This window comes from Brevibacillus fortis (genome assembly GCF_003013395.1).
Taxonomy (GTDB): Bacteria; Bacillota; Bacilli; order Brevibacillales; family Brevibacillaceae; genus Brevibacillus; species Brevibacillus fortis.
Window position 1 is genome coordinate 1 of record NZ_PXZM01000022.1, and the last position, 57671, is coordinate 57671.

General features: G+C 46.8%; 55 protein-coding genes, 1 other RNA gene and 2 pseudogenes (1 of these 58 running past the window's edge). 18 read left to right on the plus strand and 40 right to left on the minus strand.

The window, feature by feature from the left end; translation table 11 throughout:
• The first annotated feature begins 443 nt into the window (after positions 1-443).
• Positions 444-689: a hypothetical protein gene (locus C7R93_RS13365; RefSeq protein WP_106839283.1), complete on the plus strand. Its 246-nt coding sequence runs from the start codon at positions 444-446 to the stop codon at positions 687-689.
• A 359-nt stretch (positions 690-1048) separates the two neighbouring features.
• On the opposite strand, the pseudogene C7R93_RS31140 reads toward C7R93_RS13365, so the two are convergent.
• From C7R93_RS31140 to C7R93_RS13385, 3 genes and pseudogenes are all read right to left on the minus strand, one after another.
• A pseudogene (locus tag C7R93_RS31140) lies at positions 1049-1156 on the minus strand (XkdX family protein); the annotation flags it as partial.
• A 143-nt stretch (positions 1157-1299) separates the two neighbouring features.
• Positions 1300-2130, minus strand: a complete 831-nt coding sequence (locus C7R93_RS13380) for a hypothetical protein (protein ID WP_106839284.1) — start codon at positions 2128-2130, stop codon at positions 1300-1302.
• A 100-nt stretch (positions 2131-2230) separates the two neighbouring features.
• Positions 2231-2707, minus strand: a complete 477-nt coding sequence (locus tag C7R93_RS13385; RefSeq protein ID WP_106839285.1) for an ArpU family phage packaging/lysis transcriptional regulator — start codon at positions 2705-2707, stop codon at positions 2231-2233.
• 211 nt (positions 2708-2918) lie between these two features.
• Between C7R93_RS13385 and C7R93_RS13390 the strand changes: the two genes are divergently transcribed.
• From C7R93_RS13390 to C7R93_RS13400, 3 genes are all read left to right on the plus strand, one after another.
• A complete protein-coding gene (locus tag C7R93_RS13390; protein WP_106839286.1) occupies positions 2919-3281 on the plus strand; it encodes a hypothetical protein in 363 nt (120 codons plus the stop codon).
• 69 nt (positions 3282-3350) lie between these two features.
• Complete coding sequence (locus tag C7R93_RS13395; RefSeq protein WP_106839287.1) at positions 3351-3569, plus strand: bacteriocin immunity protein; 219 nt, start codon at positions 3351-3353, stop codon at positions 3567-3569.
• A gap of 149 nt (positions 3570-3718) precedes the next feature.
• Positions 3719-4093 carry a hypothetical protein gene (locus tag C7R93_RS13400; protein ID WP_106839288.1) on the plus strand — a complete coding sequence of 125 codons (375 nt, stop codon included), beginning with the start codon at positions 3719-3721 and terminating at the stop codon, positions 4091-4093.
• Between the two features lie 8 nt (positions 4094-4101).
• Here the strand turns inward: C7R93_RS13400 and C7R93_RS13405 are convergent, their stop codons facing one another.
• Positions 4102-4449: a hypothetical protein gene (locus C7R93_RS13405; protein ID WP_244191537.1), complete on the minus strand. Its 348-nt coding sequence runs from the start codon at positions 4447-4449 to the stop codon at positions 4102-4104.
• A 637-nt stretch (positions 4450-5086) separates the two neighbouring features.
• Between C7R93_RS13405 and C7R93_RS13415 the strand changes: the two genes are divergently transcribed.
• Positions 5087-5635: a hypothetical protein gene (locus tag C7R93_RS13415; protein ID WP_106839290.1), complete on the plus strand. Its 549-nt coding sequence runs from the start codon at positions 5087-5089 to the stop codon at positions 5633-5635.
• A gap of 141 nt (positions 5636-5776) precedes the next feature.
• Here C7R93_RS13415 and C7R93_RS13420 read toward each other — a convergent pair whose 3' ends face one another.
• Complete coding sequence (locus tag C7R93_RS13420) at positions 5777-6385, minus strand: hypothetical protein (protein ID WP_244191538.1); 609 nt, start codon at positions 6383-6385, stop codon at positions 5777-5779.
• Between the two features lie 103 nt (positions 6386-6488).
• Between C7R93_RS13420 and C7R93_RS13425 the strand changes: the two genes are divergently transcribed.
• The 4 genes and pseudogenes from C7R93_RS13425 to C7R93_RS30650 all read left to right on the plus strand — a co-directional run bounded on the left by C7R93_RS13425 (position 6489) and on the right by C7R93_RS30650 (position 10107).
• Positions 6489-6704, plus strand: a complete 216-nt coding sequence (locus tag C7R93_RS13425; RefSeq protein WP_106839292.1) for a hypothetical protein — start codon at positions 6489-6491, stop codon at positions 6702-6704.
• A gap of 48 nt (positions 6705-6752) precedes the next feature.
• Positions 6753-7106, plus strand: a complete 354-nt coding sequence (locus tag C7R93_RS13430; protein ID WP_106839293.1) for a hypothetical protein — start codon at positions 6753-6755, stop codon at positions 7104-7106.
• Positions 7107-7165: 59 nt separating this feature from the next.
• Positions 7166-7360, plus strand: a pseudogene (locus C7R93_RS30645) (recombinase family protein); the annotation flags it as partial.
• 1085 nt (positions 7361-8445) lie between these two features.
• On the plus strand, positions 8446-10107 hold the full coding sequence (locus tag C7R93_RS30650; RefSeq protein WP_244191539.1) for a BMQ_0737 family morphogenetic spore coat protein: 1662 nt from the start codon (positions 8446-8448) through the stop codon (positions 10105-10107).
• A 777-nt stretch (positions 10108-10884) separates the two neighbouring features.
• On the opposite strand, the gene C7R93_RS30035 is transcribed toward C7R93_RS30650, so the two are convergent.
• A complete protein-coding gene (locus C7R93_RS30035) occupies positions 10885-11055 on the minus strand; it encodes a hypothetical protein (RefSeq protein ID WP_158264026.1) in 171 nt (56 codons plus the stop codon).
• Positions 11056-11363: 308 nt separating this feature from the next.
• On the minus strand, positions 11364-12074 hold the full coding sequence (gene sigK, locus C7R93_RS13465) for an RNA polymerase sporulation sigma factor SigK (protein ID WP_106839296.1): 711 nt from the start codon (positions 12072-12074) through the stop codon (positions 11364-11366).
• 205 nt (positions 12075-12279) lie between these two features.
• Between sigK and C7R93_RS13470 the strand changes: the two genes are divergently transcribed.
• Entirely contained in the window at positions 12280-12477 is a 198-nt protein-coding gene (locus tag C7R93_RS13470) for a hypothetical protein (protein WP_106839297.1), read from the plus strand.
• A 119-nt stretch (positions 12478-12596) separates the two neighbouring features.
• Here C7R93_RS13470 and C7R93_RS13475 read toward each other — a convergent pair whose 3' ends face one another.
• On the minus strand, positions 12597-13025 hold the full coding sequence (locus C7R93_RS13475; RefSeq protein WP_106839298.1) for an immunity 22 family protein: 429 nt from the start codon (positions 13023-13025) through the stop codon (positions 12597-12599).
• A gap of 17 nt (positions 13026-13042) precedes the next feature.
• Positions 13043-14368, minus strand: coding sequence for an SMI1/KNR4 family protein (locus C7R93_RS13480; protein ID WP_106839299.1), 1326 nt, complete (start codon positions 14366-14368; stop codon positions 13043-13045).
• A gap of 184 nt (positions 14369-14552) precedes the next feature.
• Between C7R93_RS13480 and C7R93_RS13485 the strand changes: the two genes are divergently transcribed.
• The 3 genes from C7R93_RS13485 to C7R93_RS13495 are packed head-to-tail and all read left to right on the plus strand — an operon-like array spanning position 14553 to position 19041.
• Complete coding sequence (locus C7R93_RS13485) at positions 14553-16253, plus strand: molecular chaperone HscC (RefSeq protein WP_106839300.1); 1701 nt, start codon at positions 14553-14555, stop codon at positions 16251-16253.
• Complete coding sequence (locus C7R93_RS13490; protein WP_106839301.1) at positions 16253-18301, plus strand: J domain-containing protein; 2049 nt, start codon at positions 16253-16255, stop codon at positions 18299-18301. The genes C7R93_RS13485 and C7R93_RS13490 overlap by 1 nt, the downstream gene beginning before the upstream one ends.
• Positions 18302-18321: 20 nt before the next feature.
• Positions 18322-19041 carry a DUF1266 domain-containing protein gene (locus tag C7R93_RS13495; protein WP_106839302.1) on the plus strand — a complete coding sequence of 240 codons (720 nt, stop codon included), beginning with the start codon at positions 18322-18324 and terminating at the stop codon, positions 19039-19041.
• Between the two features lie 89 nt (positions 19042-19130).
• Here C7R93_RS13495 and C7R93_RS13500 read toward each other — a convergent pair whose 3' ends face one another.
• Together C7R93_RS13500 and C7R93_RS13505 are read right to left on the minus strand one after the other, a co-directional pair.
• Positions 19131-19697, minus strand: coding sequence for a GNAT family N-acetyltransferase (locus tag C7R93_RS13500; protein ID WP_106839303.1), 567 nt, complete (start codon positions 19695-19697; stop codon positions 19131-19133).
• A gap of 189 nt (positions 19698-19886) precedes the next feature.
• Complete coding sequence (locus C7R93_RS13505; protein ID WP_106839304.1) at positions 19887-20951, minus strand: HD-GYP domain-containing protein; 1065 nt, start codon at positions 20949-20951, stop codon at positions 19887-19889.
• A gap of 217 nt (positions 20952-21168) precedes the next feature.
• Here C7R93_RS13505 and C7R93_RS13510 point away from each other — a divergent pair, with 217 nt between their 5' ends.
• Complete coding sequence (locus C7R93_RS13510) at positions 21169-21660, plus strand: Mov34/MPN/PAD-1 family protein (RefSeq protein ID WP_106839305.1); 492 nt, start codon at positions 21169-21171, stop codon at positions 21658-21660.
• Here the strand turns inward: C7R93_RS13510 and C7R93_RS13515 are convergent.
• From C7R93_RS13515 to C7R93_RS13555, 9 genes are all read right to left on the minus strand, one after another.
• Entirely contained in the window at positions 21572-23398 is a 1827-nt protein-coding gene (locus C7R93_RS13515; protein WP_106839306.1) for a peptidoglycan D,D-transpeptidase FtsI family protein, read from the minus strand. The two genes, C7R93_RS13510 and C7R93_RS13515, sit on opposite strands and share 89 nt — an antisense overlap.
• A 106-nt stretch (positions 23399-23504) precedes the next feature.
• Positions 23505-24149 carry a uridine kinase gene (gene udk / locus C7R93_RS13520; RefSeq protein ID WP_106839307.1) on the minus strand — a complete coding sequence of 215 codons (645 nt, stop codon included), beginning with the start codon at positions 24147-24149 and terminating at the stop codon, positions 23505-23507.
• A 51-nt stretch (positions 24150-24200) separates the two neighbouring features.
• Positions 24201-24836 carry an O-methyltransferase gene (locus C7R93_RS13525; protein ID WP_106839308.1) on the minus strand — a complete coding sequence of 212 codons (636 nt, stop codon included), beginning with the start codon at positions 24834-24836 and terminating at the stop codon, positions 24201-24203.
• A 203-nt stretch (positions 24837-25039) separates the two neighbouring features.
• The gene (mltG, locus tag C7R93_RS13530; RefSeq protein ID WP_106839309.1) at positions 25040-26140 is read right to left on the minus strand and encodes an endolytic transglycosylase MltG; all 1101 of its coding nucleotides are present in this window, start codon (positions 26138-26140) and stop codon (positions 25040-25042) included.
• A 149-nt stretch (positions 26141-26289) separates the two neighbouring features.
• Positions 26290-26580, minus strand: a complete 291-nt coding sequence (locus C7R93_RS13535) for a DUF1292 domain-containing protein (RefSeq protein WP_007727932.1) — start codon at positions 26578-26580, stop codon at positions 26290-26292.
• Between the two features lie 5 nt (positions 26581-26585).
• Entirely contained in the window at positions 26586-27002 is a 417-nt protein-coding gene (gene ruvX / locus C7R93_RS13540; protein WP_106839310.1) for a Holliday junction resolvase RuvX, read from the minus strand.
• A gap of 10 nt (positions 27003-27012) precedes the next feature.
• Complete coding sequence (locus C7R93_RS13545) at positions 27013-27273, minus strand: IreB family regulatory phosphoprotein (protein WP_007727936.1); 261 nt, start codon at positions 27271-27273, stop codon at positions 27013-27015.
• A 111-nt stretch (positions 27274-27384) separates the two neighbouring features.
• Complete coding sequence (gene alaS / locus C7R93_RS13550) at positions 27385-30033, minus strand: alanine--tRNA ligase (protein WP_106839311.1); 2649 nt, start codon at positions 30031-30033, stop codon at positions 27385-27387.
• A gap of 314 nt (positions 30034-30347) precedes the next feature.
• Positions 30348-31412, minus strand: coding sequence for an AI-2E family transporter (locus C7R93_RS13555; protein WP_106839312.1), 1065 nt, complete (start codon positions 31410-31412; stop codon positions 30348-30350).
• 379 nt (positions 31413-31791) lie between these two features.
• Here C7R93_RS13555 and C7R93_RS13560 point away from each other — a divergent pair, with 379 nt between their 5' ends.
• Positions 31792-32478 carry a TerC family protein gene (locus tag C7R93_RS13560; protein ID WP_106839313.1) on the plus strand — a complete coding sequence of 229 codons (687 nt, stop codon included), beginning with the start codon at positions 31792-31794 and terminating at the stop codon, positions 32476-32478.
• Positions 32479-32597: 119 nt separating this feature from the next.
• Here C7R93_RS13560 and C7R93_RS13565 read toward each other — a convergent pair whose 3' ends face one another.
• From C7R93_RS13565 to cymR, 7 genes are all read right to left on the minus strand, one after another.
• Positions 32598-32792 (minus strand): hypothetical protein, encoded by a 195-nt coding sequence (locus C7R93_RS13565; protein WP_232030579.1) that lies wholly within the window; start codon positions 32790-32792, stop codon positions 32598-32600.
• A 27-nt stretch (positions 32793-32819) separates the two neighbouring features.
• Positions 32820-33026 carry a hypothetical protein gene (locus tag C7R93_RS13570; RefSeq protein WP_007717618.1) on the minus strand — a complete coding sequence of 69 codons (207 nt, stop codon included), beginning with the start codon at positions 33024-33026 and terminating at the stop codon, positions 32820-32822.
• 34 nt (positions 33027-33060) lie between these two features.
• Positions 33061-33540 (minus strand): PRC-barrel domain-containing protein, encoded by a 480-nt coding sequence (locus tag C7R93_RS13575; protein WP_106839314.1) that lies wholly within the window; start codon positions 33538-33540, stop codon positions 33061-33063.
• 74 nt (positions 33541-33614) lie between these two features.
• Complete coding sequence (gene recD2 / locus C7R93_RS13580) at positions 33615-35876, minus strand: SF1B family DNA helicase RecD2 (protein WP_106839315.1); 2262 nt, start codon at positions 35874-35876, stop codon at positions 33615-33617.
• Positions 35877-35955: 79 nt separating this feature from the next.
• Complete coding sequence (locus tag C7R93_RS13585; RefSeq protein ID WP_106839316.1) at positions 35956-37620, minus strand: methyl-accepting chemotaxis protein; 1665 nt, start codon at positions 37618-37620, stop codon at positions 35956-35958.
• A gap of 170 nt (positions 37621-37790) precedes the next feature.
• Positions 37791-38936, minus strand: coding sequence for a cysteine desulfurase family protein (locus C7R93_RS13590; RefSeq protein WP_106839317.1), 1146 nt, complete (start codon positions 38934-38936; stop codon positions 37791-37793).
• A 28-nt stretch (positions 38937-38964) separates the two neighbouring features.
• Positions 38965-39384, minus strand: coding sequence for a cysteine metabolism transcriptional regulator CymR (cymR, locus tag C7R93_RS13595; RefSeq protein ID WP_012685608.1), 420 nt, complete (start codon positions 39382-39384; stop codon positions 38965-38967).
• A gap of 97 nt (positions 39385-39481) precedes the next feature.
• Here cymR and C7R93_RS30315 point away from each other — a divergent pair, with 97 nt between their 5' ends.
• Positions 39482-39655, plus strand: coding sequence for a hypothetical protein (locus C7R93_RS30315; protein ID WP_167402470.1), 174 nt, complete (start codon positions 39482-39484; stop codon positions 39653-39655).
• A 15-nt stretch (positions 39656-39670) separates the two neighbouring features.
• Here C7R93_RS30315 and C7R93_RS13600 read toward each other — a convergent pair whose 3' ends face one another.
• The 7 genes from C7R93_RS13600 to C7R93_RS30320 all read right to left on the minus strand — a co-directional run bounded on the left by C7R93_RS13600 (position 39671) and on the right by C7R93_RS30320 (position 47505).
• On the minus strand, positions 39671-41029 hold the full coding sequence (locus C7R93_RS13600; RefSeq protein ID WP_106839318.1) for a replication-associated recombination protein A: 1359 nt from the start codon (positions 41027-41029) through the stop codon (positions 39671-39673).
• A gap of 6 nt (positions 41030-41035) precedes the next feature.
• Positions 41036-41791 (minus strand): tRNA threonylcarbamoyladenosine dehydratase, encoded by a 756-nt coding sequence (locus C7R93_RS13605; RefSeq protein ID WP_106839319.1) that lies wholly within the window; start codon positions 41789-41791, stop codon positions 41036-41038.
• A 93-nt stretch (positions 41792-41884) separates the two neighbouring features.
• Positions 41885-42066, minus strand: a non-coding RNA gene (ssrS, locus tag C7R93_RS13610) — 6S RNA.
• A 50-nt stretch (positions 42067-42116) separates the two neighbouring features.
• Entirely contained in the window at positions 42117-43907 is a 1791-nt protein-coding gene (gene aspS, locus C7R93_RS13615) for an aspartate--tRNA ligase (RefSeq protein WP_106839320.1), read from the minus strand.
• Between the two features lie 24 nt (positions 43908-43931).
• Entirely contained in the window at positions 43932-45206 is a 1275-nt protein-coding gene (hisS, locus tag C7R93_RS13620; RefSeq protein ID WP_106839321.1) for a histidine--tRNA ligase, read from the minus strand.
• A 488-nt stretch (positions 45207-45694) separates the two neighbouring features.
• Positions 45695-47218, minus strand: coding sequence for a coproporphyrinogen III oxidase (locus C7R93_RS13625; protein ID WP_106839418.1), 1524 nt, complete (start codon positions 47216-47218; stop codon positions 45695-45697).
• A gap of 116 nt (positions 47219-47334) precedes the next feature.
• Entirely contained in the window at positions 47335-47505 is a 171-nt protein-coding gene (locus C7R93_RS30320) for a hypothetical protein (protein ID WP_167402471.1), read from the minus strand.
• A gap of 201 nt (positions 47506-47706) precedes the next feature.
• On the opposite strand from C7R93_RS30320, the gene C7R93_RS13630 reads away from it, so the two are divergent.
• Together C7R93_RS13630 and C7R93_RS13635 are read left to right on the plus strand one after the other, a co-directional pair.
• Positions 47707-49566, plus strand: a complete 1860-nt coding sequence (locus C7R93_RS13630; RefSeq protein WP_244191540.1) for an N-acetylmuramoyl-L-alanine amidase family protein — start codon at positions 47707-47709, stop codon at positions 49564-49566.
• A 239-nt stretch (positions 49567-49805) separates the two neighbouring features.
• Positions 49806-50300: a DinB family protein gene (locus C7R93_RS13635; RefSeq protein WP_106839419.1), complete on the plus strand. Its 495-nt coding sequence runs from the start codon at positions 49806-49808 to the stop codon at positions 50298-50300.
• Between the two features lie 73 nt (positions 50301-50373).
• On the opposite strand, the gene C7R93_RS13640 is transcribed toward C7R93_RS13635, so the two are convergent.
• From C7R93_RS13640 to secF, 6 genes are all read right to left on the minus strand, one after another.
• The gene (locus C7R93_RS13640; RefSeq protein WP_106839323.1) at positions 50374-50925 is read right to left on the minus strand and encodes a short-chain dehydrogenase; all 552 of its coding nucleotides are present in this window, start codon (positions 50923-50925) and stop codon (positions 50374-50376) included.
• A gap of 26 nt (positions 50926-50951) precedes the next feature.
• Positions 50952-51389, minus strand: a complete 438-nt coding sequence (gene dtd, locus C7R93_RS13645) for a D-aminoacyl-tRNA deacylase (protein ID WP_106839324.1) — start codon at positions 51387-51389, stop codon at positions 50952-50954.
• A gap of 51 nt (positions 51390-51440) precedes the next feature.
• Positions 51441-53612, minus strand: coding sequence for a RelA/SpoT family protein (locus tag C7R93_RS13650; protein WP_106839325.1), 2172 nt, complete (start codon positions 53610-53612; stop codon positions 51441-51443).
• A gap of 383 nt (positions 53613-53995) precedes the next feature.
• Positions 53996-54508, minus strand: a complete 513-nt coding sequence (locus tag C7R93_RS13655; protein WP_017247577.1) for an adenine phosphoribosyltransferase — start codon at positions 54506-54508, stop codon at positions 53996-53998.
• 12 nt (positions 54509-54520) lie between these two features.
• Positions 54521-56869 carry a single-stranded-DNA-specific exonuclease RecJ gene (gene recJ / locus C7R93_RS13660; RefSeq protein WP_106839326.1) on the minus strand — a complete coding sequence of 783 codons (2349 nt, stop codon included), beginning with the start codon at positions 56867-56869 and terminating at the stop codon, positions 54521-54523.
• A gap of 165 nt (positions 56870-57034) precedes the next feature.
• Positions 57035-57671, minus strand: partial view of a protein translocase subunit SecF gene (gene secF / locus C7R93_RS13665; RefSeq protein ID WP_106839327.1) — the 3' portion only. It continues 281 nt past the right edge of the window; the window shows 637 of its 918 coding nt (coding positions 282-918); the start codon falls outside the window, past its right edge; its stop codon occupies positions 57035-57037.

Genomic DNA, 57671 nt, shown 5'->3' on the forward strand with positions numbered 1-57671 from the left:
AAATTCTTGACAGACCCACAGGTTGGTGCCTATCTGTGTTGATAACCATTAAACGAATTATTAAGCCCCTTGTCCGATATCTCTCATATTCGAATATGTCGATCCTGCCGAAGAATAAAGAAATGAATATACAATTTGCTGTAATACCGGGAGGACTGGAACCGTTGTCTAATAAGTTAATTTTGCAAAAGAAAAAGCACCGTGTAAGTGCTTTTTTGTCTATCCATTTAGTTGGCTATTATTTTAGCCAAAAATTAATAACCGTATCCCAACCTTTTTCCCCTCTAATTTCCACCGGGTCTGATACTGCGAGTACTCTATTGTTTTGGTCTACAGCATAGGACAACGATGCAGATATTTAGCATAATTACCGATGTGTTACGTGCACTCAATCAAACCATCTGTTAAAATCGTTACAAAAAGGAAATTGTTGGTGATCTTTCATGAAAAATAGACCTCTTTGGTTCAATATCTTTTCAGTAGCTGCCCTTTCCGTTGCAGTAGTCAACGTTTTTACCCATGTGGCTTTCTTAAAAATAATAACGATACTATGCCTTGCCGTTGTCATGGCTTCTTTAGGAACATTTGAACTGAAGAAAAACCGTAAGATGGCCTTTATTCTGTTTGGTGTGGCTGCTTTTCAAGTTTACGTGTCAGTAGAGATGATTTATGTCGCCGCAACAAAATAACTAAAATGAGCAAAAAGTTTGTCTTATACACTTTCATTACAAGTTTCCTTTTAGTCGGTTTCACTCCGCTTATTTTTCCAATTTGGCTTTCTGGCACGCTGCTTTTCCGTCCCTTCTGCCATTGATTGTTCCACCAGCAGCATCCTTGTTTCCCGCCGAAAGACGGAGACAACTTGCATCCCAGCCGCCGTGATCACCTCTTCTTCCGCTCGTGTGAGATGTTTCTATTCATACTGCTCAGGAACAAGATAGCGGCAAACAAATTTCATACCCGCCGCCTTTGCTCACGCTATATCTGCTGTCTAAGGTACTTTTAAATCCCGCCTGCTGCCAAAGTCACTACAAGACCTACAAGGCGTTTATTGCACCTTCTCCTGCTGTTCTACCACTGATGTCTCGTATTTTTCACCAGTAATTCCCTCATATTGATCGGGTGTTAACTTTCCTAACTCTACAAAACAGGCGACATCTTCTGCCGTTTACTCCCCAAAACGATACAGCAGACTAATATACTTCGACACATTTTTTCATGTTCTTATCTTAACAGGATCGACATCTAAATTGGGGTTAAAAAAAGACTAGATTTAGCCCTAATATTGCCCAAACAATACTATTCATCTTTCTCAATCTGATTTATTAATTCATTAATTTCCTCTAGACACTCCTCAATCTTCTCTTCTAAATCACCATGAAACAATTCATCCCAAAACCCTGCCTTCAATTGTTTCATTTGAATATTCTCCCACCTATATCGATTGAAGATTCCATTAAACCTTTTTATCTCCAGTTCTTCTTCCTTACTTAGCGTTCCTTTTTCAATTTTTAATTGCTCTAGCTTTTCTTTATTTAATTTTGCATCTTCGATAATTACATATGATACGTTCAAATCATATGACAACGCATCTATGAACAGCGAGTATTTATTTTTCAAAATGAGGACGGTGGCAAGCAACTTTGTATTAACTAATAAATCCAGTGAACTCCAATTTCCTTCATCCATTTTTTCAATCGGGGTAAAGTAGTATGAATATATCTCAAATTTATCTTTTGTAAATCCATCACTCTTAACCTTTTGTATTACGAGATTAAATTTTTCTAATTCCATCTTTATTTTTACTAATGTAGGTAATTGAGTAGAAAACTCTTCCTTTTTAATAGCCGTTTTCTGAGCATCAATTTGTATTTTTGCAACAATATAGGCAATAAGTCCACCCAAAATCCCCCCTGAGTAATTCGCTAGGAATCCTAACCAAGAATTAGCATCCCCTACTACACCTGGTGCACTCCATGTGAATAATCCATAATTCAACACAATTGGTGTTGCTATTGCTCCGATGGCTAATAGCACATAATGCTTTTTCGCCCCTAATTTAATTGATGCGAACCCCAATATTGCTATCCCAAAAATTAGATTGAATAAAAGTTGAGCTGTGCTTCCCACACTCGTTCCTCCCAATTTTTTACTTATTCACATTATATCAAATCAAAACTAAATTCCTAAAGAATTTAATTAATACAGTTGAATATACAAAGACGGCTGCTCAAATGACAGCAGCCGCCTTAAGGATGAATGTAACTCTATCTATTGCTCTGTTCTTGTGAAAGTCATAGGTGCTCTTTGGCAAGCGTAGCTCAAACTCATAGATATGCTTGTCCCTTTTTTGTTCGAAGAAGCATTTCTGGATGATCTCCCGTCCTTCTACCTGGAGTGCTCCAACTGCTCTTTCAATTGCCATGCACTTTTGCTCATAGTTGCGGATCATCAACGGCCGTTCTTCCCTGAGAATGATTGTGTTGGCGACAACGTCACGTCGAGTACCACGCCCATCAATATCCCCTCTCGTGCCATTGCCCTCGAAGTTTGCCATATCTATTTCCGTGAAGTCGTACTGCTCAGGGAAATACTTCTCAACAGTGTAAATCTCCACGGCAGCTTTCATCGATGGGTAGGCTTTTAATAACTCACGTGCTTTCTCTCTGTCTTTAGCGTTAACGAATAAATCTAATTGAGCGCTCATCTTTCCAATTCCCCCTCGCGGCAAGCCCGTGATATAATGTTTTTGCCGAACATATATACGGGCTCCCTTCTGGGGGCTATTTTTTTGTCTGTTTGTTTTACTCCCGAAATATTGTAAAACTCTCCAACCCTTCAATTCCAAAAAATTGAAACCAAACTACTTTTTTAACGTAAATTAATCAAGTAGATTGTAATTCAATGGGGGAATACTTTTGCTTTATTTTTTTGCGAGTTGCCTTTTAGTAAGTTTCGTTATCGGCTTTATTTTCATTTTTAAATTTCATAAAAATAATAAACCTAAGTTTTTTGTTGCAACTTTTTTGACAGTAGCAGTTAGTAGTTTATTTGGACTCGGATTACATCATGCTGTCCTTGATAGGAATGCAGATATGATCACTAAAGCTATTGAATCGAAAGGCGGCAGCGTAATTAACATGAGCATAATTCATGATGGTCGACAATCCAAAACATATGAAGTTATCTATCAACTAAACGGTAAAGAAATTCTTACTCAATTCCGCATCAAAGACGCAGTCAATTTAGAACACATTGAAGAGCTTTCTGTAACCGATTAACATTATTTCTCTTGTGTTAAAATAACTTCATTGGTCGCCGTAGAATTTTGCAGTACATGAGGTGAAATAATGACTCGTAAACTATCCAAAGAAGAGCTTATTGTTCTGATTGAAAGAATAATTAAGGTTGATGGGACTGAAGAAGAAATCGATATGATGCTGTCAACCTTAGAAAAAAATGTTCCTCATCCAGAAGTCAATGACTTAATTTTTTGGAATGATAAAGAATTAAACGCTCAGGAAATTGTTGAAATTGCTTTGAATTACAAGGCAATATTACTTCCATAAAGCATGTGTTTCTCTAACTCACATCCTGTTTGCATCCCGTTCCCCTCCCTAATTCCACAGTCGTTAAGCCCCCTTGGTATAATTCGCTTGATGAAGTATTATCCAGAGCTCCCACAATAGGGCATTTTTTATAGAAAGTGGTTGATACGATGATTTATGACATCAATGCCTGGGCCTTCTCAAATGATGCAGAGTTTCCTCATCAAGACTGGGACCTTTTTATTACTGATATAAGTACCGCTCCTTTACTATTATCACTATCAATTAATCCTGAAGTAGCAAATGATAAACGAAAAGTCTTTCTAGCTTGTCTATACCTATTAGTTGGTGATGCAGTCGGAATAGTAAAAGATAGAACCCACCTTGAGGAAGTCCGACTTTTTGTTGAGCAAGCATCATCCAATCAAAATTACTACATCCAACAATGGGTTTTTCGGTCGTTTCAACTCATTCAAAACCCTGAGCTTTTCGATTACAAAAAATGGTGTGATGGGATTGATATCTTTTCTTTCTGGAAAGATTAAGTTTTCCTTTATTCCCGTAATGTTAAGTTAATCACGATGGCCTCGTGCCTCAAAAGACCGTTTTCTGCTGGCTGCATCATTGGAGGAAATCGATCGGCGTGGAGCTGTAACAGCAGTTTGCCATTCTTGCTGTATCCTGCCTTATGCAATCCGGCTGCATGGAAGCAACCACCGCGCAAATGCTTCCCTACATAAGTGATGATTCCATCCTTTGTCGGTTCTCCCCACAGGTGACGCGTGATTCCGAGAGCCATTACAACCAGGTGGCTGGATAGGTAATCCCCTTCATTGCGGAAAATCGTGCATTCCCATGCGTCCCAGCCATCATCCCTGATGCCGTGCCATGTTACCCACAAAGCCTTTTCATCCTCAGTGAGCAGAACCAGATTTTTCCACGGCCGGCAAAACTAATTGCTTCCAGGTGTTTGTCGGGTGTAATGCCGATCCGCTAAAGCCAGCGCCCTTTTGTCGCCTTTATTAATCAGGTTCCACGCCATCCTCTCACCCTCCCATTTATCACATCGTGTGTTGTGATAAATTGTTCATATTCCCTTGGATAATCCCTTGTTGTATAATTTTGTAAAACATTTTGAAATCTAAGGGGTACACTATATGTTTCTACCGATTATCAGTATCTTGATGAGCATCTGGTTGTTTAGAGAAGCAAAACTACGCAATGAAAACAAAATTTTATGGTCAATTCTCGGACTATTGTTCTCATTTTTAGCTATAGGTTGTTTCCATTTAAAACATCGGAACCGAATTCAAGGAATTGTTGCCTTGATCTTTGGAGTGCTTATCTACTCGATTACCTTGAAAAATTACTTTTCTTAATTACCGTTGTGTTAAACACTAAATCCGATATAATAATAATTTTGGAAGTAACTTGCAATTAACAATGTGATGCAAAAGATAAACGCTAATGCTGAATCAAAATCTGTTGAAAAAGTACTACTAATGAACGAAATCGTGAAATAATCCTGGAGGCCTTGCATGAATAAGATCCAACAAATTGCCCTAGTAATTGGTTTAATAATGTATCTTCTTACCCCGGTATTTTCCAATGTGAAAGATGTTTCATCTATGACCGCCTATGAAAGATTCAAACCCCAAGAATCTCAATCAAACGCTCAAGAGTTTCTTACCCACATTCTAGAGAATATCCATGAAGGAAATTTAGGTGGTGATATCACTTTTCATCTAACAAAAGAAGAACTGAAATCAAAATTTGGTATAAAAGACGAAGACTATGTTTCAGTTAGGTCGCATACCAGCTTTTTCGACCGAAACGGGTATAGATATATGCTTAATAAATACGAAGGAGAGGAACGTCTAACTGTCATACAAGCAAAATTTGAATCATTAACAAAAGAACAGATTTTTAATATTTTCGGTGAAAATACGTACGGGAATCAAAAATATAGATATGAGATTTGGTATAAAGTTGGGGATTTTATGGTAATGTTTTCGAATACTGACCCAGATAATCGGAATGACTACAATAGCATCATGGTTTCACCACGTACTACTTTTAAAAATTGATTGTAATTAATCAGCTTGAAGCATTTATCTCATGAGTGAATTTGTACTCTGCATTACATCGTTCAAACCTCTTTTCTTCTCTGAGCAGCGTGTATCCAGGTGGGACCGATCCGCGCCTCTGGATACACGGTAACTATTTTGTTAAGCGAGATGCTCAACCTGATTTAATTGTTTTCCTAACACCATAAGCAGATCCCAAAAATGAGTGTATTCGCCATCGTTGGCATAACCTGCGCTGTAAGTGTAGACTCGTGGTGATTCGAGGTTATGTTTTTGATACTGCATGTACCTCTTTGCTTCTTCTAGAATGAAAAACATTGCTACTTGCTCGTAATACTCTTTACGCCATGCAATTTGATGCACACTCACACCGTAAACCTCAAAATATTCGTTATAATCGGTGACGAAGCTCTCTTCCCCGTTGACCCCTGTGATATCTTGATATTCCAATTCTTTGAACGATTTAATTTCAATAGGGCAATCTCGATCTGAATACCAATCCTTTACCATCTCAACTTCATTCGTAAACCAGACAGCGTAATCGTCATCGTTTGTGAAGACCAAATCGTCTTCATCAAAATATTCTGCAATGTCATAGCTGTATGGAATGTAGTTGTATCGTTTATTTTCGACAATGTGTAATGGATAACTGGTATATCTGTTATCAGGAGCTCCTGGAGTTTGCTTTTCTGCAAACAGTTTTAGAAATTTTTCTTGCTGCTCTGTTATCGAAATAGTTACTTGTTTCATTTGAATCTTCCCCTTTCTTCCCTACACAAATTGTTAAGTTACTTCCTAAATTCCCCCTGAGCCACTATAATTGGTATTTGTTGGATCTTAAGGGGGATTTGCAATGTATGAACCATTGATTTTTAAAATGCTGTTACTTATTGCCTTATCTCTTGGAATACTACTGATAGCAATCTTTCCTTTGATCGGAAAAGTACATAAAGGTTTTGCTACTGTAAGTTTAGTTGGTGGATTATCAGTAATCTTGCTCCTCCTATTCATCATTTTCGGACACCCTGTTCTTAGAGAGGCAATTTTTATATACGGTTTATCATTCTGAGCATTGTGAGAAAATTTGTGAAAATCCATCTTTCGGAGTTGAGATTTTATGTTTGAAAACATTCACTGGAGTGTTTATTCAAAGGCTTCTTCTAAACAAAAAGCAATGAAGGTTTTCTCAGAGCTTGAAATGTCTCTCGGAACCAAACTTACTCTCTTGGCTTGTGAACCATATACGGAAGGGGAGTACAAGTATTCACTCATTTTTACTTCGCCCTTAAATCAGACAGACCTTGCTCACGCGGTCTTAGAAGCATTGCTTACATCACGTAAGCTTGGTCGAAATTGGTCCGTAACTGGTCCACGGCTCGGAGCACAGGATAATTGGCATTTTGACGGAATCTGCATAAAACCAACTTTTATTGGGGTAGATTGGGTTATGTTCACTGTAAGAAACGATTGATGGCTATTTAACATATTTGAGATTGTGTAACCACTTTTTTTGTCCCGCTCCCCCACGTTGAAATTATCCCAAAGGTAGAGAATGTACTGGAACTATACGAACAAACGGAAGACCCAGCAAAGAAAAATTCTCTTTTGAAATCCGTAATTCGAAAACCAGTGTACCGTAAGGAAAAATGGCAACGTGAAATTAACTTTGAGCTCACGTTATATCCATTGATTCCACAAGAAAACACCCTCACAGATAACCTGTGAGGGTTAATTCATTGCCTTCTTTATCCGTCCCGATTGGGTCGTGCAAAGATACGTCTTTTTTGGTTTTTTTCAGACTTCTCAGATGCATGAGGATTTCAATCTAATTGTCAAAAGGGGAGCAGGAACGAATTTAGAACGTGTATATCTCCACGCTCTCTTCATAAACTCTAACTTCCCTAACTGCGTGACGGATCAGCTCTTTTTTATCCTCAAAGTTTAGCTCATCCTGAGCTTTTGATAAATAAATTTCAGCAGCTTCTTAGATCAAGTTTCGACTATACTCATAATCGACCTGCTGTTTTGTTTGATCCAGCAGCTCGTTTAAACGTTGATTCAGTTTATCTTCCTTTTCCTTCAATTTACTAGAAACTTGTAGCAATTCATGAAAACTATCCCAAAATTACCACAATATTCTTCATATCATAGTGGTATATTATTTAAATAAAAAATAAGGAGATGACGATAATGAATAGATATTTAATAGGTTTAATATTCTCCATATTAATAATAATCTTTTCGGTAGTAAGTTTATTCTTTAGAATGAACCCACCCAATACTGTTGGAGTTGTGCCTTCCGGAAATTTAAGCTCCCAAACATACCTTAATTTCGCAATTCAGTTACTAACAGGAATAAGTTTCTTCATCTTTTTCATCACTTCCCTGAAAAGAAAAAAATAATTTAAAAAGTACTGGTAAAGTTTTGATAAATATGCACACCCTATGTCGCCCTCGATATCATGACATCGTATTGAACGGGCAGCACACGCAGGCAGGCGGTCAACTGGACGAATATCGTAATGACCCTGAATGGTGCAATTTTTACTGGACGAGCAAAGACAATCCGCAGCCAGAACGATTCGTTCAAAAAACAGCTTTTCAGCACAGACAGCTGTTTGGTTTACCTTTATTCAATATTTGATCCCACGAAATAATCCGGATATTGTGGTTGGATCTTCAAACTCAACATTTTTGAATTTGCCTATTATTTTGTTGTTTAGCGCATCATTAGCCTATACCTAAATGACAATAGCCCCATAAAATATAACGATCTTATATGGAAAATCTCAAGAGAAAGGAGTGTAAGAATGACTCAACTTGCTTATGTGGCCAATAGAGGCTCACACAATATCTCTGTAATTGATGTAGATCCAGCAAGTCCCACCTTCAATACCGAGATTAATCTGATTTCAGTCTCCGGGATGACTCCACTCGTAATTGCAGTCACACCGGATACAACACGTGCATATGTCACGAACAATACCTCCGGTGATGTCTCCGTGATCGATACGAATCCCGCCAGTCCTACCTTCAACACCCAAATTAAACTGATACCGCTGTTGGGAATCGGATCCGCCCCCACGGGTATAGTGATCAATCTTGACGGTACTCGCGCATACGTTGCGAATCAAATGTCCGACAATCTCTCCATAATTGACATAAATCCTGCCAGTCCAACATTCAATACCATGACGGGAACAATCGGATTGACAGGAATGGGGCCAAGCGTTCTAAAGATCACCCCGGACGGCACACGCATTTATGTACCGAATATCAATTCGGCCAATGTCTCTGTAATCGATATCAATCCCGCCAACCCCACCTTCAATACCCAAATTGACCTGATAAATCTAACAGGATCAGGTCCGCTTGACGTAGCTTTCACTCCAGACGGCAATCGCGCCTATGTCACCATGCTAAACTCCAACAGGGTCTCCGTTATTGATACGAACCCAGCCAGCCCCACCTATAACACCGAGATCATGAGTATCATCTTAACTGGAAACACTCCTATAGCCATTCTGATCACCTCGGATGGCACACGTGGTTATGTTACCAATTTGTTTTCCCCTAATGTATCCGTAATCGACACGAACCCAGCCAGTCCCACTTTCAACACGGAGATCTTGCTAATTCCGCTCTCTGGGTCTGGCCACGCCGGTATTGCGATAACTCAGGATCGCACTCGCGCTTACGTCACGAATGCATTTTCTGACAATGTTTCGGTGATCGACACGAATCCCGCGAGTCCCACCTACAATACCGAGATCGATCTGATTGAAGTATCTGGAACCTTTCTCGCCGGAGTCGTGATCATTCTTTTCCCAGCGCCTCCCCTCCCTCTAATACCAACGGAGTGCATCCGCGTTCAAAAGGTATATGACTGGGTAGTATTAGCGAACAGTTACCGAAACAAGATTGCCGTCGCCGACGATTGTAAAGCTTTGGTAGACGCAGCTATACTGGCTGGGCAAGATATTACGTTCTCCTGCATTGAGTTTCTTTCTCCTGATCCTTCATGCAATATCGTCAGTATTCGCCGCGAGAACATTACAGTCGGTGGGACGACTGTTCGGGTCGGGGTCGTTCGCTTCGTGTTCGGAGCCACTGTGCTGGTTCGCATCTTCGCAGATGGAGCATTTCTCTGCGATTTCACGGCCACAGTGCAATTCGATCAGGAAGTCGTTCTCTGCCTGCCTGAACCGCTCGATGAGGACAATATCCTGTGCCATATCAGCGCTTTTGAGTGCTTACCAACCGGTACCGTTCTCCTCGGCGGCATGGTTCAACTCGACATCATTGTGTGCGTAGAAATCCAGGTAGAAGCAGAAGTGAAGCTGGAAGTATTGGCAAAATTCTGCGCACCGCGTCCAAACAACATTCCGATCCCATCGCCAACACCATCTTTCCGTTGCCCGCCGATCTTGTTCCCGCCACAGTGCCCGAATATTTTCCCGCGTGGAAACTGAGACGGCCTGCGAACAGTCAATGCTCTCTTGACCAACTCCCCTGTCTTCTACAACAGGTTGGCAGAATCAGATACAGAACAATTACTCGTCGGTATATGCCCGAGTCGCGATCCGGGAAGCACATGTTCGTAGCAAAGTTGTTGTGTCATGAAAAATAAAAAGGCACTCAGATCATTCCGAGTGTTTTTCGTGTAGAATTGGTCTTTCGTCAGTCCTAAATCGAGATAACATTGATGTCCTTCACCCTAGATGTGCTCAAATACTTCTCTTCGATGATCCAGCGCTCATCTTTCCAACTCCCCCTCGCGGCAAGCCCGTGATATACCATGGTTTGACGAAACCACCATGAGCTCCCATCATTGGGGGCTATTTTTTATTTTAGGAGGAGTTACCTATGATCTTCTTTGCAGCATTATCTGGTGCCATTTTCATATTCGGAGTCTTTGAACCCTTAACCATATAATTAACAAAGAACGGAAGTACTTCCCTGATGTACTTATTACATCTTTTTTTTGTGGTCTTACTATTTTTCTTGTATTACTCACATTGTCCGATTAACTGCTGAAATATTTTGTTAAATTAGGATGTTAATCTTTTGACGAATATGATTAAACTATTACTAAATACTTCAAGTTACCACCAAGGAGAACATGTGATGAACAATGAACCTAACAAATTACTGTTATTAATCTGTTATGGAATCGTATTTTTTATAGGCTTTCTTATTATTGTTGGCATCATAAATTTTATAATCTAATTAGACTACTTTCTCTTTTGTTAAATAGCGATACCCTTTGCCTTTAGAAATCCCATGCAGTACCATGTAGTTGAAAAATTCGTTTCTTCATTCCATCGATGCTTCCCATCACGGTCGTACCACCATTCACCATCTTTCTTCCACCCCAATGCCTTCGCCACTTTCGCATCCAACTCACGTCCTGCTTGCATCCCCTTCACCTTGCTTCGATGAATCTGACCAAATCCTTCTCTTCTGGATCGTCTGACTTCTTTAGCAGCTCGAGCGATTTTGAATTAAGTATAGATTCTGGTCCTCCGTTCTATTGAGTCGTACAATCACCCCTCCATCTATGTCTTGCCCCAATAAGAGCCTCTTGTCCAGCATGCAAATAGAAAAGCCACCCGTCATCCGAGTGGCTTCATCCTATTTACTTGTCTGTATTTTATAAGAATGTAAAATCTAGCCGCGAATAAACATCTCTTTGTTCCCCTCAAAATACTGCCTCCGCTTCGGAAAACTAACGATTCTGCGGCTGCTTCGTCCGATAAAACTCATTAAACAACTTCATTAGCGCTCGCTTTTCGATACGGGATACATACGAACGAGAAATGCCCAGCTCACGTGCAATTTCCCGCTGTGTCTTTTCTTTGTCCTGATCCAGACCAAACCTGCCGATGATGACCTCTTTTTCCCGCTCATCGAGGATGTGAATGTGCTGGTAAATTTTATTGGACTCCAGCTTGAGCTGCACAGCATCGACCACTTCGTCTGTTTCTGTTCCAAGAACGTCGATCAAGGTGATCTCATTGCCCTCTTTATCCGTCCCGATCGGGTCGTGCAAAGATACGTCTTTTTTGGTTTTTTTCAGACTTCTCAGATGCATGAGGATTTCATTCTCAATACAACGCGCAGCATACGTAGCCAACTTGGTGCCCTTATCCACCTGATAACTCTCGATTGCTTTGATCAATCCAATGGTACCGATGGAAATCAGATCTTCACTGTCCTCACCGGTGTTCTCGAATTTCTTCACAATATGCGCCACCAAACGCAAATTGTGCTCAATCAGCTTGTTGCGGGCGTAAGGGTCGCCTTTGGCCATGAGTCGGAGGAACTTTTCTTCTTCGGTGTCCTGGAGCGGTTGGGGGAAGGCATTGTTCTTGACATAAGCCACAAACACAAGAAGTTCTTTAAAAACAAGGGAAAGCGCCGCAATAATGCTGGACATGGCTGCCACCTCCACGTCTGGAATAGCTTACTTCTATCCTTATGTGGGCGGTTGCCTATGCGTGCCTGTACGCATGGAGTTGTTGTCGATTAATTCAGCGTTGCTTGTATGGGAAAGGATTCACATTTGAACATATGGGTTGGAGCTTAGAAAAAATGAGATAGTTTGGTAAAATAAACAAAACATATGATTGGAGTGATCACCCATGGTAGAATTTGGATCCGTGTCGCTCGAATGGGGGACTGTACTCATTCAGCTCTTTATCTTTTTAATGCCTTTGGTACTCGTCGTTGCTTGCTGCTTGTTCATCGTAAAACGCACGACAACCAAGCAAAAAACCATTGATGAGCTGGAAAAGCGTGTTGCAGCACTCGAGCAAGAAATAAAGCGTCCGAAATTATAACGGACGCTTCCCTTTTCCCCTATTCAAACAAAGCCATCATCTCTTCGTCTTCTCTCTCGCGCAATATCGTATGGTGTTTGCCCCTCATGGTCCTTGTTGTTAGGATTCGCCCCTGCTTCTTACCGCTCTTCTGTCTCAAATACAAGTTTGGCAAGCAGGACCACTGGTGAATCTTTTTCTTGTCCGTCCTCTGTGAGATCGAACAATTTTTCGTTAATCGGACCGTACCGCGATTCATTGCCGTACAGCAAAATCACATGTGGGTACTTGCCAATCTCCTCTGTTAGCTGTTTGGGCCATTCTTTTCTCTCTAGTGCCGCATTCATCGCATATTCGTTTTCCAAATATGTGAAGAAGTCCGCTCTGGCCTCTGCATCCTGTACCTCATGCACTTCAAAAAAATCCTCGTCCACCCATTCAAGGCCCGACGCTGTTAAAAAGCCAGACGGTCTCACTTCCCCGTCCTCATCGTAAACCGGTGTCAGAAAATCCGCTAGCTCATCAGAAGACTGCAAGGTCGTTCCCCATACCGTTACCACATTTCTCATTGTCTTTCCCCCCTCGTCTAATGCTTTGCTGTTTCCAAGGAAGAGCGAATGCGATCTACACGCTCCTTTTCCTTTCGCAGAATGGCTTTCTCGTACGCTACATCCAACAACCGATTGATTTCTTGCCAATTCGCTTCTCCAGAAGGCGACTCACCATTTGTCAGCATTTTCCCCCATGCACTTAACGCAATCTGCCTTTGTGCTTCATTTCCGTCCAGCCAGCGAATAAGATCGTTCCATTGCGGACATGACATCGCAAATAGCTCATCCCAGCCTTCAATCGGGTACGCCACATGCGGTTCCATCCACAAAATGACTTCTTGTGAGCGAAAGTGATGCAAATGACTGTTGGCAGCATATCCTACCAGACATTCTTTTCTGGCAACGACTTCATCCATTTCAGCCAAAACTCGCTGCAAGCCTTCCTCTTCCGGCAAACAAGCTGCTGTTACATAAGCACGTAGGCTGGAGCCTATCCGTTCATAATGTGGCCCGGACTCCCATAGCGAGCGTACCCAGCTCTCTGCCTTTTTGCTAACTGTCTCGACAATGAGCTGGCACCAGAGCAGCAGATTGCTTGATGAGGTTTCCTGCTCGATTTGTGTTACCCATTTTTGCAAAATCGGCTCCCAATCGTATTGAGTAAATGCCTCTTGGATGCGTGTATCTCCTGCACCATGCATTTTTGCAAACAAGACCAGCTTCTCGAAATCTTGTGCCGCCTCTTCAAAGGTGAGCGTCCGATAGGTTTGCAGCCATTCTTTCCATTCTTGTGCGACTTGTCCTTCGACATCGAGTCCCTCTGCACCGGCAAGCGCTTCATAATTCCAGCACTCCGCCCCAATACAGCCCAACTCCGTGACTCGCTCAATGAACTCAGTGAAGCTTTTACCGAGCAATAGAAACTCATCTGTCTCATGCCCCCAGGAATAGACGGGCGGGTCATCCACGTCTGTCGATAAATCGATCAGCAACATGTCGCCATTACCGCCGACGTGAAAACAGAGATACCTTTTCTCGTCCTCACTCTCTTCATCCCCGCCAAAGTACGGCCACTCAAACGCATCCAATGACCATCCCAAATCTCCACTGAGCGAAAACGGATCTAACGCCCGTGATGGCAACGACCAATTTATTTGAACTTGACTGCTGCCCTCAAGCAAAATAGTACGGATCGTCGCAGGAAAGCTGATCCCTAGACTTTCCTCTCTTCTTTCGATTTCTTCCAGCCCCACCGGTGGTTCTATGGTGAGCGGCCAAACCCGGGCCCCTTGTCGCTCCATATCATGCATAAGTAACTTCCACGCTTGAAACCACTTTTCCATTCTCTGCTGCATTGGCATAACGACCTCTCTCGTTTGTCGTTTTCTATCTTACGAATTCTATTTCTATTTTCTTTATCTAAAAATCGATTTCATATCCTACTAAAGCACCAATTATATCCATTTTTTTCATGGTAAAATTATCTACAAAGTCTCTAATTTTACCGATATTAGTAGAAAAAACACGGAAATGAGGACCTAGCTGATGACCACCATTGGAATTGATTTAGGCACGACAAATAGTCTGGTGGCCTACTGGACTGAGAATGGACCCGTGCTCATTCCAAACGCTCTCGGAGAAACACTGACTCCTTCTGTGGTCAGCGTCGATGAGAACGGAGAGATCTTGATTGGAAAAATCGCCAGAGAGCGCCTCTTGACTCACCCTGATCGTACTGCTACTACCTTCAAACGGTTTATGGGGACAGAAAAAAGGTACCAACTGGGAAGATATTCACTTTCGGCAGAAGACCTTTCCTCCTTTGTGATTAAATCTTTGAAGGCGGACGCAGAGGCTCATTTAGGGCACCCCGTTCACGAAGCGGTTATCAGTGTGCCTGCCTATTTCAACGACACCCAACGCAAAGCAACCAAACGAGCAGCGGAGCTTGCTGGCCTGAAGGTAGAGCGTTTGATCAGCGAACCGACTGCCGCCGCGATCTCATACGGGCTCCATCAGGAGGAATCCGAGACGCAATTCCTCGTATTCGACTTAGGTGGCGGAACGTTTGACGTTTCTATATTAGAAATGTTCGAAGGTGTGATGGAAGTAAAATCAATCGCTGGTGACAACTTTTTGGGCGGCGAAGACTTTACCGATCTGATCGCCTCTTATTTCATAGAAGCCCATAGACTCGATATCAACTCGCTAGACAGCAAGACTCGTTCGTCCATCCACAAACAAGCAGAGTTGTGCAAGCGCGCCTTGTTTTCGGACCAAGAAGGAAAAATGAGTGTCAATATTCAGGGAGAGCCGGTCGAAACGACTCTCAGCCGGAATCAGTTGGAAGATCTCGCGTTTCCTCTGTTGCAACGACTGCGTCAGCCAATCGAGCGTGCTTTGCGAGATGCATCCATCTCACCTCGGGAACTGGACGCGATCGTGCTTATTGGCGGTGCAACACGGATGCCGCTTATCAAATCCATCGTAAGTAAAATATTTGGGCGACTGCCCTATTCTCATATGAATCCCGATGAGGCTGTCGCATTGGGAACAGCGATTCAAGCAGCACTCAAGGAACGCAACGAAGCGTTAAACGAGCTTGTTTTGACAGATGTTTGCCCATACACACTCGGTACAGGTATTGTACAAACCATGGCAAACGGCAAACACGAGGATGGCTACTTCTTTCCGATCATCGAGCGTAATACGCCAATCCCGGTCAGCCGAGTAGAACGGCTATACACCGTAGTTGATTATCAACGCTCCATTCTCGTTGACGTGTATCAAGGGGAAAGCCGACGTGTCGAAAATAACCTCAAGCTTGGCGAATTGAATGTAAAAGTCCCTCCTGCCAAAAAGGGGGAAGAGTCTATCGATGTTCGTTATACATATGACATCAACGGGATTCTCGAGGTCGAAGTAACTGTCGTATCTACAAACGTCAAAACCAAAGCTGTCATCGAAAAAAATCCGGGGAGCCTATCTACAAAAGAAATTGAGGAACGTTTTCAAGCTCTTCAAAACATTAAGATCCACCCCAGAGAACGAACCGAAAATCGATTGCTTCTCGCAAAAGGCGAGCGTATGTATGAGGAAGCATTGGGCGAAGACCGTATGATCATTGCGAACTACTTGCGCCGTTTCGAAAGTGTCCTCTCCACCCAAAATGAAAGAGACATCGCCAAAGCAGCAGAAGAATTGAAACAGCAACTGGATATGTTTGAAGGGTGGAATGAGTATTAATGGGGATTTGGGAGACTCTCGGGATTGAACCGACGGACAATCCTGCCCAGATAAGAAAGGCTTATGCCAAAAAGTTGAAAGTACACAATCCTGAAGTTGATCCTGAAGGCTTTCAGCGATTGCGAGAGGCGTATGACCTCGCCCTGAAGTACACGCGCAATACCAAGCGGAATCGTATGAGCGAAGAAACGTCCCTACCGGAAAGCAGACAGCCGGATGAGTGGCAGGACCATGAATCGGAAGAAGAATCAGTTCACCTCCAGCCGCCGAGACGTATTTATGAGCTGTGGCATTCAGAACCAGTAGAAGAAGAGCAGCCTAACTACGATCCACCACAACGGCTTACCCTGTTTGACAGGTTTTTAGAGGAAACAACGCGAGAAGTAGACTCTCCAGAAGAAATTCCTATCCCCCAGCGTTACGATTTCACGGAGAGCTACGATCATTCCGAACGTTCCATGAATCCCGATGACATGGTGGAGCGTTTTTTCCGCCGTACACAGGAGCTGTACGATAACTATCATGAACGTATCCAGCTTGAAAACTGGCGTGAGTTACTGAATGACGAGGCCATGTGGAATGTCGGCTGCCATCAACTCATCGATACGCGATTTCTCCACTTTTTAGAAGAACACTATCATTTGCCTCATGAGGTGTGGAAGCTACTCGATTCCCATTTTCAATGGCAGGAGAAATCGGAGACGCTCGCAAGCCAGCTATCAGGACGCTTTGTCGCTTACCTGAATGGCCAGCTCAATCAGACCTTCACGCTGCGCTACCACTCTTTTGAGAATCGCGAGGACTTGGATATTGAAGCGTTTCTAGAATGGCGCAGCGATGCGTTATTTGCCCTCATGGAAAATGATTGGGAAACAGCACAGAGCTATTTGGCGAAAGCCCATGCCCTGTACGCTCTTGACCCCGATTTGATCCGTTTGGAGGGCGAATATTTTTTACGAACCGGAAATAAGAATCGTGCTTTTTACACCTTCGATCAATTGATACGTCTTGATCCAGATAACATCGATGCTTATCTGTATCGTGCCCGGTTCTACCTTGAAAAAGGGGATGTCCACGATGCGATCAGAGATTGTGAGGAGATCCTCTCTCGCATGCCAGAACTGTGGGACGCTCGCAGCTTGCTGGGGAAAGCCTATCTTCAACTCGGCGAATGGGAGAAGGCTCAAGAGGTTTTTCAGGAGATCCTTCTGCATAATCCCTCTGATATCGACGCGAAAATATGCCTGACCCAAATACAATCACCGTTTAACAGAATGACTGATCCAACTGCTAACAAACAAGCCAAAGCAGCTAGGAGAAAAACCTTGTACGCACTCGGGCTTCCTAGCAAGCTAGCAAGGTTCAAGCAATTTTTTGCCATTTACACGAGACGTAACATTTGGACGATGATTTTTCTCCTTCTCCTGCATTACGCCATGTTTGCTGTTATATCTATGAAGCTGGATATGACCTCGGAGCAGATGTTTGCCTCCTTGGTCAATAAGTTCAATCCTGTCCAAATTAAGACGATGGACGAGTTGAAACAAACACCGCTTGGCTACCAGGTGGAATTTACATTGACCAAAGCTTCTTATATCAATATGCTCCGCGTCTATGACAAAGAAAAGCATCCCGAGCCAAAAGCCGAGTTCATTCCTGCTCCCAAAGCCAAAGAACGGGATCTGTTAAACTCTGACACCGGCTATGTAAGTGTGGGTTACCTGGATCAACAAGCGATTATTGTCATCACGGACTACGACCATGCCAAAGAAATACATGACAAACAATCCATTACGATTCAAGGAACGCTCAAGGCCATACCGGATGGTGAGATGTTGCCTGTCATTGCGAATGCTTTGGAAAAACGCAAGCATCCCCACCAGTCGATTCTCGTGACCGATACGTATATCAATGCCAAGCCTGACTTAGAAGAAAAGGGTTGGCCGGGGTCATGGCTTCTGGGCATTCTCGCGATGATTTCCATGTTGTATTACATCCGTATCCTTCGTGAGATTCCCAAAACTCGCAAAGCATTGACATTCCACTAAAGGAGGCAGAGAGGAATTCCATGACAAAAGAAGCAGAAGACGAAAAAGAAATCGACCCAAAGGTAAGCCGCTACTTGCATGCTCTCTCCTCAGTTTGTTTACCCCAGAAGCAGCTCTCGTATTATTTGGCCATCCACGACTACCACCGCCTGCGCGATACGTTTCTGCGGCTTCGGATTGATAACAGATGGGACACGGGTGATACTGCCAAAACAAAAGAGCGGTTGACCTGGTTTCTGGAGCATGGTCGAAGAGCCGAATTTGATCAGCATCGCTACGTATTATCTGCACTCAGTGCTGCCAAGCGTTCCAACTACATCGCATCCTTTAAAAAAGGCGACATGGAGTCAGCCCGGCAGTTGATCGTGTACTCGTATATGAACAGACTCCCACATGATGGCATTGCCGCTTTTGATTACGCCTGGTTTCTCATTATTTGCAAAGCAGGCGCCCAGCAGTCCTATCTTCCCAAGGCAGATGCCGTAGAAAGCATGCTGAAAGTAGCCAAGCGAATTCAACTCGCTTATTCGAGCTGGGAAGAGTATTTATTTGCGTATGCATGTGGCAATCTTTACGACGAGGCAGGCGGGGCCAAAAATACGAGTAAAGCAACCGAAGTTCATATTTTGAAGCTCCTGACGGGTAAGTACAGTCCGATCCGTGAATTTGACTGGAAGTTTGATCTAACATCTTACATGCCCTCACCCCAAGTAGCAAGCACGCCTTCTTTTAGCAGCTAAGCTTACGAAAAAACGTTTCCCCGGACATTTCGTGCTATGTCCAAAGGGAAACGTTTTTTATTCTTGTATCAACCTCGATCAAGTTCTTCTTACACCTTAACAGGTATGTCCTTCACCATATGGCTCAATTTATGCCCGCTTACGATCACTGTCCCGTCCTCACGGTAGCCGAGCGATTCATACAGCTTGCGCGCACGTGGTTTTTCCTCGTCAACGAGCAAAGCGATCCGGTCATGCCCGCGCTGAATCGCTTCTTTTTCAAAGGCATCGAGCAGAAGTGATCCGATCCCCTTCCCTCTGCATGAGGAATCAACCGCGACAGAATCCAAATAAAATTCGTCGTCCTTTGCTTCTTTTACTAGCGTAATCGTCTCGCCAGTCAAACGTTGGACATGCTCAACAAAGGGACGATCAAGCACCTCTGTTTGGCTTCCATGATAAAAGAGCGCCAGTCCTACCGGTACATCTCCATCCATGGCAATCACCGCGTTTTCGTAGCTGAGTCGGTTATTTTCCTTCGCAAAAAACTCCTCCATCATGCGAATCGCAGCCTCTGCCTCCGTTGCACCTGTCAACGTATGCGCGATATCTCCAATGGCATCATAAATTAATGGCGCAGCAAAAGCTGCATCTGTGGGTTCCGCTTTGCGTATCATGTGTTTCCTCCTTGCGTTTCGAGCATTCGCACGACACGACTCTTTAGATTCTTTGTATATCATGCACTCTTTCATTGTGTCACAATCTGCCAAGCTGATCGAGCTTTCCCGACGATCGTTCACAGATCAGCAACAATGAAACCGCTCTCATTTTTCAGGAGCGGTTTCACCTTTTTCTCATCGTCTTCCCTATCCAATCATTTTTTCAATCGTCAGCTTGCGATCATGCCGCAAATCGAGGAATTCTCCCATTCTTCTTACCAACGGACGCATCGGTTCATCTTGATGGATGAGAATCACTTCGACTTCTTCCCCACTACTCAACCTCGCCTTCGCGCCTACGTACAGCAAGGCAATATAGCGGACAAAATGCGCTACAATCTCAACGTTCAACGTGCCGTTACAAGCTTCCTTCCACAAGAGCTGTGCCGCCTCGAATGGGGACGTCCTCCCTTTGTACACCCGATCAGAACAGATCGCATCAAACATGTCGGCAACGGCGAGCACCTGACATTCGATCGGAATGCTATCGACTTTTCTTTGCTCCGGATAGCCAGACCCGTCGAGTCGCTCGTGATGCAGCAAGGCACACAATGCCAACAGCTCAGACCCACCCTTCATCTCACGGATTATTTCATAGCCGTAGACGGTATGCTTCTTCATGATCGCAAATTCTTCTGCACTTAGCTTTCCCGGCTTAAGCAATATTTCCTTAGGTACCCTCATCTTTCCAATGTCATGCAAAAATCCGGCTGTCCCCATGAATGCTACTCGCTCTTCATCCCATTTCATCAAGCGAGCAATGAGCGAACAAAGAATGCCTACATTTAATGAATGTCGATATGTATAGCTGTCTGCCCCTTCGAGTACGTACAAGTTCCGGAACAAACCCAAATGCTTCGTCGATTTTTCTGCTACATCAAAAAAGATGCTGGAAAAATGGTCAAGACTCGGTGCCCCGCTAACTGTCAGTTCATCGAAGAGGAGTCTCGTTTTGTCGAGAGCTTGTACATAAGCAGCAACGGTCTCAGAATCTGCCTCTAGTTGGAATAGTTGAGAAGAAACTTCCTTACCGGTTCCCTCCGTAAGGCTCTGTATAATGTCAACCTCACGCACTCGTTGCTTTTGCAATAAGATCACATGGGCAGCCGTGATCGTCGTGTTTTGTCCCAGCAGCAAAATTCCTTGTTCGGTGTACAAATCAGCCGCTAATACTTGCCCAATCAGCGAGAGATCAACAGGTGCCAAAGGCATACGATCAACCTTTCCAGTCTCCGTCTTTTTCGATGTTTTTCAAAAAGTGGACTTTTTGAACTTGCACTTTTACTCAAATTATAGAAAGGAAAAGTAGGAGTTACAATCTTTTTTTCGATAATTCATAACTTTGCTGGTCACCGGGACCTTTCACTATTCGCATACATATGATATCAAGCAAATGTCAGTGGTTTTATCAAGGAGGGACGAACGTCTCATGACGACGCTGTACATCACACCAAAAGCGTGGAAACAGATTGAGCAGGCCGTACGAAAAAAACCCTCTCTGGAAACAGGAGGGGTCATGATGGGATACCCACTTGGTGAAGATAGATGGGTCGTTACGTATGCAAGTGAACCAGGCCCAAATGCGATTCACCAGCCACATTCTATATTTTTCGATGACAGGCATCTCAATAAGCTCGTCCGCAAATTAAGCAGAAATCGACAATGGAAATACATTGGTGATTGGCATAGCCATACGGTAAAACGCCTATCTCCCAGCAAAGGTGATAAGAGAACCATTTGGTCAAAAGCGTCGCAATCCATGTACATGTCCTCCTCTCCCCTCATGCTGATCGTCGGGCTAAGTAAAAACGATCAAATTAACGCAAGGGGGTTCATCCTCGGAAATACTCTTCGCGAGGTGGGGAAGATTGAGCTGTATGATCGGCAAGCTCAGCGACAGCTCGGTGAAAAAGCTCCATAGCCTGATTTTTCCCCCAGCTCGGCTGATTTTCTGCCACGACACAAATGGCGTAACGTGGCTCCTCTAACGGAGCGTACCCGAGAAACCACAGATGGTTGTTACCATTCGCATCCCCGATTTGCGCAGTCCCGCTTTTGCCCGCCACCTGCCAAGCGGAATTCATGAGCATCTGCCCTGTTCCCTCTGTGACGACTTTGCGCATCATTTTTCGCAATTTGTTGGCTGTGACGTAGTCAATTCCGTCCAAAGAGAGCTCCTGCTCAGGGAATGTGTGGAACGACTGACCATTTCGGTATGCGATCTCTTTTACCAGCCGTACCTGAGAGCTTTGTCCGCCACGCAAAATCGTTACCATCATGTTGGCTGCTTGCAAGGGGGATATTCGTACATCCCGCTGACCGATAGCGCTTTGAATCAGGACGCCTTCATCGTCGCGGGATACTCCCTCTGCAAAGACTCTGCCCGGCTCTTCGCCGTCCAACTGCTTGAAATTGTTGAGTTTATACAGATGAGGGGTAACATGCCCTACTTGAGTGGTCAAGCCCAGCTTTTTCGCATATTCCGCCAACTTTTCTCCGCCCACGATCTTGGCGATATGTGCAATCGCAATGTTACAGGATTGGGCATACGCTTCTTCCAGCGTCACACTGCCGTGACCTTCTTTTTTCCAGCATGAGAACTGGTACTTCCCGTATTCCCCTGTACATGTGAAGCGATCAATTGGCGAAACGATCCCTTCCGCTAAGGCTGCTGCAGCCACTACTGTTTTATAGACGGAACCAGGCGGGAGTTGTTTGAACACGCGATTCTTCCAGTCGCTTGCGTTTCCCGTGACATTCGTTTGATCATAAGTAGGGCGGCTAACAGCTGCAAGAACATCGGCTGTTTGTACGTCCAAAACAACGATACTGCCCTCTTTTAGCCCCACTTGATCGGCTGCTGCCTCCATACTTCGTTGGATTGCTGCATCCAAGGTAGTCGTTAATGACAACGGATAGTATTGATTCGACTGCTTCGTATAGCGAATATCCAGCCCTCGGAGCGGTTGACCGTGTCCATCTACGTAATAGGACAAGACAGACGGCTCTACCCCCTGTAAAAATCGGTCAAAACTTCGCTCCAGACCAGACGCCCCCACCGTGCTCTCGGCATTCATTTTGCCGCTGGCCCATTCATCTGGATACAGCTTCTGCACCATGCCGGGATTTTTATGGATAAAACCAGTCAGATGCTTGGCTACTTCATCAGCGCGATATCGCTCTGTCACCGCCAATGCCACAATTCCAGGGATGGCAAGTGCATTGATTTCCTCGGCCTGCCGCTCTGTGAGCATCACCAGCTTGCCGGACTCCTCTCGCATGAGTAGCGGCGCTTTTGCCCCTTCCATAGCCTCCGACAGCCGATCCTTGGATTCTCCGGTTATTTGAGCCAATTGCTGCAAGCCATCTGTTCCTTGCAAGCTCCCACGCGCCAACGGGAACAAAATCAAGGCGAGATGCTCTTCTCCAGTAAAGGCGTATCCATTTCGATCCAGGATATCGCCACGCCCACTATGCAGCACGATGCTTTGCTGTCTTTGCTTTACGGCTGCCTTTACCAAATCAACGCCATGCCTGGAAAAACGATGGGGCGAACCGAGTTGAATCCACCACAATCGCACGACCAAACCGAGCCATAAGAACGACATGGACAGCAGTACAAGAAAGTGACGTCTTTTGATTCGTCGATCCAGCTGCATCGAATTCCCTCCCTGGCTTTTTTCTCCAGTATTGCCGGAATGTACGCGACAGAAACAACGAACAAAGAAAAAAGCACACCGTACGTCACGGTGCACTTCTAAGTGTTTAGGATTGATTGGCGAATTGTTGCTTCTCCAGCAAAATATTGCTGATCTTCGTGGATAACAGATCCAATGCTACTCGGTTGTAGCCGCCCTCTGGGATGATGACGTCTGCATATCGCTTGGTCGGCTCGATAAACTGCAAATGCATCGGTCGAACGACGTTTAAATACTGGGTTACAACAGAATCGAGGGAACGACCGCGCTCTTCGATGTCACGTACGATTCGGCGTACAATACGCACGTCCGCATCGGTATCGACGAATACCTTGATATCCATCAAATCACGAATCCGCTCATCCTCCAGAATCAGCATTCCTTCCAGAATGATGACATCCTTCGGATCGACCTGGATTTGCTCCGCCTTGCGATTATGCTCCTTGAAGTCGTAAATCGGTTTTTGGATCGCTTTTCCTTGCATGAGCTCCTGCAAATGCGCAAGCAACAGATCATTGTCAAAAGCGAAGGGATGGTCGTAGTTAGTCAACGCCCGCTCTTCTGGGCTCAAATGGCTTTGATCCTTGTAGTAGGAATCCTGCTCAATCATCGTTACACTATCATTTTGGAACTGGCGGTACAGCTCCTTTGCTACAGTCGTTTTTCCAGAACCACTGCCTCCCGCTACCCCAATCAATACGGGGTTACCCATGCTTCATGTCCCCTTCCTCATGATGCTTTACGCGTTTACGACCCTATGTTTTTATTTCTTTTTCAAACTGATGGCCAGCCCGTCTCCTACTGGAATAAATGTCGTTTCTAAATCAGGACGCTCCATCAGATGTGCATTATAAGAAAGCAGCTTGTCCACCATAGGACGCTGGCGCTTGCCCGCTTCTTCAGGGGTCGCAACCAGTCCTCGGAACAGGACATTGTCGCTGATTACCAAACCGCCTTCACGAAGAAGCGGTAGATACAAATCGAGGAATGCTCGATATTGACCTTTCGCCGCATCGATAAACAAGCAGTCAAATTGATACGACTCCGGCAGGCCTAAGGTGGCATCACGTGAGAGAATCTCCACACGGTCTGCACATCCTGCTTCTTTTATATTTGCCCGTGCTCTCACCAATCGATCTTCATCTATGTCCATCGTGACAATTCGCGCTTCCGGTGCAGCTTCTGCAAGCCAAATGGTGGAATAGCCAATTGCCGTTCCCACTTCAAGAATCGCTTTGGGACGATGCAGCAATAACAACATCCGCATGACTTGAGCGGACGGGAGCTGCACAATCGGTATGTTTTCCTCTGCCGCCTCCTGCTCTAGACGCATGAGCAGCGGGGAACGCTCGGGAACCAGGCTTGACACGTAGTCGTCAATTGCCGGATTGGTAATCATGATTTCACTCCTCTTTCGTTACAACCGAATTATTATAGCATACCTTGAGAAAGCTTGGCTATGCCGGCCTAGCGTTTTTCGCCTTACATCGCATCTATAAAAAGAAAGGATGAGAAACAACATGAGGGAATACCTCTGTTGCCGTTCTCATCCTTTAATAAAATATCATTCCATTATTTATAAGTCTGGTTAGATTGGACAGGTTAGTTACCCCTGCTTTTCTTATCATTGGCTTCATGCTCTTGCAGTGTTTTGGAGAAGTGATGCTCGGACGTTCCGTCTTTTTTCGTCACGTAGAAAAAGTAATCGTGTTTAGCCGGATTCACGACTGCTTCAAGCGAAGCTCTGCCTGGGCTGGCAATCGGCCCCGGTGGCAGTCCAGGATTCGTGTACGTGTTGTACGGGCTTTTTACTTTTAAATCCTCAAAGGTCAGACGGTCTCGTTGTTTGCCGAGAACAAATTGGACGGTAGCATCTGCTTGCAACGGCCATTTGTCGCGAATCCGATTGTAGTACACACCTGCTACAAGCGGGCGCTCTTTATCTACGGTTACTTCACGCTCAACGATCGATGCGAGATTAACCGCTTCATCCAATGTTAAATCGTACTGCTTCAACTGCTCTGTCCACTCCGGGTTCCATTCCTTTTGGAATTGAGCCAGCATACGCGAAACGACATCATGCGCCGTAGCGTCTTTTTCCACCTCATACGTTTCCGGGAACAAATACCCTTCCAAACGATGTTTTCGGTCTGCATGTTTCGGTATGGCTGCGACAAAAGGATAGTCGGGGAAATTACCTTCATTTACTTCCTTTAAGAATGCTACCTTCTCTACAATGCCTTCTTTATCGAGATGGTCTGCGATCTGTTCGACATTCCAGCCTTCTGGGATCGTAAATCGGTTTGCATTGATCACCGTGTTACCTTCCACCATGGCTGTTAGTATCTCGTCGATGGCTTGTCCAGTCGTAAATTGGTATTCTCCCGCCTTAAGCTCAGGCGCCACACCTTTATACTTCACGTAGTAATTAAATACATCGGCATTTCGGATCAAACCTTGTTCTTCCAGTAGTCGACCGATTTTTTGTACGGATGAACCGGACGGAATCGCCACGTTTTTCACCGTCTGTTCTCCTGCAACTGGCTGTAATTGCTGGTACACGTACCACGCTGCTCCCCCCGCAGCCAAAATGATCAATAAAAATAAGGCAACCAGCCACATCACAATTCGTCCGCCGCGTCTGCGTCGATGCGCCACTGGGCGGCCGGGGTTAAAATCAGGCTTCGCTGACATTGGTTTCAAGCTAGAAATCCTCCCTTTAGGGTCTCTTTATCTCCATCCCATCCATTATACAAGAGGCTTATCCACCTGTCACTTCATGGGTGATTTTGGCGAAAAAAGACAAACAAAAAAGAGAGCCCGCAGTTGCGGACCCTCTTCCCATCCATCTATTAAATTCCGTCTTTCTCCAAATCAGCAATCAGCGTTTCGAAGGTAGCTTCTACTTGCTCCCACTCTTCATCATCCTCGATTGGCATGAGCATGTCTGTACCGTCATAACGCAGGAAGTGAACCTCATACTCTTCTTCCTCTTCCTGATCTACTGGTACGAGCACCAAATAGCTGCGGTCTTCAATGTCAAAAATGTACATGATACGAAAATCTCGCGGTTCCTCGGTACCTTCTTCTGTCAGTGCGATCACATCGCCCACTTCGAACTCTTCCATCATCTCTTCACTCATTGTGGTCACCTCGATTTCGCGTCCAAATATCCTTGGAGGATTAAAGTGGCCGCCATTTTATCTATCACTGTCTTCCGCTTTTGACGGCTGACATCAGCAGAGATCAGCATACGCTCTGCCGCCATCGTCGTCAAGCGTTCGTCCCACATGTGGACAGGAAGAGACGTGCGTTCCTCCAAAAACTTGCCAAATGCTTGACACATTTCAGCACGCGGGCCTATGGTTCCGTTCATGTTTTTGGGCAAACCAACGACGAAAGCCCCAATTTGATACTGCGAAACTAATTCGCTCAGGCGGGCAAGATCCTTTTCCTTGGATTGTCGCTTGATGGTCTCTACTCCTTGAGCAGTCCATCCCAGCTCATCGCTGACAGCCACTCCAATCGTCTTGTCGCCTACATCCAACCCCATCAGTCGTGTCATCGTTATAGGTCTACTTGCGCTCTGACAAGTAAACGGTCACCAACTCTTCTATGATTTTGTCCCGTTCCAATTTGCCGATCAGGCTCCGCGCGTTGTTGTGGCGTGGGATAAACGCCGGGTCGCCAGAAAGCAAGTAACCGACGATCTGGGTGATCGGGTTGTATCCTTTTTCCTGCAGGGCTTTGTACACCTCTGTCAATGTTTCTTGCACATCCGCCGCATTCGCTTCCTTGGGCACCGTGAATTTCATGGTATTATCCAACGAACTCACAATCAACACCTCGATTTCCTTTGAGACTCTTTTTCGTTACATACTCTTTCTCTATTCGACTCGGATTTCGTTTACTCCTTGTCGATTATACAAATTTCTCGCGCAATCGCACTATTTCGCTACTGCTTGACTCTTTACGAAGTCAACCACTGCATCCAGTGCTTCTTGCAGTTTGGATGGATCCTTACCACCGGCTTGCGCCATGTCAGGACGTCCACCACCGCCGCCACCGCAACGAGTTGCGACTTCCTTGATGATCTTGCCAGCGTGAATGCCTTGATCCATGAGATCTTTGGTTACACCTGCAACGAGGTTCACTTTGTCTCCATCTACGGCACCCAACACAATGACAGCGGAGCCGAGTTTGTTTTTCAGCTCATCCACCATGCCGCGCAGATTGTCCATATCGACAGCGGAAACACGTGCAGCCAATACATTCATGCCGTCTACTTGTTGGAGTTTATCCGTCAACGATGCTGCCTCGATGTTCCCCAGTTTTGCACGCAGGGACTCGTTTTCGCGCTGTACTTCTTTCAATTGTTGTTGCAGACCTTCTACACGTGCAGGTGCTTCAGCCAGTACTGGTGCTTTGAGTGCTTGCGCCACTTCTTTTAGCGTAGTAAACTGCTGGTTCAAGAACTGATAAGCGCCGCGTCCTGTTACTGCTTCGATCCGGCGCGTTCCTGCACCGATACCGCTCTCGCTAACCAGCTTGAACAGACCGATTTCCGCGGTATTGTTCACATGGCATCCGCCGCACAGCTCCAGGCTGTATTCGCCGACTCTTACAACGCGTACAACGTCGCCGTATTTTTCACCGAACAACGCCATTGCGCCCATAGCTTTTGCCTCAGCCAACGCTTTGTTGGAGATCTCGACACTCAGATTTGCCCACACTTTTTCATTCACGATTGCCTCGATACGCTCCAGCTCTTCTGGCGTAATGGAGCTAATGTGAGTGAAGTCAAAACGGAGACGCTCTGGTGCTACCAAGGAACCTGCCTGATTGACATGCGTTCCCAGAACATCCTTGAGTGCTTGGTGCAGCAAGTGAGTCGCTGTATGGTTTTGCGTGATAGCCAGACGTGCTTCACGGTTTACTTCCGCACGAATCTCATCGCCTTTGCGCAGGGTACCTGCTTCGACGATGACGGAATGTACATTTTGACCCATTGGTCCTTTTTGTACATCTGTCACACGTGCTTTCACGACATCAGAAATCAGGAAACCTTCGTCATTGATCTGACCGCCGCTTTCTGCATAGAAAGGAGTTTGGTTCAGAACAACTTGTACGGTTTGACCTTCTTCTGCTTCTTCTACCAGCTGGTTGTCAAAAATAATCGCTTCAACTTTACCTGTTGCTACCAATTCAGTATAACCAACAAATTGGCTCGTAACCGTCAAATCAGACAATGGACCACCTTGGATTTGCATGCTGTCTACATCTTGACGTGCTGCACGTGCACGCTCACGCTGTTCTTCCATCGCTTGATCAAAGCCATCGCGATCGACAGTTAGCCCTTGCTCGTCTGCGAAGTCTTCTGTCAGATCAACAGGGAATCCGTAAGTATCGTACATTTTGAACACATCTTGACCAGACAGTTGTGTCTTTCCGCCTTCTTTTGCTGCCCTCACCATGTCAGACAGGATCGCCAGACCGTCGTTCAGTGTCTCGTGGAAACGATCTTCCTCGGCACGAATGACTTTTTCGATAAACGCACGCTTTTGGACAACCTCTGGGTAGAATTCGCCCATCATTGTACCTACCGTCTCAGTCAAGCTGTACAGGAATGGCTTCTCCACGCCCAACTTTTTCCCCATACGTACGGCACGGCGAAGCAGACGGCGAATGACATAGCCACGTCCTTCATTGGATGGAAGTGCGCCGTCACCGATCGCAAACACAACCGTACGTGCATGGTCAGCGATAACTTTCAGTGCTACATCCATCTCAGGGCTTGTTTTATACTTCACACCGGAGATTTCCGTGGTCTTTTCGATCAGCGGGAACAGCAAGTCTGTCTCGAAGTTGTTATCTACGCCTTGAATGACAGACGCCATGCGCTCAAGACCCATCCCCGTATCAATGTTCTTCTTAGGCAGCGGCGTATAGGTACCGTCTGGATTGTGGTTGAACTGGGAGAATACCAGGTTCCACACTTCCAGGTAACGCTCGTTCTCTCCACCTGGATACAGCTCAGGATCGTTCGGGTCGTTTCCGAATGCTTCTCCACGGTCATAGAAAATCTCCGTGTTCGGTCCGCTCGGGCCTTCTCCGATATCCCAGAAGTTGCCCTCCAGTCGGATGATTCGCTCTTCTGGAACACCGATTTTCTTGCTCCACAGCTCAAATGCTTCTTCGTCCTCTGGGTGAATGGTAACGGAAAGCAATTCTGGATCAAAGCCGATCCATTTTGGGCTCGTCAGAAACTCCCATGCCCATTCAATCGCTTCTTCCTTGAAGTACTCCCCAATGGAGAAGTTACCCAGCATTTCGAAAAAGGTATGGTGGCGAGCAGTACGTCCCACATTTTCAATATCGTTGGTACGAATAGACTTTTGCGAATTCGTGATGCGCGGGTTGTCCGGGATGATGCGGCCGTCAAAATATTTCTTGAGGGTCGCCACACCGCTGTTGATCCACAAAAGGGAAGGATCGTCGATTGGAACCAATGGAGCGCTAGGCTCAATGCGATGTCCTTTTTCTACAAAAAAGTCGAGGAACATCTGGCGGATTTGATTGCCTGTCAGCTTCTTCATCTACATTCTCCTCATCTAAAAATAAAAAAAGCCCCCATCCCCTCAGGGACGAGAACTGATTTTCTCGCGGTACCACCCTGCTTACAGGCTCGCTACACGTATCTGAGCCAAGACCTGTCGCTTAAGTGGCGTCTAACGGTGCCAAGCCGCCGGGTTTTGCCCGGTCTTAGGAGTAGCCTTCTGCTGCTCTTCTTTTGGTCGCCCTCTCAACCATGGGGCGCCCTCTCTGTAAAAGGTCTGCAACATACTCGTTCCCTCATTGATTTCACATAAAATCACTTTGTCCATATTATAAATATTTTACCTGATCACTGTCAACTTTCATGCATCATGACAGCGATTCGGCTGACGATTACTTTGCAAACGGCAAGAATCGGGACAGCAACGATAAGCCCGAGGATTCCCCCTACGGTCTCCCCTACCAGCAGTGCCAATATAATGAGAAGCGGGTGTAAATGCAAAGAACGACCAACGATGTTGGGAGACAGTATGTTCCCTTCCACGATTTGAATGATGAGATTGATAACGACGACGAGTATCAGTGTCTTGGTGGAAATCGTAATCGCGATCACAACTGCCGGTGCCGCCCCAATCAATGGTCCGATGTACGGAATGATGTTGGTGAGACATACGAATGCAGCCAGTACAAAAGGATACGGCATGCCGATCCACCAGTAGCCCATGTATGCGAAAACACCTACGATCAGGGCGACAATCATTTGTCCATGTATGTATTTACCCAAGGATTCATTAATATCCCGCAGGACGATCAGCACTTGCTTCCGATAAGCCTTTGGAACAATCGACATCCCTGTCTCATGCAATTGCTTCATATCTTTCAAAAAGTAAAAAGCGATAAACGGCACGATAGCAAAGGCGAACAGCTTTCCCATCGAATGGCGAGCATTATCCACGATTTTCGCTACAGAATGAGACATCCCCTCATTCGACTGGATGATTACCCGATCCACACCCCTCGAGATGCTATCCGGCAAGAAATATTTTCGTGCCTCCCACTCACTCATCCATGAATAGTACCAATCCATCAGGCGGGGAATATCGTCTGACAGCTCCACCAATTGTTTCGTGAAAACAGGAATCGCGTTAATGATCGCAATGGTAATCACCAATACAAACGATCCATATATGAGCAAGACTGCCATTAAGCGCGGAACCCTTCTATTTTCCAGCAATTGCACAACCGGATGGAGTAAGTAAGCAATGACGAGTCCCAATATGACGGGAACGAGCACTTCCTTAATGAGTGAAAACAATTGTGACAGGACTGGTCGGAGCAGCCAAAGCAGATTCCCGATGACCAAAAGTGCGATGAGCCAAACAGCAGCAGCAAATAGACGACTTCGCCGAAGTTCATCCACGTTCCCCAACTCCTCCCTATTTGAGTACATCTTTTTTAGCTTGTCTCATTCACATTAATTTCATGTAACCTATTGACACACAATTTCGTGTTCAGTAGTATGTAATTACAAGAGGATATCTCCAAAGGGGAGTAGCTTTTTCGCAACATAGTCGTCATTACGGGATTTTTCCCCGGCTATGTTGGCAACATTTTCGTAAATGTTGTAAGCAAGACCTTTGCCGAACAGGTAAAAGGTCTATTTTTGTTTTTCAAATGACCTTTGCCTGTCCTGGGAAAGGTCGTTTTCTTTTTCGCCCCTTTACACACACTATAGGAGGTATCAAGAAAACGGCCAGCGGATTATTCGCTTCCAAAATGGATTAGGAGGAGGAAGAGAAATGGATTTATTGTTAAGCCCTGAGTTTTGGACCGCATTACTCTCTATCGTTATCATCGACCTGGTGCTGGCCGGGGACAATGCCCTCGTCATCGGGATGGCGGCTCGTAACCTGCCTGCTCATCAGCAAAAGCAAGCTATCATCTGGGGAACGGTTGGTGCAATTGTCATTCGTGCATTGGCGACACTCGCTGTCGTTTGGTTACTGAAAATTCCTGGTCTGCTGCTTGCAGGTGGTTTGATTCTCATTTGGATCGCCCTCAAGTTGCTGATTCAAGATAATGGTCATGATAATATGAAAGCAAGTGGTACTCTTGGTGCAGCGATTTGGACGATTATCGTAGCCGACACAGTTATGGGCTTGGATAACGTTATCGCTGTAGCAGGTGCAGCACATGGTGATTTCCTTCTGGTAGTTATCGGTTTGATCATTAGTGTTCCGATCATGGTATGGGGTAGCACATTGATCTTGAAGCTGATCGAGAAATATCCGATCGTTATTTATATCGGTTCTGCCGTATTGGCGTATACCGCTGCGAGCATGGTAACGAGCGAGAAATTCCTCACACCATTCTTTGCCGCTTACCCTTGGGTAAAATGGGTATTCATCGTAGCTGTTGTGGTTGGTGTTCTGTTGATCGGACGCATGAAAAGCCAACAACAAAAACGTTTGGCAGAACAATCTTAATGCAAAGCAAGGCTCCGTCGTTTCCGCGACGGAGCTTTTTCATGTATGTCGATGTCGAAAAAAAGCACCCGAACACAGTGTATGTTCGGGTGTTTATTTACGTTCCACTTCACATTTTGTTAACGAGTAACGGCACGCATCAGCTTGCGACCTGATTTCCACATACGCGTCACATCACGCATGGAGAAGGGCAACTGATTCCAATTCAATGAAAACCGACTGCGACGTCGCGGAGCCATCCAATAGCCAATGATCGCCACAATTCCGCTTGTGGCAAGAACCCGCAACAGGCCTCGAGTGAACAAGCGTGCCACCTCCATTGGTTTTACCGCTCAAATCCACTACATATTCAAGTGAGCGGTTACTGTCTGATCCTCAATAAACAGATCGTTGAGCGAATGCAAAGATCCATCTTCCTCAACTTGGTAGACAGAAGCGATCTGCTCATTGGAAACGCTCATTTCTATAAAGCAGTTCCAGCAATAGTATTGATTGGTTCCAATCTTTCCTACGTCTTTGGAACTGCAATTCGGGCATATGACACGCATCACGCTTTTCCTCCCTTTCACGCCTGGCCACGAACTAGTCCGGCACGATCAGGTTTTCTTCCCCGACGATAACGGATGCTGGTGCAGGGAGGCGCTTTCGTCCTTCCGTGATATCTGCAAACCAGCCATTCGATAGTTCGTACCCTACAAGTTTCTCCCAGTTGGCTGAAAAGTAAACATCTTCCAGCCTCCCCAAACATTCTCCGGATGCGGTAATCACCGCTTTTCCTTTTAGCTTCGTCTTTCCCGTCACAATGCCGACAGGCTCTAGTCCGGCGAGATGAGGTAAGGGCGTGATCGCGTCTTTTCCCGATACGGTAAGGCAGGACTCCCCGACCGCATGAATATGTTCGGTAGGAATATAGGTACCTGATTGGAACCAGCCCTGTTCGCTCAGCAAGACTCCTCGTACATGCCAAGTGGAGTCGCAAAGAATGTCACGCACGGTTCCAATCGTCTCTCCTGTTTGGAGGCATACAACTGGTAATCCGACTGCATCCATTGCCTTGCGCATGTGGGACATCCCCCTTCCGCCTTGTTAGTATCAGGCGAAATGGACACGTCCATTCGGCGCAAATGGTTCCAACTTCACTCTTGCTTTAGCCGTTCCTCCAAGTAGCTGTACCGTACCCCCTCCTCATCAGACTCTACAGCAGCACGGAACGCATCCGGCTCTCCACACATGATGAGGAATGATTTGCTCCGGGTAATCCCGGTATAGACCAGCTTACGCCTGAGCATACGGTAGTAGCTTTTGACAAACGGCATGATCACAATCGGAAATTCGCTGCCTTGAGACTTATGAACCGAGCAGCAGTAGGCAAGCGTCAGCTGATGATAATCCGAACGCTTGTACACCACTTCCCGGTTATCAAAGGCAGCGACCAGCATCTCCTGGTTCTCCGCATTTTCATTTGGGAAAAAGATGGCGACGATCTCACCCATGTCACCGTTAAACACCTGTTCTTCAGCATTGTTTACCAATTGCAGAACCTTGTCTCCTGTACGGAAAGTCGTCTCTCCAAAAGTAACTTCACGCTTTTGCGGCGTTTTCGGATTAAACAACTCCTGCAATTCTTCATTCAACCGATTCACACCGGCATTACCTTTATAGATAGGGGCTAATACCTGAACATCTTTTGCCGTATATCCTTTTTTTACGGCTCCGAAGCAAATTTGTTTCACTGCTTCCGGAACTTCTTGTGGCAAACTTGTGAAGAATCGCCGATCCGGGGTGGTGTGAAGCAAATCTGCCGGTACATTCCCCTTGCGTACATCATGGGCCAACCGAATAATCGTAGACTCTTCTGCTTGCCGATAAATTTCTGTTAGCTGTACCAGCGGCAGCAATCCAGATCGAATCATATCCAACAGGACGTTGCCTGGACCTACGGAAGGTAACTGGTCAGGGTCACCTACCATGATAATCTGCATGTCATCTGGGACCGCACGAAACAATTGATTCGCGAGCCAAATATCGACCATGGACATTTCATCCACAATTAATAGTCGGCCACGGATTGGGTGCTCCGCATCATGCTCGAAGCTCTCCCCTTTGTAACCAAGCAAGCGATGGATGGTCATTGCTGGTAAACCCGTAGTCTCTGTCATTCGTTTTGCTGCACGTCCTGTAGGAGCGACAAGAATGATCGGGAACGGATTTTCTTCGTTGTATTTTTTCAAGTCCAGAGACAATCCATGAAGCTGAGAAAAAACACGACAAATCCCACGAATAACTGTCGTTTTCCCCGTTCCAGGCCCCCCTGTCAAAAGCATCAGTCCTGCTTTGATCGCCTGTTCAATGGCATCACGCTGCGTCTGGGCATACGTAATCGCCAGCTCATCCTCGACCGCCCCTATCGCACGGTAAAATTCCGATGTCGGAAACGTACCGAACTCATCCCTGGCAGCGAAGTGGCGCAGTCTTTTGGCAAGACCGAGCTCGGCAAAAAACAATGAGGGCAAATACACCCGCTCATCTTCCCAGGCAATTTTGCTCGACACAAACAGGGCTTCTACTGCCAGTTGAATATCGTCGCCAGAAAAGTCGTGCCCCCCGCACTCTTCGAGAAGGCGCAGCGTTTTTTCACAAAGCTCCTCCACAGGCAAATAAACATGTCCTTCTGAATACGAAGCCTCCTGTAAAACAAAGAGAGCTGCCGCCTTCACACGTTCTTCTGAGGAAGCCGCGATTCCAGTTGCTCGCGCAATGTCATCTGCCCGCTTAAAGCCGATTCCTACGACATCCTCAATCAACCGGTAAGGCTCTTCCTTCAACACTGTCATCGTTTCCAGCTTGTAGGTCTGATAAATACGCAGCGCCATGTTTACACCAATGCCGAAGTCATATAAGAAAACCATGGCACTTTCCAAGGAACGATGCTCGACTACTGAATCATAGATCGTTTTGGCACGTTGCTCGGAAATACCTGGTACCTCAGCCAATCGCTCTGGGAAGTCCGCGATAATCGACAGCGCATCTACGCCAAGCTGCTCGACAATCCGTTTGGCCATCTTCTTCCCGATCCCTTGAAACAAGCCACTGGCTAAGTATCGCTCAACCCCAGCCAATGTTTTCGGTGTTTCACGTTCATAGCGCTTTGCTACGTACTGCTGCCCAAAACGAGGGTGTGTCTTCCATTCACCGTAAAAGGTATAAAGCTCATCTGGGTGCGGACGAGGAAAATTACCGACAATAATAACTTCCGATTCTTTAATCGATTCGGTAGTCTCTTCTATCTTTAGACGGATAACTCCGTACCATGTTTCTTCCTTGTAAAAAATTTCTTGAGAAACGAATCCTCGAATGAAGTTTTCCGCAAACAGCGAGATTGACTGCTGCTCGTCCATCTAAACGCCTCCTTACATAAAAACCGTTCCAGAAAGGAAAAATCCACTTCTCTCGAAAGTGGATTTTCCTATGCTCGTCTTAAATTGTAAATCGTTTTACTTGTTCTGACAACTGCTCGGCCATTTTCGCAAGCGTTTCTGATGCTGCCGTCATTTCCTCGGAGGTTGCTGACTGTTCTTCAGACGCTGCTGCCACTTCCTGCGTATCTCTAGCCGCCGCTTCCGCAAGTCCAGCTATTTTTTCAGAGTGACTCACCAATTGGACTGTATCGCGATGAATCGCTTGGGCTACATCGTTCATTCGATGTACTTGCTGGCTCACGTCTTGAACGGCTACCAATATTTGCTGGAAGCTGTCTCCTGCCTGGGCCACTCCTTCGCGTCCATCCTGTATAGCGACTGCCGTCGTTCCCATTGCAGATACCGCCGCGAGAATATCCGTATGGATCGTATGAATCAAGCCTGCGATCTCTTCGGCAGCCCCACCCGACTGCTCCGCCAGCTTACGCACCTCCTGGGCAACAACCGCAAAGCCGCGTCCCTGTTCCCCCGCCCTTGCAGCCTCGATGGCGGCATTCAAAGCCAATAGATTCGTCTGGTTGGATATTTGACGAATGATCGTGATGATTCCGATGATTTGCTCGGATTGGGAGCCAAGCTCTCGGATAACCTGCTCCGTACGACGAGCATGATCCGTGATTTGATCCATTTCTTGTACGAGCTCTTGCAGCTTACCTTCACCAACCTGTGCCAATCGATTCGCGTCTGTCGCATCAGCATTTACTTGATTGGTCGAGGCCGCAATGAGTTGGATATCTCCACCGATGCGAGACAAAAAGCGTACCGTATCCGTCACTGTTTGTTTTTGTTGTTCGGAACCCGTAGCGATTTCCGAAGAAGCCATGGAAATCTGTTCGGAGGCACGTGCACTTTCTGTCGCACTCGCTGTTAATTCTTCCGAAGCTGCCGCTACCTGTTGGGCTACTCGCTGCACCTCGTTGACCATGCTGCGAAATACTCCCATCATCTCATTGTACATCGCCGATAATTCCCCAAGCTCGTCCCGAGAATGGACAGTCACTTGCGTGGTCAAATCTCCTGTCTCTGCACGCTTCATGGCCAATACCAGCTCTTTTAGTGGCCGAACCAGCTTGTTGACAATAAAAATACCCGTTACCAGCGCTAAGATAGCGCTTATCAGGTTGAGGAGAAACATCATCGGACGACTGCTCTCAATCGTCGTCAGCAAATCATTCTCGTAGCTGCCAATGGCGAGAATCCACCCATTCGGTAGCTGCTTATACGCCGCCACTTTGGTAGAGCCTCCGAATTCATATTCGATCCAACCGTTTTTTTGGGCGAGCATGACTTGCGTGAATTCTTCATTCGCCAAGGAGGTATTCTCGACTTTCGGGTCTGGATGAAAAATTGCGATTCCACTCGCATCCAAGATATAGGCGTAGCCAACCATTCCATTTGGCTTGTAATACCGTTCGGCCACCTCACGCGTTATTTCAGTAATCTTCTGTCTGTTTTCCTCACTAATCGTTGCATCTTGGGCGTAAATAGACAGCTCACGTGCCTTCATTTCCGTTATGTATTGCAAGTCAGATACAGCCAGCTTGTATAGCGCGCTGCGTGCATTTTCAAATTGGATATAGCCGACGACCATTAATGGAAGCATGGTTAGGATGAGTATCGTAAACACCAGTTTGTAGCGAATAGAGTAGCGTCTGGCCAACATGAAAGTCCTCTCCTTATCGGATGATCCGAATTTATATAGTTCTTCAGGATTAGTCCCGCAGAATCATTCTACCATCCTCTTCCACAATTCACCACAAACTCCAATAAGAAACACGCTTTTGCTCAAATGAAAAAACCGCTTGGCTTCATCCAAACGGCTTTTTTCCTTCGTTATTCGCGTACCAAGCGCTTTACAATCGCAGCAACCAATGTAGCAGCCTGCTTCGCCTCTTCCACTGTATTCGTAATCCCAAAGCTGAAACGAATGGCTGAATGAGCAATCTTCTCGTCCAGTTGCATCGCTTTGAGAACGTGTGACAGCTCTAATGATCCGGATGTACAAGCTGAGCCGCTCGCTGCTGCAATCTTGGCGATATCCAGATTCATCAGCATGGTTTCTGTATGTGCACCTGGGAAGGACACATTTAAAATATGCGGCAATGACTGCTCGCTATGTCCATTCAGACAGAACGTAATTCCTGCTTCCTGCCAGACTGCGATCATCACGGCTTTCATTTGCTCATACTTTTCTACCCGTTCAGCCATTTCCTCGCCAGCGACCTTTGTCGCTTCGGCAAAACCAACAATCCCCGCCAGGTTTTCTGTTCCCGCTCTGCGTTTTCGTTCTTGTGAACCGCCGTGCAAAATCGGGGAAAACGGAACCTTACGCGCTAAATACAACGCGCCGACTCCCTTTGGACCATTAATTTTATGGGCAGATACCGAGAGCATATCAACAGGCAGCTTCCGTGCATGGACAGGCAGTACACCAAATGCCTGTACGGCATCGGTGTGAAAAACAATCCCTTTTTCACGGAGGAAGGTACCGATTTCCTCAATTGGCTGGATCGTTCCTACTTCGTTGTTCCCGTACATAATGGACACCAGTACCGTATCCGGGCGAACCGCTTGTTTCAGGTCATCCAAGCGGACCATGCCTGTCTGGTCAACAGGCAAGTACGTCACTTCAAATCCAGCCTGCTCCAAAAATTCACAAGCATGCAAGACTGCATGGTGCTCGATTTGCGAAGTAATAATGTGACGACCACGTTCGCGCTGTGCCATTGCAGCGCCGATGATCGCCATATTGTCCGCTTCTGTCCCGCCACTCGTAAAGATGAGTGATTGCGGATCCGCATCCATAAAGTCAGCAATCGTGTCTCTCGCATGCTCCAACGCTTTTCGCGCTTCGCGACCTGCACCATGGACACTGGATGGATTCCCGAATACTTGAGTCAAATAGGGAGTCATAGCAGCAACTACACGCGGATGTACCGGCGTAGTAGCTGCATGGTCAAAATACAATAGTTCTGACACTGCTGTCACCTTCTACCAACTTAATATTCTAGATGTAAAACATATAATTATCAGCAGGACCATCGTCTTCAAAGCTGATCAAGTCTTGAAGGGAAGTCGAATCCAGAACAGAAGAAATACTATCCCGAATACGTAGCCATAAAAAACGCTTAGCCGGATCTTCTTCCTCCGCAAATTCCACAGGGCTGATCGGTCCTTCCAGCACTCGAATCACATCGCCAGCAGAAATCTCATCCGGCTGCTTCGCCAAGACGTAACCGCCATATGCGCCACGAATGCTTTTTACCAAACCCGCGTTACGCAAAGGTGCAATCAATTGCTCCAAATAATGCTCGGACAAATCGTGTTTTTGGGCGATGCTCCGTAGTGAAGTCGGCCCTTCTCCGCAACGGTTGGCCAATTCCATCATGATCGTCAGCCCGTAGCGTCCTTTCGTCGAAATCTTCACGTTAACAACTCTCCTCTTAGTATCGGTTATACGCGCCCGCCCCCTACATGTCTTCTGTATCGTGGGACACACTAACATCTTAGGGGGTGAAATGCAGATGGCAACGAACAAACGCTCGGAACGAGGTCGCAACCACCCTTCCGACACCTTGTATGACCAACCCGCAGGCACGATCGCTCACAAAGCCCGTTACGGTGCGAGTGAGCAGAGCAAACAACCGAATGAAAACGGTGATTTGCCCAATAAACCAGGCGGAACTGTCCGCACTTAAATGTTAGCTCCCCCATTATTCGGGGGAGTTTTTCCTTGGCAATCCACGTCCATCCATCTTTTGTCTTTCTTCCTGGAAGCGGCGAATGTGACGCTCATAGCCGTGATCCTTTGGCTGGTAGAACGAGTAGTTTACACCGTCAGGCAGATACTGTTGGGGTACATACCCATATGGATAGTTATGCGGATACAGATATCCCTGACCGTGTCCCAGCTTCGCAGCTCCCTTATAAGCAGCATCTCGCAGATGAATCGGTACTTGCTTGTGACCATCGGTTCGGATACGATCCAACGCAGAATTAATTCCATTGTAAGCGGCATTGCTTTTGGGGGCGGTTGCCAGGTACGTCGTCGCTTGTGCTAAAGGGATACGCCCTTCAGGCATCCCCACCAATTCTACCGCCTGAAAGCAGGAAATCGCAACTGTGATCGCTTGCGGGTCAGCATTTCCGATATCTTCTGAAGCTGAAATGACCAAACGGCGGGAAATGAACCGCGGATCTTCTCCGGCATCGAGCATTCTCGCCAACCAGTAAAGAGCTGCGTCCGGATCAGAACCACGAATGGATTTAATAAAAGCAGAGATCGTGTCATAATGGTTGTCCCCACTCTTATCGTAACGTACAGCCCTGCGCTGAATGGATTCTACAGCTACGTCCAAGGTCACAGTAATTCGCCCATCCGATCCTGATTGGGTCGTAGTCACTGCCAGTTCCAATGCGTTCAGCAAACGTCTGGCATCCCCTTCCGCGTATTGAATCAAATGCTCTGCCGCTTCCGGTTCTACGGTGACAAATAGCTCCGCCAATCCGTTTTCTTCATCAGTAAGTGCCCGATCCATGACCTGCTTCAATTCCTCATGAGAAAGCGATTGAAGGGAAAACACTTGTGAACGCGACAAAAGCGCCGGGTTCACCTCGAAGAAAGGATTCTCCGTCGTAGCCCCGATCAAAATGATCGTACCTTCCTCCACATATGGAAGAAGGGCGTCTTGTTGCGATTTATTGAAACGGTGAATCTCGTCTACGAACAACGTTGTCCGCTGATTATCCATGACGAGCCGCTCTTTTGCCGCATCTACCACTTTGCGGATGTCAGCGACACCGGCCGTAACCGCATTTAACTCGGAGAAATGTGTGCGTGTGGTACCAGCGATGACTTTTGCCAGCGTTGTTTTCCCTGTACCTGGAGGTCCGTAGAAAATGACGGAGGACACTTGATCTGCTTCAATCGCCCGTCTGAGCAGCATCCCTGGAGCCAAAATATGCGATTGCCCGATCACATCATGAATCGTTTGCGGCCGCATCCGTGCAGCCAATGGCTTCTGTTTGCCGCCACCTTGCTGGTCGTAGGCAAATGTGAATAAATCATCCATCTTCCACTATCCTTTTACAGGCTGCCACTCCAAAATATCCCTTGCCACTACACTGGCCAAAATTAAACCAGCCACAGAAGGCACGAAAGCATTGCTTGCTGGAGGCATCCGCACTTTGCTAATCGGTGAATTCGGGTTGGAAACGATCTGTTCGCGTACATCTACACGTACGGTTACTGGAATCTCACGGGAATATACAACTTTTACTCCTTTGTAGATACCGCTTTTCCGCAGTTCACGACGAATGACCTTTGCAATCGGATCATAACTCGTTTGGGAAATATCGGCAACCTCAAAACGGGTCGGGTCCATTTTATTAGCCGCACCCATGCTAGAAATAATAGGGATATTGCGACGCTTCGCTTCCTTAATCACATGGAGCTTTGCGGACATGGTATCCATGGCATCCACGATGTAATCCAGTTCATGCTCAAACAGCGCATCCGCTGTTTCTTCATTGTAGAACATATTGAGTGTGACGACCTCGCACTCAGGATTGATCGTTGCAATACGCTCCTTCATGAGCTCAGCCTTTTTTTGACCGACTGTGTTCAGCGTTGCATGAATTTGGCGGTTGATGTTGGTAATGTCTACTACATCCTTATCCACCAAAATGAGCTTACCTACACCTGTACGTGCAAGTGCTTCCACGGTAAAGGAACCGACTCCGCCAATTCCTAATACAGCAACGCGGCTATTTTTCATTTTTTCCAAACCTTCGGGACCGAAGGCCAATTCACAACGAGAAAATTGATGAAGCATATTTCGTGTCACCTTTCATTCACAAGTGAGATTATTGTGGTTGTTTAACACTTACTTATAGTCAATCGGAAAAGTAGGATTGAAGGAGAAAAAAGGAGCCCCATTATGCCGTGTTGCTCCTTAGTTTTGAACCTGCTAATCGCAGGTGGGTGTCTTGCCGAACTGTTACAGACGTCCACTCTAAGGAGGCATGCCTTTACAATCACGGACGAAAAACTCCCTAAACAAACTTTGTGGCTCAAAACTATCGGATGTCACGGGCATCGCAGGGCTTTCATCATAGTATTACCAATGTATCAAAGAGCAATGCAGTTGCGCAAGTCGATTACGCTTCTACCTTTTCTTCTTCTGTGACAATTGTTGCAATGGACAGCTCTTTCAACTGTTTTACGTCTACTACATCTGGAGCGTTCACCATCAGGTCGCTCGCACTTGCTGTTTTCGGGAATGCAATGACTTCACGCAGGTTGGTGCGGCCAGCCAAGAGCATGATCAGACGGTCCAAGCCAAGTGCGATTCCACCGTGTGGAGGTGTACCGTACTCGAATGCATCCATGAGGAAGCCGAATTGTTTACGTGCCTCTTCGGGTGAGAAGCCAAGTGCGGTAAACATTTTTTCTTGCACATCGCGCTTGAAGATCCGCATGGAACCTCCGCCGAGCTCGTATCCGTTGAGAACCATGTCGTACGCTTGTGCGCGCATTTGACCTGGATCGGTGTCGAACAGGTGCAGGTCTTCGTCTTTTGGACGAGTAAACGGATGGTGCAATGCTACATAACGTTTTGCATCCTCATCCCACTCAACCAGCGGGAAGTCTACTACCCAGAGGAATGCGAACTTGCTTTGGTCAATCAGACCAAGTTCAGCACCCAGCTTGGAACGAAGCGCACCCAGTGCATCTGCTACTACTTTTGGTTTGTCAGCAACGAACAGGAGCAAGTCGCCTTCTTCTACCGCCAAGCGTGCTTTCATCTCGTTGATTTCTTCTTCTTTAAAGAACTTCGCAATGGGTCCTTTGATTTCGCCGTCTTTGAAGCCGATCCAAGCCAAGCCTTTCGCGCCATAACGGGAAGCGAATTTGCCCAGGTCGTCTGCTTCTTTGCGGGAGTAGTGTCCGCAACCTTTTGCGTTGATCGCTTTTACCTGTCCGCCGCCAGCTACTGCTGCCGCAAACACTTTAAAGTCACTTGTCGCAACCAGATCAGATACGTCTGTCAGTTCCATGCCGAAGCGTACGTCTGGTTTGTCAGAACCGTAACGAGCCATTGCATCCGCATACGTGAGACGAGGGAATGGAGTCGGTACATCTACGCCAACCGTTTGCTTGAATACGTGAGCAACCATCTTTTCCATCATCGGCAGGATCTCTTCCATAGACAGGAAAGAGGTCTCAATGTCGATTTGGGTAAATTCAGGCTGACGGTCAGCACGCAGGTCTTCGTCACGGAAGCAACGAGCGATTTGGTAGTAGCGCTCCAAACCGGATACCATCAAAAGCTGTTTGAACAACTGTGGTGATTGTGGCAATGCGTAGAACTCGCCTGGATGTACACGGGAAGGCACGAGGTAGTCACGTGCGCCCTCAGGAGTGCTCTTCTGGAGAATAGGTGTTTCGATTTCCAGGAAGTTGTTCTCATCCAGGTAGTCACGGAAAGCTTTCGCTGCTTTGCTGCGCAAAATCAGGGAGCGCTGCATTTCCGGACGGCGCAAGTCGAGATAACGGTATTTCAGACGAACTTGCTCATCCACTTCAATCTCGTCTTCGATCAGGAACGGAGGCGTTTTTGCATCGTTCAGGATTTCGATTTCGGAGATATGCACTTCTACTTCGCCGGTTTTCAGCTTCGGATTGATTGCTTCTGGTGCACGGTTTACAACTTTCCCTTTTACAACCAGTACGTATTCGCTACGCACTTTGTCAGCCGCTTCCCAAGCTTCTTTGTTGTACTCTGGGTTGAATACGATTTGGACGATGCCAGTGCGGTCACGGAAGTCGATGAAGATTACGCCTCCGAGGTCGCGACGCTTTTGTACCCATCCGTTCAGTACGACTTCTTGCCCTACGTGTGCTGTTGTTACTTCTCCACCATGTACGGTGCGATATTGCCAAGACATGATCATTTCCCCCAACGATTTGTATTATTGATTTACTTTTGCAGCGAGTACCGAAACGAGTTCCTCGCGTTTCACTTCTTGTTGCTCGCCTGTAGCCATTTCCTTTAGAACAACCGTGCCATTCGCCAATTCAGACTCACCGATGATCGCGGTGAAGCGAGCCTGTAGACGGTCTGCTTGCTTGAGCTGTGCTTTCATTTTCCGATCCAGATAATCCAGCTCAGCGGCGATTCCTGCTTGGCGCAATTGATCAACCAGCACGAATGCAGTTGTTTTCGCTTCTGGTGTCTGTACCACTACGAAGCAGTCGATGCCACCCGAGATCGGCAGTTGAACACCTTGCTTTTCCAGAGCCAGCAGCAGACGCTCAATACTGAGTGCGAAGCCGATGCCCGGCATATCGTCGCCGCCCAACTCTGCCACAAGTCCGTTGTAGCGCCCACCGCCACATAGTGTTTCTACCGCACCGATCTCCGCCATTTTGATTTCAAATGCAGTAAGCGTGTAGTAGTCCAAGCCACGAACCAGACGCGGATTCACATGAAACGGAATATCCAGGGCAGTCAAGTAGTTTTGTACAGCTTCGAAATGTGCCGCGGATTCTTCACTCAAGTAGTCCAAAATGGACGGAGCACCCATCGTCAGTGTTTTGCATTTTTCATTTTTGCAATCGAGCACGCGCAGCGGGTTGCGATCGATACGAGATTGGCAATCCTCGCACAGCTCGGAGCGAACGCCGTTCAAATGTGCGAGCAAATGCTCACGGTGACGCGCCCGGTCTTCTACCGTACCTACGCTGTTCAATTCTACAGAAAGTCCTGTCAAGCCGAGCTCCTGATACAGACGAATCGCAAGGCCAATGACTTCTGCATCGATCGCTGGATCGCTTGAACCGATCGCTTCTGCACCGAATTGAACGAATTGGCGATAGCGGCCTGCTTGCGGACGCTCGTGGCGGAACATCGGTCCCAGATAGTACAGCTTGGTAGGCTGATTAGGCACACCGTACAGCTTGTTTTCCACGTAGGAGCGAACAACACCCGCTGTCCCTTCCGGACGCAGCGTGAGAGCATCCGTACTGCGCGGATTGGCTACACTGTACATTTCTTTTTCCACGATATCCGTGGTCTCGCCTACACCTCGTTGGAACAACTCTGTGCTCTCAAACAGCGGCGTACGAATTTCCGCGTAATTGGAGCGGCGACACAGATCGCGGGCCTTGGCCTCCACGTAGTGCCACAGCTCTACAGTACCAGGCATGATATCCTGTGTACCGCGTGGGATCTGGATTCTTGTCATTCCTCTCGAACCTCCATGTCTTTTCAAAAACTCGGGCTAAAGCCAAACCTCCAGGATCAAGGAACTTATTTATCGTCAAATAAAAAAGCCCCTCGCCTCCTGACATTTAGCAATTCGCCGCATGTCAGGGACGAGAGACTGGTTATACTCCCGTGGTGCCACCCTGTTTGAATAGCCCTACATCACAAAAGGCTATCCCACTTATTAGCCGTTAACGCCGGCACACGCCTGCCAGTTACTGGGGAAAGAGATTTCTTTCAGCCGTTCACTGCGGTCTTCAGGGATGTCATTCACCAAGCCGTTATATGAAAGCACTCTCAGCCACGGCGCTTCCTCTCTGGTTATCCGGTTCCTGGATACTTGTTCCCGTCATCAGATCATTGTCTATTCAATAAAAAAGCTTAATGTGAATCATAGCAAACCCGCCAACAGCCGTCAACAGGCGCTCGAATAAAACTTTTTTTATTAAGGATCAGTATATCCATCCCTTACTTGCCAGATACCTGTCCAGCCGTTCTCGCACCTGAATAGATCTCATCCAAATCACGGAGTTTGTTTTCGACCAAGATCTTGTACGTGTCATTGTACGTTTTCGGGTCCTTCGGATTCGGAAAGCGCGTCAGCTTGCCGCTTCCTGGAGCCATCAGCTTGGATACCGCTCCGCAACCAAGACCAAGGATGGTTTGCACCTCTTCCATGATCATGATGTTGTAGATGCTCTCCTGCCCTGGCTTGGCATATCCGACATTCTCCAGATTTCCCAAAATATTTTTTTGACGATACAAGTAGTATGGGTCATAGCCATTTGCTGCTGTCCACTCGGAGGCCATCTCCATCATCTTGCTGATCTCATCCCGGCTGGCGACCTTGTAACGATCTTTGTTCTGCGTCATTTCAGATGCTCTTTTGAACGACAGCGTATGAACCGTCAGAGAGGCAGGCATCAGCTTTTCTACCTCTTGCAAGCTATGCGCCAACTCGGCTACTCCTTCGTTTGGCAAGCCGATGATCAAGTCCATATTAATGTTAGTCAAGCCCATCTCCATTGCCAGATGGTATTTCTCAATCGTCTCTTCGACGGTGTGATGACGTCCGATTGCCTGAAGCGTCTCCTGCGTGAACGACTGTGGATTAATGCTGATCCGATCCACTTCCCACTGCTTCATAACATCGAGCTTTTCACGTGTGATCGTGTCGGGTCTTCCCGCCTCAACCGTCAATTCACGCACATCTCCCATGTGTGGGAACGAACGATGCATCGTCTCAAACAGCTGGTTCATGTCATCTGCGGTGATACTCGTAGGGGTTCCGCCACCGAAATAAATGGACGTAATCCGCTGGTCATTCGCGCGAAGCCACTCCCCCATCCGCTCCATCTCGTAATGGAGACCTTCGAGAAACGGATTTACCGAAGCCGTATGACTGCGAATTGCATAAGCAGGAAACGTACAGTACGCACACTTCGTCGGACAAAACGGGATGCCGATATACACAGACAGCTCGCGGTCAATCTGGTACAGATCAGGCACAACGTAGAGCTGCTTGTCTACGATTTCTTGCAAAAGCTTTAGCTTATATGGGCGCAAAATAACATCCTGCTGCAATCTCTTGTGTGCTTCCTGCCTGTCTACACCAGCGGCGTTCAATTGATGCAGCAGTTTCGTCGGACGTATGCCTGTCAAAATACCCCAGCCTTGCTCCATGCCCGTGTATTCTTCCAGCATCAATAACAGCGCATAGCAAAGAGCTTGCTTGGCCGTCTTTTTCATCGCTTTTTCATCACGTGCGGCGTAGTCTTTGTCCACCTGATGAGAGATGCTTCGTTTGCCATCGAATAACTCTCCCGAAGCGACTACTCCATTTTCATGCACGGTCAATACCAGCTTGATTTTTAAATCAGCCTCACCTGTCCACTCGGGTACAAAGGCGAGCGCTGGATCTTCATAAAATAACGCGAGAATTAAGGAGAGTTCCCGCTCGAATGCGTGTCCCTCACATACGATCTGTATCACGGAGTTCACCTGCTTTTTCAAAAATGCCACTCCTCATCATAGCCGACGAGAATTACTCGGGTCAACTAGACAAGTTGTGGCATCCGTGCAAGGTCACTTGCGGTGTGCAAAAACGGTTATGTCCGTTTTTGCCGAGGATGTTGGATATCCCGCAAGCCTGGATGAAAATCTTGGGCCATTTCCACATTTTGCAGTGACGTTTCTTTTTCTAGATCGTCTTGAAAATCGACAGAGAAAAACTGCCGATTCAATCCTTGCGCGAATGTTTCCTTCTTTGACTGCCTCACGATGAATTCCTCCTGAAAAGCTATATGCGCTAGCATCTAGTAAAATCTAGTATTGCCTTGCCTGCTGAAAAGCAATCAGGGAACTCATGCAGAACTTTGTCGTTTTTTGCAGGAAAAAGCAGGAGAAATAGCGAACTGATTGTTTTGGTAAAAACATGCAAGATCGTAATGAAGTCAAAAAGCTACTTATTGTCGGAAAGGATGTCTATCGTGTTTGTTCGTCAAAAGTTCCTGAGGAGTCTCCTGACTGTCATCTGTGCCATTTCCCTCCCCGTTTCTGCAGCTTGGGCCGCCGGTTCTGTTCAGGTCACCGTGGACAAGCTCAATGTCCGTTCAGGTCCCAGCCTCCAAGACGCTATTGTCAGCACACTGCCGAACAATACTGTGCTGCCCGTCATCTCCACCAAAAATGACTGGATTCAGGTAAAGCTTCCAAACGGCCAAAGTGGTTGGGTAGCGAACTGGCTCGTCAGCACACAGCAACAGCAACAGAAACCAGCAACTGTATCTGCCAAGCAAGTGGAGAGCACCACAACGAATCTCAATGTTCGTTCTGGACCCGGACAGACATACGCAGTCGTTCAAACTATCAATCCAGGTACGCGCTACCCTATCGTGCAAAAAAGTGGCGAGTGGTTCCAAATTCAACTAAATGCAGGAACAAAAGGCTGGGTCGCAAACTGGCTTGTAAAAGAAGTAGGTGCGGGACAAGCAGTTTCTCCTCCCTCTACAGGCAGCACACCCCCAACGACAAATCCTGCGGGCACAGGCTCACAACAGCCGAAGCCTCCGGCTGTACAAGGAGCCAGCATGACCTTGGATTTCGCTCCGTACGTATACGCCACGCCAGATGCCAGTACACCTGCTATCGGTCAACTACATGCAGGCGAGAAAATCACGGTCTTGAACAGACAAAATGGTTGGATTCAATTCCCTTACGATGGAGTCAATGCTTGGCTCTCCACTGACCAAACCAACCCGGACACAGGTCAACCGACTCTGCCCGAAAATGGAAATGGAAATGGAAATGGAAGCACGCAACCTCCGCCTGGGCAACCATCTTCTTCAAGTCAAACCGCTACAGTAAAAACGGACGGATTGAATCTGCGCAGTGAACCGAACACAACCAGTGCTATTCAGGCTACACTTCCAGTCGGAAGCAAGCTGACTGTTTTGGAGAGTCGGGGAGACTGGTACCGCATCAACACGGCTGCCGGAAAAACTGGCTGGGTTGCAGGCTGGCACATTACAGTGAATCAACCAAACATACCTACCCCGAGTGGCCCATACGTGACGATCATGAATCCAGATACCAATGTTCGTTCTGGTCCCAGTACCGATCACAATGTTATCAAACAAGTACAGCCTGGCGAGAAATACGGGATTGCCAATAAAACAGGCGAATGGTTCCAAGTAAACTTCCCTGACGGCTCCACAGGCTATATCGCAGGCTGGCTCGTATCTGCTAATGGTGCGTCGGCTGTGGTACGCAGTAATGATCTTGTCGGCAAAGTCATCGTCGTCGATGCTGGTCATGGTGGTACAGATGGTGGTTCGACCGGCTCCAGCTTCTCTACATTAGAGAAAACGGTCAATCTGCAAGTATCTCTGCTCCTGCGCAACAAGCTGGAAGCGGCGGGTGCCAAGGTCATCATGACACGGGCTGACGATCGCAAGCTGACCCTGCAACAGCGCGTCGACATTGCGATTCAAAATAAGGCAGATATTTTTGTCAGCGTCCATCACAATACGCATCCAAACTCAGCAACGAATGGCTCGATTATTTTCTACTACAGCCAAGGTAACTCTAGCAAGCTCGCCTCCCTGGTTCAAACGGAACTGGTGAAAGCGACGAGCTACAAGGATATGAATTATCGTTACGGAAACTATTTCGTTCTACGCGAAAACCCGGTGCCATCCATTTTGGCCGAGATCTCCTTCTTATCCAACTACAACGATGAGATTCGCGCACGTTCCGAGAAACAGCAGGATCTTGCCGCAGATGGTCTATTCAAAGGGATTGTCCAGTACTTTAATACACAAAGCAATCAGGGAGGCTGATCCCTCTCTTACAAAAACCCCCATGCGAAAGAAGCTGCTCAAGCACTTTCCTATGGGGGTTTCTTTTATCGCTCATCCGATCGCATCAAGGCAAGGTAGGCAGGAATTCCAAAAGGATTTGCGAATATCATAAGGCATCGAAAGGAGTGATGACGGATGAAAAACAATCACAACAGGAGCAATCGCACGGTATGGACGCAGGTGATCACAAGTTAACCTTTGAAAATGGAGTGATTTCTATTAAAACCATGTTTGAGTACAATTGGATGGTTCGTGAAGAATGGCTAAAATGGTGTGAGGATGTTCCGATGGAAGAATTGCTTCGTCCTCGCATCGGGGGTGTCGGGGGGATTTTACACACACTGTTCCATGTCATTGATGTAGAGTGGAGCTGGATTCAAGTCATGCTGGGAAAGCCGGATTTTCAAGAAAGCTTTGACCTACACAACCGATTGGAAAAGGTCCGAGAGCTGGAGGCGACTTTTCGCCCGGATGTGCATCAATTTTTGCGCAATTGGGATGAAAGTATGGAAACAAGACCCTTTCAGGATACGAAACCTGACGGCAGCATCGTTACGTACACATGGGGCGAAATTACGCGGCACATGATCGCTCATGAAATCCATCATGTCGGACAGCTATCGATCTGGGCACGAGAGATCGGGAAAAAGCCGATTTCTGCAAACTTGATCGGCAAAAATCTGATCCTCCCTTCAACCTATTACACGCACTGACCCGATTCAGTACTGAAACGACAAAAACGATTGCCAAATGCAATCGTTTTTGTTTTTGACTTCGCCATCCGTATTAATATGCTGGGCGTTTTTCCCACGGTTCGAGCTGACCGACGATTATCTGCCGTTCATTTGTTTGCAAAGCGTCAATCACCCCAGCAGCAATTTCATCATTCGTCAGCCAGCGTGAATACTCACCTGCACATGTAAACCCGAGAATGACCCGTCGATACAGACAGACTTCTGATGTCGGTTCTGTCGGCGGATTTTTCCAAGCACCGCTCCCACACACATGCAGCAATTGCCAGCGTTTCCTTGGACGCGACAGTTGTTCTACGATCACAGGAAGTGCATGCGGCGCGGTCGAATGAATCCAAGCGACAACCACATCCATTGGCCCTCTCTTCTCTACGAGATCGGCCATAGCCTGACGCAAGCTGTCTGTCTGGTGGTAGTCTTGTGTCAGCAAATGAATCGACTCTGGATGGATGGAACCGTCTCTGATACGACTTAATTTGACTGGATCACGACCAAGCACGGTTACTTGATAACCTTGGCGAGCCAACCATCGGGAGACCTCTGTCAGCATGCCACTCGCACCTATTACCAATGCTTCTTGGGCCATGTTTTCATCCCCCTTGATGGTTATGTTTACGATTCCACAATCAGTGTGACAGGGCCATCATTTAACAGACGTACGTCCATCATCGCGCCAAAGCGTCCTGTTTCCACCTGGAGCCCTTTTTCACGCAGCTTGGCGTTAAACAGCTCGTACAGCGGTTCAGCCTGCTCTGGGCGTGAGGCAGCCATGAAGTTCGGTCTCCTACCCTTCCTGCAATCGCCATACAACGTAAATTGTGATACGGACAAAATTTGACCTCCCTTATCTAATACGGAGAAGTTCATTTTGCCTTCCTCGTCTTCAAAAATTCGCAAGTTCGCAATTTTGTCTGCGACAAATTCTACTTCTTTTTCTGTGTCTTCATGCGTAATTCCTACCAGCAGCATTAAGCCGTGATCAATTTGTCCGACGACCTCTCCTGCTACGGTAACGCTCGCTTCTCTCGTTCTTTGTACGACAACCCTCACACTGACTCATCCTTCCTGTTAGGTAAACAAGAACACCCAACCCACGAGGGATCAGGTGCTCAATATCCGGCGAACCGAATAAATATCTTTGATGCGCTTAATGCGCTCTACTACTTTCAACAGATGATCCACATTGCTAATCGAGATGGTCATATGAATCGTTGCCACTCGATTTTTATCGGACTTTCCACTGACTGCCGCAATGTTCGTCTTCGTCTCAGCGACAACCTGCAATACATCGTTTAACAGTCCGCTTCGATCATTGCCCGTGATCTCGATCTCTACATGGAAATTATGTTTGAAATCGGTATCCCATTCGACATCAATCAGGCGCTCTGTACATTCGTCTGTTAGGACGTTCGGACAATCCAGTCGATGCACCGATACCCCGCGGCCTCTTGTAATGAAACCGATAATCTGGTCACCAGGGACAGGTGTACAGCAACGAGAAATACGGACGAGCAAATTATCCAAGCCACGGACTTTGACACCGGACTCACTTTTCGCAGAACGATTTGCAGGATTCGGTTTAACCTCCGGAATCGTTGGGTTTTGCTCTTCGCGCTCCCGACGAAGTTTGTCTAAGAGGCGAGTCGTAATTTGCGAAGCCGTAATGCCGCCATAGCCGACTGCGGCAAACATGTCTTCTGCCCCTTGGAAATTAAACCGGGCTGCCGCTTCCTTCAAGTTCGCTTCCGTCATCGCTTCCTTCACATCAAAGCTGCGCGACTTGATCTCTGCTTCCACCATCTGCTGACCTTTGGCGACGTTCTCTTCCCGCTTCTCTTTTTTAAACCACTGTTTAATTTTATTGCGAGCATGCGCCGATTTGGCCATCTTTAGCCAGTCCTGACTAGGACCGTAGGAATGCTTCGAGGTCAGGATTTCGACGATATCGCCTGTTTTCATCGCATAGTCGAGCGGTACGATCTTGCCGTTTACCTTGGCGCCAATCGTTCTGTTTCCTACGGCAGAGTGAATCCGGTAGGAGAAGTCCAGCGGTACAGAACCTTTTGGCAGCTCGACTACATCGCCTTTTGGCGTGAAGACGAAAACCGTATCGGAGAACAGATCCTGCTTGAGACTCTCCATGAACTCTTGCGCGTTCGGAGCTTCTTCCGATCCACCTTCGATAATCTCACGCAAACTGCCCAGCTTTTCAGCAAACGAGCCTTGCACGATGCTTTTGCCTTCCTTGTACGCCCAGTGAGCCGCGATCCCGATCTCTGCTGTCTGATGCATATCCCACGTGCGGATTTGCACTTCCAATGGCTCACCTTTTGGACCAATCACTGTGGTATGAAGAGATTGGTACATATTCGTCTTTGGCATGGCAATGTAATCTTTGAATCTGCCTGGCATCGGCTTCCACAAGGTGTGTACAATACCGAGAACCGCATAACAATCGCGAATGTCATTCACGATGATTCGTAACGCAAGCAGGTCATAAATCTCATTGAACTGCTTGTTTTGCCTCGTCATCTTTTTAAAGATGCTGTAGATATGCTTCGGACGTCCCGAAATTTCTGCCTCAATGTTTAACTCGCCCAGCTTTTCCCGGATCGTATCCGATGCTTCATTCAGGTAGGCTTCGCGCTCCACCCGTTTCTTTTGCATCAAATTCACAATTCGATAATACTGTTGCGGGTTCAAATAACGAAGAGCCGTATCTTCCAGTTCCCATTTGACGGAAGCAATCCCCAAGCGATGGGCAAGTGGCGCAAAGATTTCCAGTGTCTCATCAGAAATCTCGCGTTGCTTCTCCTCGGACATGTGACGAAGTGTCCTCATGTTGTGCAGACGGTCTGCCAGCTTGATCATGATGACGCGGATGTCCTGTGCCATGGCAACCAGCATCTTGCGGTGGTTTTCGGCGAGTTGCTCTTCCTTGGACTTGTATTTAATTTTTTCCAGCTTGGTCACTCCATCTACCAGGAGAGCTACATCCGGTCCGAACTGCTCACGGAGATGATCAAGCGTAATCTCGGTATCTTCCACGACATCATGCAAAAATCCAGCCGCAATTGTAACGGCATCCATGTGCAAGTTTGCGAGAATACCCGCAACGGCGATGGGGTGCATAATGTAAGGAACGCCTGATTTGCGTATTTGCCCTTCATGCGCTTTTTCGGCAAGCTGATAGGCACGTGTAATCAGGTCCAAATCCGATTGTGATAAATAGGTGCTTGCTTTTTTTACTACCTCATCAATGCCGGTAATCATAGTTCCCTTCCCTTATCCTCTCAGTAAAATAACCTCGATCGAGGCCTTCTCACGGAGGAGCGACCGCGTTATAGCGGAAAGTTTCACCGAAGTATTGCCGGAAGCAGACGCTGAGGCACTTCGTGATGCGCTCCGGAAAGTTTAAGCCTGGACGCATTTCGCACTGTGAAGCACTTGAACTTTCCTATACGTCTAGAAAACTTGGTCTTTGCCAAGCAAATTGGCGCAGGCGAAGGCTTACTTGCACGTATCATGTCTGTCTATTTCATACTATTATCTTGTATGTCGTTCGTCTTGTAAAGCTGATTTCCCCTGTAAAGTATGTACAGCCGAAGAAAAAAGAAAAAAACGGGCATTTCACCCGTTTTTCCTTGTTGTATCAATTAATATTGAACAAGCGATTTGATAGGAATTTCACCTATTTTGCTACGTCCATCCAAATAGGACAGTTCGATGAAGAAGGCAGCTCCTACTACTTTACCACCAAGTTGCTCAATCAAATTGATTGTTGTCTCAATGGTTCCACCTGTCGCCAGCAAATCATCTGCAATCAGAACACGCTGACCTGGTTGGATAGCATCTACGTGTACGGCAAGTGCATCTTTACCATACTCCAGATCGTAATCCGCCTTGATCGATTCATATGGCAGTTTGCCAGACTTGCGGATCGGAACAAAGCCAATTCCCATTTCATAAGACAATGGAGCACCTACTACGAATCCACGTGCTTCTGGACCCGCAATCACGTCTGCTTGTACTTCACGAGCGAAAACAGCCAAGTCTTGAATAGCAGCTTTGTAAGCAGGGCCATCCTTCAACAAAGTGGTGATGTCCTTGAAGCGAATACCTGGTTGTGGGAAATCTGGGATAACACGAATGTATTGTTTAAAATCCATGAAAAATTCCTCCTAAACGGTGGGTGGTTCCACCAATTGATGAAGCGCTTGAATCATTGCATCAGAAGAAGAGAGCAATAAATCCGTTGCAAGCTGTGCCTCTTCCTTCCAATTCGCGTAGAGCAAAGAGCTCTCGAGCGGCCTTTTCGCAGAGTTGCCCTGGAGCGTGTACTGCTCGGCCTCTTCTACTAAAAACTCCAGCTCCATAAAGATGGCGATCATGCCGTCCAATAGATTTCTTTTCCATTGCAGCTTTTTGGCCAGTGCATCCAAGTGGATTTTTTTAACAGTTGGCACCTGTACGAAAAACTGGTACAACTGTTTAAAATGATCACGGCCCGGACAGGAAAGCCGCTCCATTCCTAAATCCGGATCACCAAACAAACAGTATATGCGCTCCGCTTGTTTGAGCAAGACTCGAACCATTTCCAATTCGGAACGACGAGTCGGCAAATCATACAAAATCACGTTGGAAGCGGTTGTGATGTTCGTCCCCTCTCGACCAACCACGAGCAAGGAATTGACCTGATCGCTTGTCGCTTTCGCTGCCAACGGCTCATAGCTTTCCTCGCGAAACAGGATGGTCGTTGAATTTGACTCCGCCATCACTTGCTGCCACTTCTCTATCTTGTCACGACTGCCTCGCCAGTCAAACACCTGTTGGTGTCCAACAGACAAATCACGAATCGTCAGCTGAGGCTTTCGATTTCCGTTCCATTCGTTTACAGACACTTCACCCAATACGTGAAAACGCGCCTTTGGCGTTACTCTCTTTGTTACATGTGCCCAGTTGAAGCCAATTGCATCCAAAGAGGTGCCCGCTTTGTTCAACGTACACTTCAAATGATTGTCATCTCGCCCAATGGTGCGCATACCTTGTGTTTCTACTTCTTCTAACAAAACGAGCGGTGTTGGATTCCCCATTCCATATGGGGCAAGCTGTTCGAGTTGCTCCGCTGCGGTCAAGCTGATCTCTTCCATGCTCATCGCAACGTCCACTTTGGTCATCGGCGTGAAGTCTTCAGTGGACAACCACTCCCCAGCTAGCTCGTTTAGTTTTTGGCGTAATAAGTCGAGATTTTCTACAGGCAAGGTCATTCCCGCTGCCATTGTATGACCGCCATAGTGCGGCAGCCATTCCTTACAAGCAGTCAGACCTTCATACATGTCAAAACCTGCAATGCTTCTTGCCGAGCCTTTTGCCGTTCCTTTTTCGGGATCGATGCCAAGCACAATCGTTGGACGGTAAAAAAGCTCAACCAATCGGGATGCTACGATTCCTACCACGCCCACGTTCCAGCCTTCTTTAGCCAGGACGAGGACATTGTTCTGGTCTGGCGGATACAGCTCATGCACCATCTGTACAGCTTCCTCAGTCATCGCTGCGACAATTTCCTGACGTTCGCGGTTTAAGTCGTCCAGCGCCTGGGCGCATTTCTCTGCTTCGTCCATATTTGACGTCGTCAGTAATTTCACAGCGGATTCAGCCGTCTCCAGCCTTCCACTTGCATTCAGACGCGGTCCAAGCGCAAAGCCTACATGTCCCGCGGACAGCTCACTATCGGCCAATCCACAAACTCGGATTAAGGCTTGCAGACCAAGGTTCCGTGTATGATTTAAGCGCTTTAATCCTGCTCGAGCAAGAATGCGATTTTCATCTACCAACGGCACCAGATCCGCTATCGTCCCCAATGCAGCTAAATCAGCTAAATGCAGTGGTGGCTCCTTCAACAAGGCATGACCCACTTTAAAGGCAACACCCACTCCTGCCAACATATCAAACGGGTACGAACAGCCGGGCTTCTTGGGGTTAATCACAGCAAATGCCTCCGGGATGATTGCCGGAGGTTCGTGATGGTCGGTTACAATGACGTCAAGACCCAACTGGTTCGCGTACGCTACCTGCTCCACTGCACTGATCCCTGTATCGACAGTGATGATCAGCTTATAACCGCTATGATGCAGATGCGCCAATGCGTCTTTATGTAACCCATACCCTTCTGTAAAACGGTTGGGAATGTAGTAGTCAAAAACAGCGCCGAGTTGGCGCAGTAGATGTACCATTAGCGATGTGGAGCTAACCCCATCGGCGTCGTAGTCGCCGTATATGCAAATCGGTTCTTGCCTTTGAATGGCTTGTTGAATGCGATGCACGCTTTGTTCCATTCCATCCAGCAAGAAAGGGTCATGAAACAATTCTGGACCAGCTTGCAAAAAATCACGAGCCTTTTGTGATGTGTCAATGCCACGTATCACCAGTAGCTTGGATACGAGCGGAGTAAGCTGGCAATCTGCGGCAATACTAGCAGCAAGCTGCTCATCATAGGTGGCCAGTTTCCAGCGTGTTTTCGCTTTCAGCATGGGCTTTCCTCCAATCCTCATTTATTATAGAGGATGGAGCAGGAAGCTGACAACTGCATAAAACATACCGTTTTATGCAAAACTCTCATGCGGCTCCAAACTGCGCCCAAAACGGAAATAGAACATAAAAAAAACCGCAGGGTTCACCTGCGGTTTCGTCCACCGTTATACTACTTCTTTTTTCTTTTTCATATTCCGTTCTTTCAGATTCACCCATATTTGGGCTGCAATAAAGATAGAGGAATACGTACCACTCACCAGACCGAACAGCAGGGCCAAGGAGAAGTTCTGAATGCTCTCGCTTCCCAAAACAGCAAGTGCAAGAGCTGTGAAGAATACAGTCGCTACCGTGTATACAGAGCGGCGCATGGTTTGCCAGAGTGACACGTTAACCAGATGCTCCAGCTCAGGAATTGTCTTGGATTTCATCGTTCTCAAGTTCTCCCGAATCCGGTCAAAAATAACGATTTTATCGTTAATCGAGTAACCCAAGATCGTCAGAAGCGCGGCGATGAAGGTAATGTCTACCTCCAACCCGAGGATGGAGAACAATGCAATCGGGATAAACACGTCATGCGCCAGCCCCACGACACACGCAATACCGAACAGCCATTGGAAGCGGATCGCGATGTAGATGGCAATTCCCACAGCAGCAATCGCAACCGCAATCCCTGCTTTTTTCACCATCTCTTGCGCAATACTCGGATCAACCGAAGAAACCTGTTTCGTGACCTGTTCACCATATTTTGCTTTGAGCGCATTTTCCACTTTCATCAGTGTATCGGATGAAATGGTTTGGTCA

Coding starts and splice junctions, on each gene's coding strand:
- C7R93_RS13365 (WP_106839283.1), top strand. CDS start 444: ATGAAAAATAGACCTCTTTGGTTCAATATCTTTTCAGTAGCTGCCCTT.
- C7R93_RS13385 (WP_106839285.1), bottom strand. CDS start 2,707: ATGAGCGCTCAATTAGATTTATTCGTTAACGCTAAAGACAGAGAGAAA.
- C7R93_RS13395 (WP_106839287.1), top strand. CDS start 3,351: ATGACTCGTAAACTATCCAAAGAAGAGCTTATTGTTCTGATTGAAAGA.
- C7R93_RS13400 (WP_106839288.1), top strand. CDS start 3,719: ATGATTTATGACATCAATGCCTGGGCCTTCTCAAATGATGCAGAGTTT.
- C7R93_RS13415 (WP_106839290.1), top strand. CDS start 5,087: ATGAATAAGATCCAACAAATTGCCCTAGTAATTGGTTTAATAATGTAT.
- C7R93_RS13420 (WP_244191538.1), bottom strand. CDS start 6,385: ATGAAACAAGTAACTATTTCGATAACAGAGCAGCAAGAAAAATTTCTA.
- C7R93_RS13425 (WP_106839292.1), top strand. CDS start 6,489: ATGTATGAACCATTGATTTTTAAAATGCTGTTACTTATTGCCTTATCT.
- C7R93_RS13430 (WP_106839293.1), top strand. CDS start 6,753: ATGTTTGAAAACATTCACTGGAGTGTTTATTCAAAGGCTTCTTCTAAA.
- C7R93_RS30650 (WP_244191539.1), top strand. CDS start 8,446: ATGACTCAACTTGCTTATGTGGCCAATAGAGGCTCACACAATATCTCT.
- C7R93_RS30035 (WP_158264026.1), bottom strand. CDS start 11,055: ATGCAAGCAGGACGTGAGTTGGATGCGAAAGTGGCGAAGGCATTGGGG.
- sigK (WP_106839296.1), bottom strand. CDS start 12,074: ATGTCCAGCATTATTGCGGCGCTTTCCCTTGTTTTTAAAGAACTTCTT.
- C7R93_RS13470 (WP_106839297.1), top strand. CDS start 12,280: ATGGTAGAATTTGGATCCGTGTCGCTCGAATGGGGGACTGTACTCATT.
- C7R93_RS13475 (WP_106839298.1), bottom strand. CDS start 13,025: ATGAGAAATGTGGTAACGGTATGGGGAACGACCTTGCAGTCTTCTGAT.
- C7R93_RS13480 (WP_106839299.1), bottom strand. CDS start 14,368: ATGCCAATGCAGCAGAGAATGGAAAAGTGGTTTCAAGCGTGGAAGTTA.
- C7R93_RS13485 (WP_106839300.1), top strand. CDS start 14,553: ATGACCACCATTGGAATTGATTTAGGCACGACAAATAGTCTGGTGGCC.
- C7R93_RS13490 (WP_106839301.1), top strand. CDS start 16,253: ATGGGGATTTGGGAGACTCTCGGGATTGAACCGACGGACAATCCTGCC.
- C7R93_RS13495 (WP_106839302.1), top strand. CDS start 18,322: ATGACAAAAGAAGCAGAAGACGAAAAAGAAATCGACCCAAAGGTAAGC.
- C7R93_RS13500 (WP_106839303.1), bottom strand. CDS start 19,697: ATGATACGCAAAGCGGAACCCACAGATGCAGCTTTTGCTGCGCCATTA.
- C7R93_RS13505 (WP_106839304.1), bottom strand. CDS start 20,951: ATGCCTTTGGCACCTGTTGATCTCTCGCTGATTGGGCAAGTATTAGCG.
- C7R93_RS13510 (WP_106839305.1), top strand. CDS start 21,169: ATGACGACGCTGTACATCACACCAAAAGCGTGGAAACAGATTGAGCAG.
- C7R93_RS13515 (WP_106839306.1), bottom strand. CDS start 23,398: ATGCAGCTGGATCGACGAATCAAAAGACGTCACTTTCTTGTACTGCTG.
- udk (WP_106839307.1), bottom strand. CDS start 24,149: ATGGGTAACCCCGTATTGATTGGGGTAGCGGGAGGCAGTGGTTCTGGA.
- C7R93_RS13525 (WP_106839308.1), bottom strand. CDS start 24,836: ATGATTACCAATCCGGCAATTGACGACTACGTGTCAAGCCTGGTTCCC.
- C7R93_RS13535 (WP_007727932.1), bottom strand. CDS start 26,580: ATGAGTGAAGAGATGATGGAAGAGTTCGAAGTGGGCGATGTGATCGCA.
- ruvX (WP_106839310.1), bottom strand. CDS start 27,002: ATGACACGACTGATGGGGTTGGATGTAGGCGACAAGACGATTGGAGTG.
- alaS (WP_106839311.1), bottom strand. CDS start 30,033: ATGAAGAAGCTGACAGGCAATCAAATCCGCCAGATGTTCCTCGACTTT.
- C7R93_RS13560 (WP_106839313.1), top strand. CDS start 31,792: ATGGATTTATTGTTAAGCCCTGAGTTTTGGACCGCATTACTCTCTATC.
- C7R93_RS13570 (WP_007717618.1), bottom strand. CDS start 33,026: ATGCGTGTCATATGCCCGAATTGCAGTTCCAAAGACGTAGGAAAGATT.
- C7R93_RS13575 (WP_106839314.1), bottom strand. CDS start 33,540: ATGCGCAAGGCAATGGATGCAGTCGGATTACCAGTTGTATGCCTCCAA.
- recD2 (WP_106839315.1), bottom strand. CDS start 35,876: ATGGACGAGCAGCAGTCAATCTCGCTGTTTGCGGAAAACTTCATTCGA.
- C7R93_RS13585 (WP_106839316.1), bottom strand. CDS start 37,620: ATGTTGGCCAGACGCTACTCTATTCGCTACAAACTGGTGTTTACGATA.
- C7R93_RS30315 (WP_167402470.1), top strand. CDS start 39,482: ATGGCAACGAACAAACGCTCGGAACGAGGTCGCAACCACCCTTCCGAC.
- C7R93_RS13600 (WP_106839318.1), bottom strand. CDS start 41,029: ATGGATGATTTATTCACATTTGCCTACGACCAGCAAGGTGGCGGCAAA.
- C7R93_RS13605 (WP_106839319.1), bottom strand. CDS start 41,791: ATGCTTCATCAATTTTCTCGTTGTGAATTGGCCTTCGGTCCCGAAGGT.
- aspS (WP_106839320.1), bottom strand. CDS start 43,907: ATGTCTTGGCAATATCGCACCGTACATGGTGGAGAAGTAACAACAGCA.
- hisS (WP_106839321.1), bottom strand. CDS start 45,206: ATGACAAGAATCCAGATCCCACGCGGTACACAGGATATCATGCCTGGT.
- C7R93_RS13630 (WP_244191540.1), top strand. CDS start 47,707: ATGTCTATCGTGTTTGTTCGTCAAAAGTTCCTGAGGAGTCTCCTGACT.
- C7R93_RS13640 (WP_106839323.1), bottom strand. CDS start 50,925: ATGGCCCAAGAAGCATTGGTAATAGGTGCGAGTGGCATGCTGACAGAG.
- C7R93_RS13650 (WP_106839325.1), bottom strand. CDS start 53,612: ATGATTACCGGCATTGATGAGGTAGTAAAAAAAGCAAGCACCTATTTA.
- C7R93_RS13655 (WP_017247577.1), bottom strand. CDS start 54,508: ATGGATTTTAAACAATACATTCGTGTTATCCCAGATTTCCCACAACCA.
- recJ (WP_106839326.1), bottom strand. CDS start 56,869: ATGCTGAAAGCGAAAACACGCTGGAAACTGGCCACCTATGATGAGCAG.